The sequence below is a fragment of the Nocardia sp. NPDC050406 genome, from assembly GCF_044459025.1.
GTDB lineage: Bacteria > Actinomycetota > Actinomycetes > Mycobacteriales > Mycobacteriaceae > Nocardia.
This window is the reverse complement of sequence record NZ_JBITIM010000001.1, coordinates 1787626-1842852: the sequence shown is the minus strand read 5'-3', so window position 1 is coordinate 1842852 and position 55227 is coordinate 1787626. Positions and strand designations below refer to the sequence as shown.

The 55227-nt window shown below is 68.0% G+C and carries 62 protein-coding genes and 1 tRNA gene (2 of these 63 cut by a window edge); 37 read left to right on the top strand and 26 right to left on the bottom strand.

The window, feature by feature from the left end; all coding sequences use genetic code 11:
* A protein-coding gene (locus ACIBH2_RS08855; RefSeq protein WP_397114996.1) for a class I SAM-dependent methyltransferase crosses the window boundary here: on the bottom strand, nt 1–516 show its 5' portion. The gene continues 135 nt to the left of window position 1, outside the view; only the first 516 of its 651 coding nucleotides appear in the window; it begins with the start codon at nt 514–516; the stop codon falls past the left edge of the window.
* Nucleotides 517–592: 76 nt separating this feature from the next.
* Here ACIBH2_RS08855 and ACIBH2_RS08850 point away from each other — a divergent pair, with 76 nt between their 5' ends.
* The 4 genes from ACIBH2_RS08850 (at nt 593) to ACIBH2_RS08835 (ending at nt 4222) form a co-directional block, all read left to right on the top strand.
* Nucleotides 593–1708 carry an alcohol dehydrogenase catalytic domain-containing protein gene (locus tag ACIBH2_RS08850; protein WP_397114994.1) on the top strand — a complete coding sequence of 372 codons (1116 nt, stop codon included), beginning with the start codon at nt 593–595 and terminating at the stop codon, nt 1706–1708.
* A gap of 176 nt (nt 1709–1884) precedes the next feature.
* Nucleotides 1885–2769 (top strand): NAD(P)-dependent oxidoreductase, encoded by an 885-nt coding sequence (locus tag ACIBH2_RS08845; RefSeq protein WP_397114992.1) that lies wholly within the window; start codon nt 1885–1887, stop codon nt 2767–2769.
* 140 nt (nt 2770–2909) lie between these two features.
* Complete coding sequence (gene dapB, locus ACIBH2_RS08840; RefSeq protein WP_397116912.1) at nt 2910–3650, top strand: 4-hydroxy-tetrahydrodipicolinate reductase; 741 nt, start codon at nt 2910–2912, stop codon at nt 3648–3650.
* Nucleotides 3651–3724: 74 nt separating this feature from the next.
* Nucleotides 3725–4222: a hypothetical protein gene (locus ACIBH2_RS08835; protein ID WP_397116910.1), complete on the top strand. Its 498-nt coding sequence runs from the start codon at nt 3725–3727 to the stop codon at nt 4220–4222.
* Between the two features lie 31 nt (nt 4223–4253).
* Here ACIBH2_RS08835 and ACIBH2_RS08830 read toward each other — a convergent pair whose 3' ends face one another.
* Both ACIBH2_RS08830 and ACIBH2_RS08825 read right to left on the bottom strand, forming a co-directional pair.
* On the bottom strand, nt 4254–4880 hold the full coding sequence (locus ACIBH2_RS08830; protein ID WP_397114990.1) for a MerR family transcriptional regulator: 627 nt from the start codon (nt 4878–4880) through the stop codon (nt 4254–4256).
* A 29-nt stretch (nt 4881–4909) separates the two neighbouring features.
* On the bottom strand, nt 4910–5302 hold the full coding sequence (locus tag ACIBH2_RS08825) for a hypothetical protein (RefSeq protein WP_397114988.1): 393 nt from the start codon (nt 5300–5302) through the stop codon (nt 4910–4912).
* A gap of 201 nt (nt 5303–5503) precedes the next feature.
* Here ACIBH2_RS08825 and msrB point away from each other — a divergent pair, with 201 nt between their 5' ends.
* Nucleotides 5504–5959 carry a peptide-methionine (R)-S-oxide reductase MsrB gene (gene msrB, locus ACIBH2_RS08820; RefSeq protein WP_397114986.1) on the top strand — a complete coding sequence of 152 codons (456 nt, stop codon included), beginning with the start codon at nt 5504–5506 and terminating at the stop codon, nt 5957–5959.
* Nucleotides 5956–6471 (top strand): peptide-methionine (S)-S-oxide reductase MsrA, encoded by a 516-nt coding sequence (gene msrA, locus ACIBH2_RS08815; RefSeq protein ID WP_397114983.1) that lies wholly within the window; start codon nt 5956–5958, stop codon nt 6469–6471. The genes msrB and msrA overlap by 4 nt, the downstream gene beginning before the upstream one ends.
* A gap of 42 nt (nt 6472–6513) precedes the next feature.
* Here msrA and ACIBH2_RS08810 read toward each other — a convergent pair whose 3' ends face one another.
* The 9 genes from ACIBH2_RS08810 to ACIBH2_RS08770 all read right to left on the bottom strand — a co-directional run bounded on the left by ACIBH2_RS08810 (nt 6514) and on the right by ACIBH2_RS08770 (nt 15420).
* The gene (locus tag ACIBH2_RS08810; RefSeq protein ID WP_397114981.1) at nt 6514–6930 is read right to left on the bottom strand and encodes a hypothetical protein; all 417 of its coding nucleotides are present in this window, start codon (nt 6928–6930) and stop codon (nt 6514–6516) included.
* A gap of 31 nt (nt 6931–6961) precedes the next feature.
* Complete coding sequence (locus ACIBH2_RS08805) at nt 6962–8551, bottom strand: alkaline phosphatase D family protein (RefSeq protein ID WP_397114979.1); 1590 nt, start codon at nt 8549–8551, stop codon at nt 6962–6964.
* A gap of 85 nt (nt 8552–8636) precedes the next feature.
* Nucleotides 8637–9521 (bottom strand): allantoinase PuuE, encoded by an 885-nt coding sequence (puuE, locus tag ACIBH2_RS08800; RefSeq protein ID WP_397116908.1) that lies wholly within the window; start codon nt 9519–9521, stop codon nt 8637–8639.
* Nucleotides 9522–9544: 23 nt separating this feature from the next.
* Nucleotides 9545–10576, bottom strand: coding sequence for an allantoicase (gene alc / locus ACIBH2_RS08795; protein WP_397114977.1), 1032 nt, complete (start codon nt 10574–10576; stop codon nt 9545–9547).
* Nucleotides 10573–11787 (bottom strand): DUF6986 family protein, encoded by a 1215-nt coding sequence (locus ACIBH2_RS08790; RefSeq protein WP_397114975.1) that lies wholly within the window; start codon nt 11785–11787, stop codon nt 10573–10575. The genes alc and ACIBH2_RS08790 overlap by 4 nt, the downstream gene beginning before the upstream one ends.
* Nucleotides 11784–12530 (bottom strand): aspartate/glutamate racemase family protein, encoded by a 747-nt coding sequence (locus ACIBH2_RS08785; RefSeq protein ID WP_397116906.1) that lies wholly within the window; start codon nt 12528–12530, stop codon nt 11784–11786. The genes ACIBH2_RS08790 and ACIBH2_RS08785 overlap by 4 nt, the downstream gene beginning before the upstream one ends.
* Before the next feature lie 5 nt (nt 12531–12535).
* Nucleotides 12536–14044 (bottom strand): NCS1 family nucleobase:cation symporter-1, encoded by a 1509-nt coding sequence (locus tag ACIBH2_RS08780; RefSeq protein WP_397114973.1) that lies wholly within the window; start codon nt 14042–14044, stop codon nt 12536–12538.
* A gap of 86 nt (nt 14045–14130) precedes the next feature.
* Nucleotides 14131–14868, bottom strand: coding sequence for a GntR family transcriptional regulator (locus ACIBH2_RS08775; RefSeq protein ID WP_397114971.1), 738 nt, complete (start codon nt 14866–14868; stop codon nt 14131–14133).
* A gap of 33 nt (nt 14869–14901) precedes the next feature.
* On the bottom strand, nt 14902–15420 hold the full coding sequence (locus tag ACIBH2_RS08770) for a hypothetical protein (protein WP_397114969.1): 519 nt from the start codon (nt 15418–15420) through the stop codon (nt 14902–14904).
* A gap of 325 nt (nt 15421–15745) precedes the next feature.
* Here ACIBH2_RS08770 and ACIBH2_RS08765 point away from each other — a divergent pair, with 325 nt between their 5' ends.
* From ACIBH2_RS08765 to ACIBH2_RS08725, 9 genes are all read left to right on the top strand, one after another.
* Complete coding sequence (locus ACIBH2_RS08765; protein WP_397114967.1) at nt 15746–16048, top strand: hypothetical protein; 303 nt, start codon at nt 15746–15748, stop codon at nt 16046–16048.
* Nucleotides 16049–16051: 3 nt separating this feature from the next.
* Nucleotides 16052–16294 carry a hypothetical protein gene (locus ACIBH2_RS08760; RefSeq protein ID WP_397114965.1) on the top strand — a complete coding sequence of 81 codons (243 nt, stop codon included), beginning with the start codon at nt 16052–16054 and terminating at the stop codon, nt 16292–16294.
* A gap of 60 nt (nt 16295–16354) precedes the next feature.
* The gene (locus tag ACIBH2_RS08755; protein WP_397114963.1) at nt 16355–16843 is read left to right on the top strand and encodes a DUF1707 domain-containing protein; all 489 of its coding nucleotides are present in this window, start codon (nt 16355–16357) and stop codon (nt 16841–16843) included.
* Nucleotides 16843–17373: a DUF6817 domain-containing protein gene (locus ACIBH2_RS08750; protein WP_397114961.1), complete on the top strand. Its 531-nt coding sequence runs from the start codon at nt 16843–16845 to the stop codon at nt 17371–17373. Before ACIBH2_RS08755 ends, ACIBH2_RS08750 begins: the two co-directional genes overlap by 1 nt.
* A gap of 72 nt (nt 17374–17445) precedes the next feature.
* Nucleotides 17446–18945 (top strand): DUF222 domain-containing protein, encoded by a 1500-nt coding sequence (locus ACIBH2_RS08745; RefSeq protein WP_397114959.1) that lies wholly within the window; start codon nt 17446–17448, stop codon nt 18943–18945.
* Between the two features lie 769 nt (nt 18946–19714).
* Entirely contained in the window at nt 19715–20167 is a 453-nt protein-coding gene (locus ACIBH2_RS08740) for a flavodoxin family protein (protein ID WP_397114957.1), read from the top strand.
* A gap of 85 nt (nt 20168–20252) precedes the next feature.
* A complete protein-coding gene (locus tag ACIBH2_RS08735; RefSeq protein ID WP_397114955.1) occupies nt 20253–20924 on the top strand; it encodes a LuxR C-terminal-related transcriptional regulator in 672 nt (223 codons plus the stop codon).
* Nucleotides 20921–22210 (top strand): ATP-binding protein, encoded by a 1290-nt coding sequence (locus ACIBH2_RS08730; protein ID WP_397114952.1) that lies wholly within the window; start codon nt 20921–20923, stop codon nt 22208–22210. The genes ACIBH2_RS08735 and ACIBH2_RS08730 overlap by 4 nt, the downstream gene beginning before the upstream one ends.
* Nucleotides 22197–23225: a hypothetical protein gene (locus tag ACIBH2_RS08725; protein WP_397114950.1), complete on the top strand. Its 1029-nt coding sequence runs from the start codon at nt 22197–22199 to the stop codon at nt 23223–23225. Before ACIBH2_RS08730 ends, ACIBH2_RS08725 begins: the two co-directional genes overlap by 14 nt.
* 3 nt (nt 23226–23228) lie before the next feature.
* On the opposite strand, the gene ACIBH2_RS08720 is transcribed toward ACIBH2_RS08725, so the two are convergent.
* The gene (locus tag ACIBH2_RS08720) at nt 23229–23690 is read right to left on the bottom strand and encodes a hypothetical protein (RefSeq protein WP_397114948.1); all 462 of its coding nucleotides are present in this window, start codon (nt 23688–23690) and stop codon (nt 23229–23231) included.
* A gap of 148 nt (nt 23691–23838) precedes the next feature.
* On the opposite strand from ACIBH2_RS08720, the gene dapA reads away from it, so the two are divergent.
* The 5 genes from dapA to ACIBH2_RS08695 all read left to right on the top strand — a co-directional run bounded on the left by dapA (nt 23839) and on the right by ACIBH2_RS08695 (nt 28504).
* Nucleotides 23839–24747 (top strand): 4-hydroxy-tetrahydrodipicolinate synthase, encoded by a 909-nt coding sequence (dapA, locus tag ACIBH2_RS08715; RefSeq protein ID WP_397114946.1) that lies wholly within the window; start codon nt 23839–23841, stop codon nt 24745–24747.
* A complete protein-coding gene (locus ACIBH2_RS08710; protein ID WP_397114944.1) occupies nt 24744–26792 on the top strand; it encodes an RNase J family beta-CASP ribonuclease in 2049 nt (682 codons plus the stop codon). The genes dapA and ACIBH2_RS08710 overlap by 4 nt, the downstream gene beginning before the upstream one ends.
* A 140-nt stretch (nt 26793–26932) precedes the next feature.
* Nucleotides 26933–27367, top strand: a complete 435-nt coding sequence (locus tag ACIBH2_RS08705; protein WP_397114942.1) for an SRPBCC domain-containing protein — start codon at nt 26933–26935, stop codon at nt 27365–27367.
* Complete coding sequence (locus ACIBH2_RS08700) at nt 27357–27689, top strand: ArsR/SmtB family transcription factor (RefSeq protein ID WP_397114940.1); 333 nt, start codon at nt 27357–27359, stop codon at nt 27687–27689. The genes ACIBH2_RS08705 and ACIBH2_RS08700 overlap by 11 nt, the downstream gene beginning before the upstream one ends.
* A 32-nt stretch (nt 27690–27721) precedes the next feature.
* Nucleotides 27722–28504, top strand: coding sequence for a DUF899 domain-containing protein (locus ACIBH2_RS08695; RefSeq protein ID WP_397114938.1), 783 nt, complete (start codon nt 27722–27724; stop codon nt 28502–28504).
* A gap of 91 nt (nt 28505–28595) precedes the next feature.
* Here the strand turns inward: ACIBH2_RS08695 and ACIBH2_RS08690 are convergent, their stop codons facing one another.
* On the bottom strand, nt 28596–29147 hold the full coding sequence (locus ACIBH2_RS08690; protein WP_397114936.1) for a hypothetical protein: 552 nt from the start codon (nt 29145–29147) through the stop codon (nt 28596–28598).
* Between the two features lie 29 nt (nt 29148–29176).
* Nucleotides 29177–29557, bottom strand: a complete 381-nt coding sequence (locus tag ACIBH2_RS08685; protein WP_397114934.1) for a DUF4189 domain-containing protein — start codon at nt 29555–29557, stop codon at nt 29177–29179.
* Between the two features lie 251 nt (nt 29558–29808).
* On the opposite strand from ACIBH2_RS08685, the gene ACIBH2_RS08680 reads away from it, so the two are divergent.
* The 3 genes from ACIBH2_RS08680 to ACIBH2_RS08670 all read left to right on the top strand — a co-directional run bounded on the left by ACIBH2_RS08680 (nt 29809) and on the right by ACIBH2_RS08670 (nt 36208).
* Nucleotides 29809–30432, top strand: a complete 624-nt coding sequence (locus ACIBH2_RS08680) for a TIGR03085 family metal-binding protein (RefSeq protein WP_397114932.1) — start codon at nt 29809–29811, stop codon at nt 30430–30432.
* 150 nt (nt 30433–30582) lie between these two features.
* Entirely contained in the window at nt 30583–33498 is a 2916-nt protein-coding gene (locus ACIBH2_RS08675; RefSeq protein WP_397114930.1) for a BTAD domain-containing putative transcriptional regulator, read from the top strand.
* A 115-nt stretch (nt 33499–33613) separates the two neighbouring features.
* Complete coding sequence (locus ACIBH2_RS08670; protein WP_397114928.1) at nt 33614–36208, top strand: DNA translocase FtsK; 2595 nt, start codon at nt 33614–33616, stop codon at nt 36206–36208.
* Between the two features lies 1 nt (nt 36209).
* Here the strand turns inward: ACIBH2_RS08670 and ACIBH2_RS08665 are convergent, their stop codons facing one another.
* The 6 genes from ACIBH2_RS08665 to ACIBH2_RS08640 form a co-directional block, all read right to left on the bottom strand.
* A complete protein-coding gene (locus ACIBH2_RS08665) occupies nt 36210–36581 on the bottom strand; it encodes a hypothetical protein (protein WP_397116904.1) in 372 nt (123 codons plus the stop codon).
* An 11-nt stretch (nt 36582–36592) separates the two neighbouring features.
* Nucleotides 36593–37012: a roadblock/LC7 domain-containing protein gene (locus ACIBH2_RS08660; RefSeq protein WP_397114926.1), complete on the bottom strand. Its 420-nt coding sequence runs from the start codon at nt 37010–37012 to the stop codon at nt 36593–36595.
* 47 nt (nt 37013–37059) lie between these two features.
* Nucleotides 37060–37848, bottom strand: a complete 789-nt coding sequence (locus tag ACIBH2_RS08655) for a hypothetical protein (RefSeq protein WP_397114924.1) — start codon at nt 37846–37848, stop codon at nt 37060–37062.
* Entirely contained in the window at nt 37838–38230 is a 393-nt protein-coding gene (locus tag ACIBH2_RS08650) for a hypothetical protein (RefSeq protein WP_397114922.1), read from the bottom strand. Before ACIBH2_RS08650 ends, ACIBH2_RS08655 begins: the two co-directional genes overlap by 11 nt.
* 211 nt (nt 38231–38441) lie before the next feature.
* Entirely contained in the window at nt 38442–39011 is a 570-nt protein-coding gene (locus ACIBH2_RS08645) for a TetR/AcrR family transcriptional regulator (RefSeq protein WP_397114920.1), read from the bottom strand.
* 191 nt (nt 39012–39202) lie between these two features.
* Entirely contained in the window at nt 39203–40186 is a 984-nt protein-coding gene (locus ACIBH2_RS08640; protein ID WP_397114918.1) for an alpha/beta fold hydrolase, read from the bottom strand.
* Nucleotides 40187–40330: 144 nt separating this feature from the next.
* On the opposite strand from ACIBH2_RS08640, the gene ACIBH2_RS08635 reads away from it, so the two are divergent.
* On the top strand, nt 40331–40942 hold the full coding sequence (locus ACIBH2_RS08635; protein ID WP_397114916.1) for a hypothetical protein: 612 nt from the start codon (nt 40331–40333) through the stop codon (nt 40940–40942).
* Nucleotides 40943–41004: 62 nt separating this feature from the next.
* Here ACIBH2_RS08635 and ACIBH2_RS08630 read toward each other — a convergent pair.
* Nucleotides 41005–41077: transfer RNA gene (locus tag ACIBH2_RS08630), tRNA-Arg, on the bottom strand.
* A 457-nt stretch (nt 41078–41534) separates the two neighbouring features.
* Here ACIBH2_RS08630 and ACIBH2_RS08625 point away from each other — a divergent pair.
* Nucleotides 41535–41756, top strand: a complete 222-nt coding sequence (locus ACIBH2_RS08625) for a DUF397 domain-containing protein (RefSeq protein ID WP_397114914.1) — start codon at nt 41535–41537, stop codon at nt 41754–41756.
* An 83-nt stretch (nt 41757–41839) separates the two neighbouring features.
* Here the strand turns inward: ACIBH2_RS08625 and ACIBH2_RS08620 are convergent, their stop codons facing one another.
* Nucleotides 41840–42751 (bottom strand): helix-turn-helix domain-containing protein, encoded by a 912-nt coding sequence (locus tag ACIBH2_RS08620; protein ID WP_397114912.1) that lies wholly within the window; start codon nt 42749–42751, stop codon nt 41840–41842.
* Between the two features lie 375 nt (nt 42752–43126).
* On the opposite strand from ACIBH2_RS08620, the gene ACIBH2_RS08615 reads away from it, so the two are divergent.
* Nucleotides 43127–44716 (top strand): ABC-F family ATP-binding cassette domain-containing protein, encoded by a 1590-nt coding sequence (locus ACIBH2_RS08615; protein WP_397114910.1) that lies wholly within the window; start codon nt 43127–43129, stop codon nt 44714–44716.
* Between the two features lie 79 nt (nt 44717–44795).
* The gene (locus ACIBH2_RS08610; protein ID WP_397114908.1) at nt 44796–45629 is read left to right on the top strand and encodes an endonuclease/exonuclease/phosphatase family protein; all 834 of its coding nucleotides are present in this window, start codon (nt 44796–44798) and stop codon (nt 45627–45629) included.
* A 5-nt stretch (nt 45630–45634) separates the two neighbouring features.
* On the opposite strand, the gene sigJ is transcribed toward ACIBH2_RS08610, so the two are convergent.
* A complete protein-coding gene (gene sigJ / locus ACIBH2_RS08605) occupies nt 45635–46561 on the bottom strand; it encodes an RNA polymerase sigma factor SigJ (RefSeq protein ID WP_397114906.1) in 927 nt (308 codons plus the stop codon).
* Between the two features lie 103 nt (nt 46562–46664).
* Here sigJ and ACIBH2_RS08600 point away from each other — a divergent pair, with 103 nt between their 5' ends.
* Complete coding sequence (locus tag ACIBH2_RS08600) at nt 46665–47204, top strand: YceI family protein (RefSeq protein ID WP_397114904.1); 540 nt, start codon at nt 46665–46667, stop codon at nt 47202–47204.
* A 14-nt stretch (nt 47205–47218) separates the two neighbouring features.
* Here the strand turns inward: ACIBH2_RS08600 and ACIBH2_RS08595 are convergent, their stop codons facing one another.
* Together ACIBH2_RS08595 and ACIBH2_RS08590 are read right to left on the bottom strand one after the other, a co-directional pair.
* Nucleotides 47219–47503, bottom strand: coding sequence for a YciI family protein (locus ACIBH2_RS08595; protein ID WP_397114902.1), 285 nt, complete (start codon nt 47501–47503; stop codon nt 47219–47221).
* Between the two features lie 36 nt (nt 47504–47539).
* Nucleotides 47540–48082: an amino-acid N-acetyltransferase gene (locus tag ACIBH2_RS08590; RefSeq protein WP_397114900.1), complete on the bottom strand. Its 543-nt coding sequence runs from the start codon at nt 48080–48082 to the stop codon at nt 47540–47542.
* A 119-nt stretch (nt 48083–48201) separates the two neighbouring features.
* Between ACIBH2_RS08590 and pgsA the strand changes: the two genes are divergently transcribed.
* From pgsA to ACIBH2_RS08545, 9 genes are all read left to right on the top strand, one after another.
* The gene (gene pgsA, locus ACIBH2_RS08585; protein ID WP_397114898.1) at nt 48202–48864 is read left to right on the top strand and encodes a CDP-diacylglycerol--glycerol-3-phosphate 3-phosphatidyltransferase; all 663 of its coding nucleotides are present in this window, start codon (nt 48202–48204) and stop codon (nt 48862–48864) included.
* A 13-nt stretch (nt 48865–48877) separates the two neighbouring features.
* Entirely contained in the window at nt 48878–49381 is a 504-nt protein-coding gene (locus ACIBH2_RS08580) for a CinA family protein (RefSeq protein ID WP_397114896.1), read from the top strand.
* A 77-nt stretch (nt 49382–49458) separates the two neighbouring features.
* The gene (locus tag ACIBH2_RS08575) at nt 49459–49929 is read left to right on the top strand and encodes a helix-turn-helix domain-containing protein (protein WP_397114894.1); all 471 of its coding nucleotides are present in this window, start codon (nt 49459–49461) and stop codon (nt 49927–49929) included.
* A gap of 233 nt (nt 49930–50162) precedes the next feature.
* A complete protein-coding gene (locus ACIBH2_RS08570; RefSeq protein ID WP_397114892.1) occupies nt 50163–50993 on the top strand; it encodes a PspA/IM30 family protein in 831 nt (276 codons plus the stop codon).
* A gap of 547 nt (nt 50994–51540) precedes the next feature.
* Nucleotides 51541–52359 (top strand): hypothetical protein, encoded by an 819-nt coding sequence (locus ACIBH2_RS08565; protein WP_397114890.1) that lies wholly within the window; start codon nt 51541–51543, stop codon nt 52357–52359.
* Nucleotides 52360–52585: 226 nt separating this feature from the next.
* The gene (locus ACIBH2_RS08560) at nt 52586–52759 is read left to right on the top strand and encodes a hypothetical protein (RefSeq protein ID WP_397114888.1); all 174 of its coding nucleotides are present in this window, start codon (nt 52586–52588) and stop codon (nt 52757–52759) included.
* Nucleotides 52760–52916: 157 nt separating this feature from the next.
* The gene (locus ACIBH2_RS08555) at nt 52917–53936 is read left to right on the top strand and encodes an ABC transporter substrate-binding protein (RefSeq protein WP_397114886.1); all 1020 of its coding nucleotides are present in this window, start codon (nt 52917–52919) and stop codon (nt 53934–53936) included.
* A gap of 7 nt (nt 53937–53943) precedes the next feature.
* Nucleotides 53944–55029, top strand: coding sequence for a FecCD family ABC transporter permease (locus ACIBH2_RS08550; RefSeq protein WP_397114884.1), 1086 nt, complete (start codon nt 53944–53946; stop codon nt 55027–55029).
* Nucleotides 55026–55227: the start of a FecCD family ABC transporter permease gene (locus ACIBH2_RS08545; protein ID WP_397114882.1), read on the top strand. Its footprint extends 863 nt past the window's final position; 202 of the gene's 1065 nt are visible here — the first part of the coding sequence; it begins with the start codon at nt 55026–55028; its stop codon lies off the right edge, out of view. Before ACIBH2_RS08550 ends, ACIBH2_RS08545 begins: the two co-directional genes overlap by 4 nt.

Sequence of the window (55227 nt, the reverse complement as noted above, 5' to 3'; positions counted from 1 at the left end):
CGCCGGGAACAGCGGGCTGCGGGTGAGCCGCTGGATCGGGCGCGTGGTGGCCGAGGACGGATGCAGTGTCGCGATGGCCACCAGACCGCCGGGCGCCAACACCCGGTGGAATTCGGCCAGGGCCGCCGGATGGTCGAAGAAGTGGAAGGCGCTGGTGGTGATCACCGCGTCCAGCTCACCGTCGGCGAAGGGCAGCTGCTCGGCCGGACCGCACACCCACCGCACCTGCTCCGACCGCCGCCGCGCCTGCGCCAGCATGCCCTCGGAGGCGTCCACCCCGTAGATCACCTCGGGCCGCAGCTCGCGCTGGATACGCGCGGTGAGAATGCCGGTGCCACAGCCGATATCGGCGATCCGCCGGGATCCGGCCGCGCGCAGCTCCGCCACCATCTGATCCTGCGGCGGCCGGTACACGATGCGCTGCAGCGCCCGCGTGTCGTACGCGCGCGCCACCTGACCGAAGAAGTCGGTCACCACATGGTTGAGCGCCCTGCCGCGGGCCTCGAGACTGTTCATGTTCCACTCCTGTCTGGGTCAATCGAATCAGGGTTCCGCGCGATTGGAAAGGGCCGCAGCGGGTAGCGTCTGGCTCATGAGGATTCGCGGTGCGGTATTGGAACGAATCGGCGACCCGGCCCCCTTCGCGGAATCGGCGCCGATCACCGTGAGCGAGCTCGACCTGGGCGAACCCGGCCCCGGTGAGCTGCTCGTTCGAATCGAGGCCGCCGGACTGTGCCATTCGGATCTGTCCGTGGTGGACGGCAACCGGGTGCGCCCGGTGCCCATGCTGCTCGGCCACGAGGCGGCCGGACGCGTCGAGGCCGTGGGGTCCGGCGACAGCTCCTTCACCGTCGGCCAGCGCGTGGTCATGACCTTCCTGCCGCGCTGCGGCGAATGCTCCGGCTGCGCCACCGAGGGCCGAACCCCGTGTCTGCCGGGCAGTCTCGCGAACAATGCGGGCGAACTGCTCGGCGGTGGGCGGCGGCTGCTGCGCGACGGCGCGCCCGTGCACCATCACCTCGGCGTCTCCGCCTTCGCCACGCACGCGGTGGTGGACGAGCGATCGGTGGTCGCGGTGGACGACGATGTGCCGCCGGAGGTGGCGGCGGTGCTCGGCTGCGCGGTGCTGACCGGCGGTGGGGCGCTGATGAATTCGGCGAAGCCCGGCCCGGGCGACCGCATCATGGTCGTCGGGCTCGGCGGCGTCGGGATGGCCGCGGTGCTTGTGGCCGCCGCCCTGCGCGAGGGCACCGGGCGCGATGTCATCGCCGTCGACACGGTGCCCGAGAAGCTGAAGCTGGCAACGGAATTCGGCGCGACGGCGGCCTATACCCCGGCCGAACTGGCCGCGGAGGGTATTCAGGCCGAGATCGTCGTCGAGGCGGCGGGCAATATCCGCGCCTTCGAAACCGCCGTCGCCGCAACGGCTCCCGGCGGTACGACCGTCACCGTGGGTCTGCCCGCACCCGACGCGATGGCCAGCATCTCGCCGCTGGGCCTGGTGGCGCAAGGGCGCTCCATTGTCGGCAGCTACCTCGGTTCGGCGGTACCCGCACGCGACATTCCGGAGTACGTGCGCATGTGGCGGGCGGGCAGCCTGCCGGTGGAGCGGCTCATCTCGGCGCGAATCTCCTTGGAGGACATCAACCGGGGGATGGACGAACTGGCGTCGGGCCACGCCCTGCGCCAGGTCATCGTCTTCGACTAGCCGTGACCCTGCTCACGTTCCCGGTTCGGGCCGGGCACGTGACCATATGACCTACCAAATGGTGCGTAACCCGCGGCGAAAGTAGGTACTGGTAGGCGATCCGGCGTGCTTCGAGACTGACGGTGCCGGTCGACGGAATTCCGCGACCGGCCCGATCGTCTCGAAAGGCACTGGCATTGACCGAGATCGCACGCACCCCGGTGACCATTGTCGGCCTGGGCTCCATGGGAACCGCCCTCGCCGAGGCGTACCTCAACGCCGGACACCCGACCACGGTGTGGAACCGCACCCCGGAGAAGGCGCGGGCGTTGACCGAGCGCGGCGCGACCGCGCGGACCGATATCGCGGCCGCGGTGGCCGCGAGCCCCCTGGTGATCGCCTGCCTGTCCAACTTCGACGCGTCCGCGCTGAGCCTGGCCCCGGCGGCCGAGGCCCTGGCCGGACGCACGCTCGTCACGCTGAACAGCGGAACCGCCTCCGGCGCTCGGGAATTGGCGGCCTGGGCGGACGAACACGGTATCCGGTACCTCGGCGGCGCGATCAAGAATGTGCCGTCGGCGGTCGGCAAGCCGGACACGCTGCTGTACTTCGGCGGCGAGCGCGCCGTATTCGACGAGTACGCCGCGGTGCTGCGGGTGCTGGGCGGTGAGGTCGTGCACCTGGGCGCGGAACCGGACCTGGCCGCGCTGTACGAAGCCGCCGTCGGCGCGACCCTGCTGCCCGCCCTGCTGGGCTTCTTCGAGGGCGCGGCGCTGCTCGACGCGCGCGGGCTGAAGGCGGCCACCATGGTGCCGTATGCCGTCAAGTGGTTCCAGATGATCGAATCCCTGCTCCCGGTGCTCGCGGGCGAGATCGACGACCGCGACTACACCCGGCTCGGGTCCTCGGTGAATGTGTTCCACGAGGCCATCGACAGCGACCGCGAATTCGCCGAGGCAGGCATCGATATCGCATGGCACGAGCCCATCCACGAGCTACTGCGCCGCGCGGTCGCCGAAGGGTATGGCGCGCAGAGCATTACGGCGCTCATCGAGGTGATGCGCAAACAGTCGACGGACTGACGGTCGGGACCGTCCTCGGCGCAGGTGTGAGGCCGCCTACTCCTGGACGGCGGGGGTGCCGTTCGGCGATCGCGGGCGCAGTAGGCTCGGACCCGAGTGCCGATCGAACGGGTAAAGGAGAACAGGTGACCACGAACCGGATCCGGGTGGGCGTGCTCGGGGCGCACGGCAAGGTCGGACAGGCGATCTGCGCGGCGGTCGAGGCGGCCGAGGATCTGGACCTGGTGGCGCGGGTCGACAAGGACGACGCCCTGGACGCCTTCGCCGAATCGGGTACCGAGGTGGTCGTCGACTTCACGCACCCCGATGTGGTCATGCCCAATCTCGAGTGGCTCGTCGAGCACGGTATTCACGCCGTCGTCGGCACCACCGGCTTCGACGCCGAGCGACTGGACCAGGTGCGCGGCTGGCTGTCGCGCAACCCCGAGGTCGGCGTGCTGATCGCCCCGAACTTCGCCATCGGCGCGGTGCTGTCCATGCGCTTCGCCGAACAGGCCGCGCGCTGGTTCGAATCGGTCGAGGTCATCGAATTGCACCACCCGAACAAGGCCGACGCCCCCTCCGGCACCGCCTACCGCACCGCCGGACTCATCGCCGCCGCCCGCGAGAAGGCCGGGGTCGGCCGCAGCCCCGACGCCACCTCCACCGAACTCGAGGGCGCGCGCGGCGCGGACGTCGACGGCGTGCGCGTGCACTCGGTGCGCCTCGCCGGTCTGGTCGCCCACCAGGAGGTGCTCTTCGGTACCCAGGGTGAGACCCTCACCATTCGCCACGACTCCATCGACCGCAGCTCCTTCGCCCCCGGCGTCCTGCTCGGCGTCCGCAAGACCCCGCACCGCCCCGGCCTCACCGTGGGCATCGACGCGCTGCTGGATCTGTGAGCGAGGAATCGGGACGTCCGGAGAGCGGCGGCACCTCGGGTGACGCCGATCAGGGTCGCCTGTCGAAAGACGGCGTGGGTGCATCGACGGGTGACTCCGAGGCGGGCCGTCGGTCGCTGGGCACCATCGCGGTCATCGCCTTCCTCGTCGTGGCGCTCGGCTTCTACTTCCTGTTGCTCGGCCGGATCGCCTTCAGCCTCATAGCCGATGGCGATCTGGCGGGTGTCGGTATCGGCCTGGGCGTGCTGATTCTCCCGATCGTCGGCGTCTGGATCGTCTACACCTCGGTGCGCGCCGCCCTCGACCATCAGCGCCTGGCCCGGCGCATGGCCGAGGAGGGGCGCGAACTCGATACCTCGCAGTTGCCGCGTCGCCCCTCCGGTCGCATCGAAAGGGCCGCCGCCGACCAGCTTTTCGAGCAGGTCAAAGCGGAATGGGAAGCGGACCCGGATAATTGGCGCACCTGCTACCGCGTGGCCCGCGCCTACGACTACGCCGGGGACCGCTCCCGTGCCCGCGAGGTCATGCGCCGCGCGGTCGAGTTGGAGAAGGCCGAACGCACGGGGCGCTGAGCGCGAACGTCAGGGCCGCGAGCGTTGTCCGTCAGTCGCCCAGGCGTTTTCGCGAAGCCTCGGCGTGCGCGACCCGTCGCAGTGTGGCCAGCAGCGCATCGCCGAGTACGGTGCCGATGACCGCGCCCTCGACCACCGCCTCGGTGGAGCCCAATCGGGCGACCGCGTCGATATCGGCGGCGGCGACACGGTCGGCGGATTCGGCGTAGCAGGACAGGGCGTCGAGCACCCATTCGTGCCCGATCTCCCGGAACGCGCACAGCACACCGATGAGGGATTCGACGACCGGCGAACCCGGCGGGAGCCGCCAGCCGCGCTCGGCCGCGATGGTGTCGATCAGCGATCGCGCCCACTCCCGGTCCGCCGCGTCCACATCCACGCGCACACCCGGCAGCCCCTGCTGCACCACGCCCAGCACATCGTGGGTCGAGGCGTCGGATTCGTCGATGCGCGCGAGCACCTCCCGCACCGCCGCGACCGACAGTCCGCCGATCTCCACCAGCGCCCGCACGAGTTTGAGTCGGCGGATGTGCGCGGCACCGTAGCGCGCCTGGTTGGGGCTGGTCAGTTCACCGGGCGGCAGCAGCCCTTCGCGCTGGTAGTACTTGATGGTCGCGACCGACACACCCGACTCCCGGCTCAGCTCCGCCATCCGCATACCCGGCCCCTTCCGCTCTGCCGGATACCCTAGCTATCCATTCGCGCCGTGGTGCGCGCACGCGCCCAGGCGATGCCGAACGCCACCGCGAAGCCCAAGTGCACGACCAGGAACACCTTCGCGAGATCCCTTGCCTCACCACTGAATACGCCCCACACGTCATTGGCGGCGACCACCCCGAAGCCGACCAGATTGGCCAGCAGCACGGTATCGCGCACAGCGGTCGCCGCGGCGGTGCGCGACATCCAGTTCAATACCGCGATGCCGATCATCGGGCCACCCAGCAGCCGAAGCAGCGCGAGCAGTTGCGGCGAGGGATCCTCGGGCACCGCGTCGACACCGAACTGCGCGGGCGCCACCAGCAGCGCCAGTCCGATGGCCGCGAGATAGACCGACGCGAGGGTGAGAAGCGGTTTGACCATGACCATGCCTCCATGAGCAGATACTGCAACTATCTATAATGGAAAGCTACGCTATCCGTTCCATGATCGCCAGAGGTCAGCGGCACAATCTGCGCGATCGGGTGAAAGAGGCGAAGAATGACCAAAGTATGACGCCCCGGCCGGGCGGGACTTTCCGACCGGGAGCCCCGGTTGTACCGGGAGCCGATATGAGGAGGTCATGTGGCACAGGAATACCACCGCAACCCCGCGGCCGTCGCCGCGCTCTCGCCCGAGCAGTACCACGTCACCCAGGAGAACGGAACCGAACGAGCCTTCACCGGCGAGTACTGGGACAACCACGAACCCGGCATCTACGTGGACGTGGTCTCCGGTGAGCCGCTGTTCGCCTCGGTCGACAAGTTCGACAGCGGCTCGGGCTGGCCGAGTTTCACCAAGCCCATCGAGGCCGACAATATCGCCGAGAAGAGCGACCGCAGCCATCTGATGGTCCGCACCGAGGTGCGCTCCGCCCACGGTGACAGCCATCTCGGCCATGTGTTCCCCGACGGCCCCCGCGACGCGGGCGGGCTGCGGTACTGCATCAATTCGGCCGCCCTGCGCTTCATTCACCTCGACGACCTCGAGGCGGAAGGCTATGGGCGGTACCAGACTCTCTTCACGAAGGAGGAGGCGTGACCGACACGCGAACCGCGATTCTGGCCGGTGGCTGTTTCTGGGGTATGCAGGATCTGATCCGCAGGCAGCCCGGTGTGCTCTCGACCCGGGTCGGCTACACCGGCGGCAGCAACGACAACCCCACCTACCGCAATCACCCGGGCCATGCCGAGGCCGTGGAGATCGTCTACGACCCCGCGCACACGGACTATCGCGCGCTGCTGGAGTTCTTCTTCCAGATCCACGATCCGTCCACCAAGGACCGGCAGGGCAATGACATCGGCACCAGCTACCGCTCCGCCATCTTCTATCTGGACGATGAGCAGAAGCGCGTCGCGCTGGACACCATCGCCGACGTCGACGCCTCGGGCCTGTGGCCCGGCAAGGTGGTCACCGAGGTGACCCCGGCCAGCACCTTCTGGGAGGCCGAGCCGGAGCATCAGGACTACCTGGAGCGTTACCCGAACGGCTACACCTGCCACTTCCCGCGCCCGGGCTGGAAACTGCCCAAGCGTCAGGAAGCCACGCAGTAAAGATCAGCGCCACCTGGGCCATGCTCAGGTGGCGCTCGCTCGTCAGGGCACGAGGACCGAGGTGAAGCCCGGGGTGCTGGTACCGCCCGGCACCAGCAGGATCATGACCTGGCCGGGGCCGGTCTCGAGATTCGCGAACGACGGAATGCCATTGAGCCCGTCGGAGAGTCGCGCCGCGCCGGACGCGCCCGTGGAGACATTGACCCAGTGCACCGGCGTGGCCAGCCAACAACCCCAGCCGCCCGCGTCCGAGCCGGTCACCACCGCGACGCCGGGCCGTTCGCCGACCCGGACCCCGCAATGAGCGGGCCGGACATCGAAACTGCCGTTCGGATTGCCGAAGGGCGCGGGATTGATCTGGAATGGAATGGTCGTCGGTGCGGCCGCGGCGCTACCCGTGCCGGTTACCGCCGCCGCGCCGAGCATGAGGGAAATGGAAAGTGCACCGGTGAATTTCACGTGAGAGAAATCTCCGCGAATCTCCGAGTCGTTACAGGTCCAATTCCGCGACCTCGACCAGGCCCTCGCCCTCGCGTGCGGTTTCCAGCCGGAATCGGGCGGATCGGCCCGCGAATCGCAGGGTGGCGATGGAGTTTCCGAAATAGGGGCCGCACACCTTGCGCCACTGCACCGGGTCGGGGGAAATGCCGCGCCGGTCGGCCAGTCGGCGCAGCGCCGAGGCGAGCGGTCCCGCCCACGACAGGCGGAACAGCGGTCGGTACACCTTGGGCGGGTCGTTGTGCACCGGCGAGCAGACCAATTGCAGGACATGGGATTTGGTGGGCGGATCGTAGTCGGCGCGGGCCGCGTAGCTGTGGTGCACATCGCCGGAGAGCACGCAGATGGTGGCGGGGGCGACCGGTGCGGTGCCCAAACGGTGAATAAGCCGCGCCAGGCGGTGGAACGAGACGCGGAAGGCGGGCCAGTGCTCCAGATCCGCTGCTTGCCGCAGCTTCTCACCCCAGCGGCCACGCCAGCCGGGCAGGCCCGCCGCGCGTTCGTTGAGCGATTGCAGGTGGCTCACCGCATGGGGCATGAGCCAGGGCAGTGACGACCCGATGAGCAGATGGTCGATATCGCCCGCCGTATTCTCTTCGATCCAGTCGAATTCCTCGGCACTGCACATGAGTCGGTGCCCGTCCAGAATTCGGCCGCTGCGCGTATCGATCACCAGTAGTCGAATGCGGCCGAAATCCCGTCGATAACTCCAGCGCGTCGGCTTGCGGCCGTCGACCTCCTGGTCGGCGTGTTCGGCGAAATCCTCGAGCAGGCCCTGCACATCCTCGCCCGCCTTGACGACGGCGCGATAGAGGGTATTGCGCTCCAATTCCTCCGGGCTGAGATTGCCGAGATGCTGATAAACCCAGTACGACGCGAGTCCGGCGCGGATTCTATTGCGCCACCACGGTTTGCGCGCCATCTCCTCGCGCCACACCCGCGAGGTGTTCCAGTCGTCGCGCACATCGTGGTCGTCGAAGATCATCGTGGTCTGCACGGTCGACATCAGCCACCGGATCTCCGGATCCGACCAGGACTCGTGATACAGCTCGGCGTACTCCCGGAACGACACCACCTCGTTCCGCGGTTCCTGCCCGGCCCGGCGCTCGTCGAGCCACTCCTGTATCCGAGGCGTCGGCTGATCGGCGTACACCTGGTCGCCGAGCAACATGAGCGCATCCGGCCACTGCGATTCCGGGCGGTCCTTCATGCGAAGCGCGTAGGCGTCCAAGGCATCCGGGCCGACGCGATCGGCCTCCAGCACGCCCGGCACCGCCTTGGCGGCGCGACAGGAGCCGAACAGCATCGATTCGACCGGCTTGGTTCTGATGCGCGAGGGCGGGAACTCGGAGTCCGGTTCGGGCCAGACCGGGATCTCGTCGAGCTTCACCGCGTAGGGGAGTGAGGAGCCGGGCTCCAGACCCGTGACCACGACCAACGCGAAATGCAGTTCGCCCACTTGGAATGTGCGCTCCCGACAGCCGAGCACCTCCACCTCGCACGCGCTGTCGGTCTCCACCCATACGGTGGCGGAGGTCGCGTCGACATGTCGGAGAACAGGCCCCAGAAGCAGCTTCGCCATACGCATCGACGTTACTTCGTGTGGCGGCGGCGAGGTGCGGAACAGCGGCCGAGGCGGAGGGAATCCGCCTCGGCGGCAAGGAGGTTCAGTCGGCGGGATGCACCGTGCGCCAGTGCTCGGCGATATCGATGCGCCGTGCCAGCCAGACCTTGTCGTGTGACCGCACATAGTCCAGGAAGCGGTTCAGCGCCGCCGCGCGGGCGGGGCGGCCCGCCAGACGGCAGTGCAGGCCGATCGACAGCATCTTCGGCGCGCCCGCCGCGCCTTCGGCGTAGAGCACGTCGAAGGCATCGCGCAGATAGGCGTAGAACTCGTCGCCGTTGGCGAAGCCCGCGGGGGAGGAGAAGCGCATGTCGTTGGCTTCCAAGGTGTACGGGATGACCAGGTGGTTGGTATCACCCACCTTCTCCCAGTACGGCAGGTCGTCGGCGTAGGAGTCCGAGTCGTAGGTGAAACCGCCGTGCTCGACCACCAATTCGCGGGTGCGCGGCGAATCGCGCCCGGTGTACCAGCCGCGCGGCGGTTCGCCGAACAGGCGGGTGATGATGGCGACCGCCTCTTCCATGTGCGCGCGTTCGGTCTCGCGGTCCACGGTCTGGTACGAGATCCAGCGCAGCCCGTGCGAGGCGATCTCGTAGCCATTGCGCTTGAACGCCGCCACGGCCTCCGGATTGCGTTCCAGGGCGCGCGCCACACCGAAGATGGTGAGTGGGATATCGCGGCTCTCGAAGGCGCGCAGCACGCGCCACAGTCCGGCGCGGGAGCCGTACTCGTAGAGCGACTCCATGCTCATGTGCCGGTCCGGGAACGCCAGCGCGGGCACGATATCGGAGAGGAAGGTCTCCGAGCCCTCGTCGCCGTCGAGGACGCAGTTCTCGCCGCCCTCTTCGTAATTGAGAACGAACTGCACCGCGATATTGGCCTCGCCGGGCCACCGCGGGTGCGGCGGATTGGGGCCGTAGCCGACCATGTTCCGCCCATAGGTGGTGTCGCTCACGACAATTCCTCCTGTTCGGCCCGCAGTCGCGCGCGGGCTTCCTCGGTCAGGGTGCCGACCAGTCGCAGTCGCGCCAGGCCGCCGTCGGGGTAGGCGTCGAGGCGCACCTCGGTGACGGCCGCGTCGGCGTCGATGCCGAAACGGTGACGGGTATCGGGCTGTACGACGGTGCGCGCCAGCAGCTCCACTTCGCTGCCGTCGGCGCGAATCCCGGTGAGCGACACCGCTCCCGGGCTGTTGAACAGGAAGTAGGAGGTGTCGACCTCGGCCATGGTGAGCACCGATTCACCGGCCAGGCGCACCCGCACCCAGTCGTTGTCCTTGTCGCGGCGGCGCGCGGTCTCCCAACCATCGCCCATGACGCGCGCCCGGCCGGGCATCAGCACATTCTGCGGATGTGAGTAGAAGCGGTTGGAGCAGTCCGCCACCAGCCCGCCGTTCTCCAGCGCCGCGACATCGAAGGGGCCCGAGTCCAGCAGGCGCAGATCGGGTTTCGCCTCGCCGTGCACGCGCAGTCGGGCCACGCCGCCATCGGGGAACATGCGCAGCCGCACATGCGTCCACCGCCGCTTGGAATCGACGGTGAAGGGGTTGCGGCTGTCACCGGCGACCGCGCCGCGCGCGACGATGGTGGTCCAGCCCTCGGCGGCGAGCAGCTCGTCGGTGGACGGATAGCCCGGTACCGCAATGGCTTCCACGGACACCTCGGGCGGGTAGTTGCCCTTGAACCACGCGGTGTCGACGATGACACCGTGGATCACGCCGGGAACGCCCAGGCGCACGATGGCGGTATCGCAGTCCTCGGCCTCGGGGGCCGCGCCCACCGCGCCGCGGCGGCGACGGGTCTCCCACCCGTCGTAGACCTGGCCCTTGTGGCCGAAGGTGGCGGGGGAGTAGGTGGACTCCTCCGGCTTGATGAGATTCTCCTTCTCCGCGAAGGATTCGTCGTTCGCCCACACCACCGCACCGCCCAGGGTGCGTAGCGCCAGGTCGGGTAGCAGCGTGAAATCGGGGGTAGCGCCGGTCATAGGGTCGGCATCTTCCTTTCTCGCAAATGGTGCAGTACTTCGACGGTGGCTGTGGGGACCAGCGCGGTCACGTCGGCGGGTTGGAAAGCGCCGCAATCCAAGCCGCGCAGTACGACGGTCGCGAGGGCCTGGGCGGTGGCGGGTTCGTCGACCACCGCGCCGCCCTGGCGGTCCAGGTAGCGGCCGATCCTCGGGGCGGCGACGCCGAGCGCCTCCCGGAAGAAGGCGAAGGTGGCCAGCCAGCGGGTGAGCAGATGGCCCGCGCCCATATCCCAGCCCTGGTAGTAGCCGCGCTCGAGCGACCGCGTGACGAGCCGGTAGTGCCGCGAAACGGCCTCGCGCACTTCGTCTTCGGTGCCGAGGGGCAGTACTTGGGTGGAGCCGTCGCACACCCAGACGCCGGTCTGTGCGGCCGCGGCCTGCATGACGGCCTTGGCGTGGTCGGCGACCGGATGCTCGAGGGACTGGAACTTGGGTGTGATGCCGCAGGCGGCGCTGTAGTCGTAAGTGCCGTAGTGCAATCCGGTGCAGCGTCCGGCCGCGCGGTGGATGGCCTGCGCGACGGTGGCGGTGCCGTCGGCGGCGATCACCGCCTGCGGGCTCTCGATCTGCAATTCGAACTTCAATGCGCCGGAGGGCAATCCGTGTGCCGACTCGATGGCGTCGCAGAGGTTCACGGCGACCTCCACCTGGTCGATGTGGCGGATCTTCGGCAGCGTGAAGACGAATCCGGTGGGCACCCCGCCCGCCCCCTCGAGGACGCGCTCGAGCGTGCGCACGGCCCGAGCGCATTCGAGGCTCGTGAGCCCCTTCAGGCGGATCCCGCGCGAGAACACGTCGTCGGGCAGCGCGCGCAGAATCTCGCCCGCGCGCACCGCGTCCCGGTCCTCGACTTCGTCGGGGCGGGTGCCGTAACCGTCCTCGAAATCCAGGCGCAGATCCTGAATCGGCCGGTGCCGCAGCCGCTCCAGGACCAGTTTCACGACCTCGGCCCCGGCCAGCTCGGTGATCAGGTCGAGCTGGGACTCACCCAATTCGATTGCCGCCGCTCCCCATTCGCCAGGCAGGCTGGGGGAGGCGTCCCCACCGGAAACGTACGCGGTGTGGATCGGTTGCCCCGGGCGATCGCCCGGGTACAGCCGTGCCAATTCCGCGTCCACCGCTCCGATGCGGGACTCGATTCCGGCAAGCACATCCGGTGGCAAGGTCACAGGTGCTTTCCCTTTCGGTCGGTACTGAAGTCGGCGAGCAGGCCGACATAGCGTTTCGGCGGCGGAGTCGCGAACTCCCCGCGCCCGGATTTGCGCAGCCCCATGGTGACCAGGGACTGCACCGTCAGCGTGGCGGCGCTGACGCCGTCCACGACCGGCACCCCCACCTCGCGGGTGAGGTATTCGCACAGATCCGCCATTCCGGCGCAGCCCAGCACGATGGCATCCGAGCCGTCGGCGTGCACGGCCTCGCGGCAGGCGTCGGCGATCACCGTGCGCGCCTTGGGGTCCTCGAGTTCGAGCACCGGGATCTCGCAGGCGTGCACGCCGAAGCAGAAGCGTTGCATCCCATAGCGTTCCGCGAGATCGTGGGCGCGCCCGGCGGTGCGCGACAGGGTGGTGACCACGCTGAATCCGCGCCCGAGGTGGCTGGCGGCGTTCATGGCGGCCTCGGCGATGCCGATCACCGGTCCGCGCGCGAGTTCCCGGGCCGCGTCGAGTCCCGGATCGCCGAAGCAGGCCAGCACGTAGCCGTCCACGCCCTGCTCCTCGCCGCGGGCGATCTCGGCGAGAATGCCGGGGACGGCGAGGGCTTCGTCGTAATGGCTCTCGATGGAGGCGGGCCCCATGGTGGGGGTGATGCCCTCCACCACGGTGCCCGGGGAGACCACCGCGCGGGCGGCCTCCTCGATGACCGCCGTCATGGCGGCGGTCGTATTGGGGTTGATCACGCGGATTCTCATGGGCATCAGCGGCTTTCGACGACGTTGGCGGGAAGCTTCCAGGGGCCGCGGGTGGCCAGCAGGTAGTAGCCCACCAGGGCCAGGCCGCAGCCGATGAACCAGCTGTACTGCGCGGCGGTGTACATGCCGGTGATGCTGCCGCCGGTGAGCACCGGGAAGACGGCGACGGCCGCGCCGATCACAGTGGCGATGACGGCCGCCGGGTTGTAACCCTTGCGGTACCAATAGGTTCCGGTGGTCGACATGGTGAACAGGTCGTCCACGTTCACCCGCTGCTTGCGCACCAGGTAGTAGTCGGCGATGAGCACGCCGAACAGCGGGCCGATGAACGCGCCCAGGGTCTCCAGCGTGTAGTGGATGACATCGGGATTGTTGTAGAGGTTCCACGGGGTGATGAGCACCGAACCGACCGCCGCGATCATGCCGCCCGCGCGCCAGCTGATGCGCTGCGGATTCACATTGGAGAAGTCGAAGGCCGGGGAGATGAAGTTGGCCACGATATTGATGCCGATGGTGGCGATGGTGAAGGTCAACGCGCCCAACACGATCGCGAAGGTGTTGTCGATGCGGGCCACCGTCGCGACGGGATCGGTGATGAGTTCACCGAAGACCGGCAGCGTGAGCGAGGCGGTGACGACCACCAGCAGCGAGAAGACCAGGAAGTTCAGCGGCAGCCCGAGGAAGTTGCCGCGCTTGACCGCCGCGAAAGTCTTTCCGTAGCGCGAGAAGTCGCCGAAGTTCAGCATCGGACCGGAGAAGTAGGAGACCACCAGCGCGATCGCGCCCAGCATGACCGGCACCGCCGACCAGCCGGTCTTGGTCACCTGGCCCAGGTTCAGGTCGATACCACTCCATCCGGCCTTCCAGATGAGGTAGCCGCAGAGCACGAACATGACCACGTAGACGGCGGGGCCGCAGAAGTCGATGAATTTGCGGATGGATTCCATACCCCGCCAGAACACGGCGGCTTGGAGAACCCACAGCAGCAGGTAGCTGCCCCAGCCCAGCGCCGAGAGCCCGAGGAAGCCGTAATCCTCGACCACCGCGTAGGGGGCCAGGCCCGGGAACAGCTTGATGAGCACGATATCGAGGGCCGCCGAGGCGAGGAAGGTCTGAATGCCGTACCAGGCCACCGCGATCAGACCGCGAATGATGGCCGGGATGTTCGCGCCGAGCACACCGAAGGAGCTGCGACACATCACCGGGTACGGCACCCCGGTGACCTGGCTGGGTTTGGCGACGAGATTGCACAGGCCGTACACGATGGTGATGCCGACGACCAGTGCGATGAGCACCTGCCAACTGTGCAGGCCCAGGGCGAACAGGCTGCCCGCCGTCACATAGCCGCCGACGCTGTGTACGTCGGACATCCAGAACGCGAAGATGTTGTAGGTGCCCCAGGTCTGCTGGCGCAGCGGGGCGAGATCCTCGTTGGTGAGGCGGGGATCGTAGGTCACCGGCAGTTCGGTCGCCGGGGCGGTGCCGCTGCCCGGCAACACAACAGTGTCGGCCATGTCGCACATCCGATCGTGAAGTCCCGCACGGCGGGAAAGGTATTGCGCGACGCTATCGAGCGGGTATTGCCCGGGTGTTGCGAAAACTATATATCTTGTACGCCGTCCGAATCGGGGGCGAGCAGTCCGCTGGTCTGCGGCAGTTGGTCCAGAATCGCCGTCATGCGGGCCGAATGCTGCTCGGTAGCCCTCAGCAAAGCCTCGGCATCGCGGGCCAGGAAGGCATCGAGCTGGCGTCGGTGATCGGCGTGCAACACCACGCGGTCGGCCGTGGTCACATGCACCATGGGTTGAACGGGTTCGGTGATGTTCCAGGCGTACTCCAACATGTGTACCAGGCGCGGCATACCCGAGGGGCGCACCAGCGCGAGGTGGAAGTTCCTGGTCTCGCGGTGATAGGCGACGGCGTTCTCGGTCAGCACCGCCCGCTCCATCCGCTCGTGCGCCTCCCGCGCCACCTGATGCTCCTCGGCCGTGGCGCGCGAGACGGCGGCCAGCAATGCCGTGGACTCCAACCGCTCCCGCACCACATACATCTCCCGCAACTCCGCGGCGGTGAGCTGGGTGACCCGATACCCGAGATTGGGCCGATGCTCGATCAGCCCCTCCCCGATCAACGTCTGCAAGGATTCACGCACCGGAATGGCGCTCGTCCCGAACTCCCGCGCCAACTCCCCGAGCGGCATCCCCGTCCCCGGCGGCAGATTCCCCTCCAACACCAGCCTGCGCAACTCGTCCAGAACTTCCTGCTGCGAATACCCGCGGCGGGTGTCGTGCGGCGGCGTGAGCTGCGGTAACCGGGGGAGTCGTGGACGGGGTGGCACGGTCCAACGGTAGCCGCAGCGCCTCCGACGCGGTCAGCTGGCCGTGGTGCTCACCGTCAGGTCGTCGAGCAGGACCATGACCTCGCCCTCGTGCTTGACCACGTCGACGAGGCGGATCTTCATGCCGAGCAGCGTCGCCTCGGTGATCGGCTCGTCGAGCTCGTAGGTGGCGTGCTGCCACTCCGCGCTCGTGGGCACCTTGGCGAAGAGGATCTCCCGAACGCCGTGGGCGGCGTCCTCGAGGCGCGCGTAGATGCGGATGGCGGCGTGCGGCGAGCGGACCCACAGCTTCACGGCCGCGAGTCGGCCCGCGATGGCGAAGGAGTGTCCGGGTTTGGCGGCGAGCTCGACCTCGAAATCGTCGACGGCCTTACGAATCAACAGCACCAGTGCCCGGTAGTCCCGCCCCGCGACGCCATCCGCGTAGGCGGCCAGCTCCTTGGTCGGCGCGCCTTCGACGAACGTGGTGAGATGCGTCAGCTCCGCCCCCGCCCCCGCGAGCTCCCACTTGTCCTTGTCCTCGAAGTCGTCCAGGAGCACCTCGACCGACATGTACGCCGTCCCTTCGTCACTGCGCCACCGGACCCCTTCCGGTGCAGCCGCAACCCTACAAGTCGACGGATTCGATTGCGCCCCAATCCCACTGCCGGGCGACAGCGGTCACCGAGCGTTCATCTGCCGGTGCGCGAGTCGATCCACCGCGGTTGAACGTGCCCGGAAAAGCTGCGGTTACCTGCGGTGATGCCGTCGATCGTGGTCGAAATCGGGTAGTCGGTTACTCGCGTGGCCGACCCCCTGCGCGCCGGATGATTCGAGTCCGACATCAGCGACGCCACGGTCGACCGGCCGCGGGCACGATCACGAGGAGGAAGGTCCGATGGCGAGTGTCTTCAACTATCGGTACCCCGTAGCGCTCGAACTAGCTCCGGACGAATGGGTCTGGTGGACGTTCGGGCCCTGGGACGCGTCGTTCGAAGGAGCGGCGCACGTCGAGGCGCATCCCTATCACGGACCGGGATCCGCGTACGGCCAAGGCTTGAGCCCCACCTTCATTCAGAACTCGGTGGACAACTTCGGCCAGCACTATCTGCACGTCATCTTCAAGAACACCTATTCGACCTACGTCACCGCGGCCTGGCTGTGGTTGACCATTTTCTCCGGTATGGATGGAGGCCAGTGAGCCATGCGGTATTTCGCGACACACGACAGTGAGGGACGCATTCGCGGCATCTTCGGTTGCCCCGAGGACGCGCCGCCGCTGCGGCAGGGCAAACTCGACGCCGGACTACAGACCACCGAGATCGACGTGCCAGACGACGCGATCGACCCCGGAAACCTGGCGACCATGCTCGACTACGCCAAGACCTATCGAATCGACATGTCCAACGCACGCCCCGCCTCGGTGGTCCGGACAACAGAGGAATGAGCGGGCCGTCTCGACCCCGAGGCCACGGTCGGCCGGGAGGCGTACGGCGAAATACGCCGGATGGCGCAAGCGCGATGGCGAATCCCGGCCTACTCTGGGGGACAACATGATTGGTTCCCGGTTGAGGCGGTTGAGATGACCGAATTCCATCCCGCGAAGCCCGAGCCGCCTGCTGTCCGAGTAGGCACGGCAGAACGGGAGCAGGCGGCGACATCGCTCGGCGAGCACTTCGCGGCGGGGCGGTTGGATCTTGCGGAATACGATGAGCGCGTGGCGCGTGCTTACGCCGCGAAGACGACCGTCGATCTCGCGGAACTCTTCGTGGACCTGCCGCAGCCGGTGCAGCCGTCCGCGCCGCCGGTTCGCGCGACGCGGCCGCTGCCGAATCCCATTCTGCCCATCGGGATACTCGGGGTCCTTCTGGTGGCGGCGGGGGTCGCGGTGGCGGCGAACATCTTCCCGTTCTTCATCTTTCCGGTGCTGTTCTTCCTCTTCATGCACCGACGTCGACACCTCGGACCGCATTTCGGCCAACGGTACGGGACCTAGTGGTCGTGTCCACGTTTCGGGAGGCGGAGCGGTTGCTGCGCGATCGTGGGGCTGAGGAGATTCCTCATCCCGGTGGGACGTTGCTGGCGCATCTGGTTCGCGTGGCAGAGGTTCTCGACAGCTGGGGTGCCGATTTGGACATCCAGCTTGCCGGGTTGTGCCACGCCGCCTACGGCACAGACGGGTTCAACCAATCCCTACTCGAAATCACTGAGCGTGAACGTCTCTCGGCCTTGATCGGACCGCGTGCCGAATCCTTGGTTTACCTCTACGGCAGCTGCGACCGGTCGGTGGTCTATCCCCGCCTTGACTCCGGTTCCGTCCTCTTCCGGGACCGCTTCACCGGAGCCGATCATCAACCCGCCGACGCGGACCTACGGGCCTTCATGGAGATCACCGTCGCGAACGAGCTGGATGTGTTGTCCCACAATGTCGAACTCGCCTCACAGCACGGGGATGCGCTCTACGGTTTCTTCGACCGACGTCGAGACCTATTGTCAGATGCGGCATTACTGGCGCTCGCCCGGTAGAAGAATTTGAAGATCTCTATATCAGATATATTTCCTGCACTGGCACAATGCATTTCGCGATAGAATAGTGCCATGAATTCGGGCGGGGAACTCAACGAGAAAGGCGCGGTCGCCATTCTGGCCAACCTCGACGCCATTCTCGATTCCCTGCTCGACATCTCAACCGTCGGATTGTCCGACGATGAATTCATCGACCACATGCGCGAATTCGAAGCCTTCGCCCGCAAAGTCGCCGTCGTACAACACCGCTTCGCGCAAGCGGTCGCCGAGCGCGGACTCGCTCAGCGGTACGGGTTCAGTCCGACCGCCGGAGTGCGCAGCTTCCTCGTGGAGACCTTGAATCTGTCCAAGGGTGACGCGGCGGCGCGGGCGAACGCCGCCGAGCACCTCGACGACCGCCGGTTCAGCCCCAACGGCTACCTGCCACCCGCGCTGCCCCTTACCGCGGCCGCGCAGGCCGCGGGTGAGGTGTCGGCCGACCACGTTCGGGTGATCATCTCGGTCATGGACCGCATCCCCGCCAGCGTCGAACAGCAGTCACGGACCGAGGCCGAAGAGCGGCTGGTCGAATCCGCCCGCGTGTGCACCCCCGACGGATTGAAGAAGGTCGGCGCGCGGATCCTCGCCTTCCTCGACCCCGACGGGAAACTGACCACCGACCGGGATCGGGCGCGGATGCGCTCGCTGGTGCGCAGCACCCAACGCATCGACGGGATGATCGAATTCAAGGGCCTGTTCAACCCCGAAGCCACCGCGTTCCTCGACACCATGCTCGCCAAGTGGGCGCGTCCAGGCATGTGCAATCCCGAGGACCCCGAGAGCCCGATGGTCGCTGACCCCGACGGGGACGATCGCAGCCTCGTCGAGGCGGCCGCCGCGCGCGACACGCGCAGCCAAGCCCAGCGCAACCACGACGCGCTGTTGGCTTACCTCAAGCACGGTGGCCCGGAAACGCTTGGCAAGCACCGTGGTATCCCGGTGAGTGTCGTGCTGACGATGACTGTCGAGGATGTCGAGAAGGCGTCGGGCTGCGCGACGACCGCCACGGGCGGGACGGTGCCGATGAAGACCGCGTTGGAGATGGCCGAAGGCAGCATCCCGACACTCATGGTGTTCGACCACACGCAAAACAAGCCGCTGCACCTCGCGCCCGGCGTCCGGTTGGCCAACAAGTGGCAGCGCCTCGCCCGCATCGCGACCGATCGCGGCTGCACCCGTCCCGGGTGTTCGGCCCCGGCGACGATGTGCCAGATGCACCACGTCCTCGGCTTCGCCCAGGGCGGCTTGACCCACATCGAAAACCTCACGTTGGCGTGCGATCAATGCCACGCAAGAATCACCGGCACCGCCTCGGGCTGGGAAACCGAAGTCCTCGACGCCAATTCGGACCATCCCGGCAGAGTCGGGTGGCGAGCCCCCGCGCACGTGGACCCGACCGGTCTACTCGAAGTCAACCATGTGCATCATCCCGACGAGGTCCTCTACCAGGCCGACGTCCGCATAAAGGCACGCCGCCAACACGAATCACGGCCCACCACAGGAAGACCCACCGCACCCGAACCCCCGTGGTGACAATCTCGGACGCAGGTCGTGCCGTGCCACAAACCCCGGGATATCCCACGCGCAGTGGTTTCAGCGGCGATGAGCTTCACCGGCGGATCGAGCAGCGTACGGGCTTGCGCCCCGGCGGCATTGGTAGCCAGCACGTGCCGCAGCCGCTCCGGGTCCTGATAGATGGTGTCGCGCTACAGCGTTCGATGCGGTATGCGCGGGGGCGGCCCGCACCCGTGCCCCCGGAAGTTGTGCCGGGAGCCAAACCCACCTCACTCCAGCCCACCCGTAGTGGTGGCAACCCGGACGCAGGTCCTGCCGTGCCACAACCCCCCGGGATATCCCACGCGCGGCGGTCCTCGGCGATGACGAGCTTCACCGGAGGATCGCAGCGTACGGGCTTGTGCCCCGGCGGCATTGGTGGCCAGCACGTGCCGCAGCCACACCGCGTCCTGGTAGACGGTGTCCCGCTACAGCGTTCGATGCGATATGCGCGGGGTCGGGCCCGCACCCGTGCCCCCGGAAGTTGTGCCGGGAGGCACCCCCTCATTCGTGCTCGCGTGGTGCCAACCCCGGGCGGAGGTCTCGCCGCGCCACAACCCCCGGTGTATCCGTCAGTGAAAAATCTCTAAAACAGCATTAGTGCAGTCCGCAGGCTGGAATCGCAGGCCAACGGCACCCAATGTCGCGTCAGCTAAAGTCAGGAAAGGCAGGCGACGCAACCACACTTCATGCTTTTAATCTTTTGCCACGAGAGGCAAGAACCACCGCTGACGCTAGGCTCAGAACCGTGCCACGATTGCTGATCGTCCACCACACTCCGTCTCCTCACACCCAGGAGATGTTCGAGGCCGTACTCGCCGGTGCGACCGACCCTGAAATCGAGAACGTGGAAGTCCTGCGCCGCCCAGCCCTGCACACCACGCCAACCGACGTACTCGAAGCGGACGGATACCTCCTCGGCACACCCGCCAACCTGGGCTATATGTCCGGCGCTCTCAAACACTTCTTCGACACCATCTATTACCCGTGCCTCGACTCCACACAAGGCCGCCCCTTCGGCTACTACATGCACGGCAATCAGGGAACGGAAGGCGCGGAGAAGGCGATCAAGTCCATCACCACCGGCCTGGGGTGGGAGCAGACCGCCGCATCCGTCCTGGTGTCCGGCCCACCGAGCAAGCAGGATGTCGAGCGGTGCTGGGAACTCGGGGCGACCGTGGCTGCGGGACTCATGCCCTGAATCCGCCCCCCGAATTCTGGTGGCTGACATAACTCGCCACCATCCGGTCATACTGCACGAGGGGTACTTCGGGATTGGGAATGAGGTGGAGGTCGCCGTGGAGGCGCAGGAGTCCAGGCCATGCCGCATCGGGCTGGTCGAGGACCACGATTCGGTGGCTATCGGGTTGTCCGCCATGTTGGCGCCGGAACCCGATCTGGAGTTGGTGATCACGGCGCGCACCGTGCCGGAGCTGCTGGCGGCGTCGCCGCAGTTGGATCTGGTGGTGTTGGATCTGCGGTTGGCCGACGGATCGCGGCCGGAAGACAATGTGGCGGCCTTGCGGGACAGCGGCACCGAGGTGCTGGTGTTCACCGCCGCCGACAATCCGTTCATGGTGCGCGCCGCCGCGGGCGCGGGCGTACTGGGTGTGGTGCGCAAATCGGAGGACGCGTCGACCGTCGTGGCCGCGGTACGCCGCGCCGCGCACGGCGAGCAGGTGGTGACCACCGACTGGGCCGCCGCCATCGACGGCGACCCGCAACTGTCCGAGGTGGCCCTGAGCCCCCGGCAGCAGGAAGTGTTGCAGCTCTACGCCTCCGGTGAGAAAGCCTCGCGGGTGGCCCGGCTGACCGGACTCTCCGAACAGACGGTCAACGACTACCTGGGCCGCATCCGGCAGAAGTACGCCGACGCGAAACGCCCGGCCCCCACCAAGACCGACCTGTACAAGCGCGCGGTCGAGGATGGCTTCCTGCCGCCGCCGACTCGCGCATGACCGCGTCCAGCGCGCTGGACTCCCCGCCCGCCGAGGCACATTCGATGACGCTGTCCGCCCTGGGACAGCGGTTGCGGGGAGCCCTGGACATGACCGACGAGCCGTCGACGGCGGCCTCGGACCGGATCATGCGCCGACTCGGCGTCTCCGCCGGAATCGCCGGAATCATTATCGGGGCCTTCGAATTACCGGAGATCGCCGAACAGAGCCGGATGGCCCCGCAGTGGTGGACCATCGCCGCCGTGCTGCTGGCCTTCGGGTTCTTCCCGATTCTGGCGCTGGTCTCGGCGGTCACGGGACAGCGCCCCATCAAGCTCGTCTCCGGCTGTGCCGCACTGAGTTTCCTCACCGTCATCGCGACCGTGCCGTTCGTCTTCGACGTGCACACCGTGGATTCGTCACGGGTGTGGCCGCTGCGCGTGCTCGCCCTCGCGGTGGTCGCGGCGGTGCTGGCGTTCTCCACGCGCTGGGCGATCGTCTACGTGTTGGTGACCTCGGCTGCCGTGGCGCTGGCGACGGTGTTCACCATGACCGAGTTCACGCCGCTGCTGTTCGGCGAGAACTTCCTGCGTGCGGCCGGGCTCTCGGCGCTGTTCGTCTGGTGTGCCACCGCGGCGCGCGGCGCTGCCGAACGCGTCGACCGCGAATCCGCCATCGCGGCACGACGTGCCGCCGTCGCCGCGGCCGCCCAGGCCCGCGACCGGGAACGCGCCCGTTTCGCCGCGCTCATCCACGACGCGGTGCTCTCCACCCTGCTGGAGGCCTCCCGCGCGGGCACCGAATCCAGCGTGGTGCGCCAACAGGCCGAACGCACCCTGGAACAGCTCGACGAATGTCGCGGCGACGAACGCGATCCCGATCTGCTCGACGCCCGCTCGGCCGTCCTGTTCCTGCGCTCGGCCGTGCAGGAGGTGAATCCGGGTATCCGATTCGCCACCCGCACCTGGCCCGGCTTCGACGACCTGCGCATGCCGGTCCACGCCGCCAGCACCCTGGCCGCCGCGCTGTCGGAGGCGGTGCGCAACAGCCTGCGGCACGCGTCGCTGCCCGATCGCGAGGTGAGGCGTACGGTCACCGCGACCATCAGCGCGGGCAGTATTCGCATCGTATTCACCGATGACGGCGCGGGTTTCGACCTCGCCCAGGTCTCGGCCGACCGGCTCGGCATCTCGGTGAGCATTCTCGGCCGCATGCGCCAACTCGCGGGCGGTTCGGCCTTCGTGGAATCACAGCGCGGAGAGGGTACGACGGTGACGCTGGTGTGGGGTGGCGATGGCTCTCACTGATCCCGCCGATACGCGGTTCGGGCTCGGTGATCTGCTCGGACTGCGCGGCGCGGCGGGCTGGCTGTTCCTGATCATCCTGGAAGTCACCATCGCGCTGTACATGATCAAGAACTTCGCCGAGGTGTCACCGTGGGCGGCGCTCGCGGGCCTGATCCTGATGCTCGCCGCGGGCGCGCTGGTGATGGTGGTGCCGGTCGATCCGCTGCCGATTCCGGTGGCGGTGTTCGCGGCCGCCGCCGGACCGGTCTCGGCCACCCTGATCGTGGCGAGTATGCCCCTGGGCGGGCACTCGGATTCGGTCTGGACGGCATATCCCACGTCCTATGTGCTCTCGGTGCTGGTCCTGCGCGGCCGGGTGCGGATCGCGTGGGTCGGTGTCGCCGCCATCGCACTCGTGGTGGCTCTGGCTGGACTGGGCCCGCAGTTGGAGTCCCGCGCGGTGGTCGGATCCATCGTCCCCGTCGGCACCGTCGCCGCGATCTCGGTCTTCGCGGCGATCATGCGACCCATGCAGCGGTCACTGCGCCTGCTGCGCGAGGAAGCCATGCTGCGCGCCGCCGCCGAGGCCACCATGTCGGCCGCCGAAACCGAACGCACCCAACAACTCGCGCGTCTGGACCGAGTCGCCCGCCCGATTCTGGAACGCATCGCCGACGGCGCGGAACTAACCGCCGTGGAACGAGAAGAATGCCGCCTGCTCGAGGCCGAACTGCGCGACGGCCTGCGCGCCCCACAACTGGTGACCGACGAACTCAGCGGCGCCGCCCGCGGGGCCCGCTCCCGAGGCGTGGAGGTGGTGCTGCTCGACGACGGCGGTTTCGCCGGTGTGCCCGAATGGGTGCGCAAACGCGTGATCGACGCCGCCACAAGGGAATTGGATGCCGCCAACGCCGGTCGGGTGACGGTGCGCGTGCTGCCGCTGGGGCGGCGGGTGCTGGCCACGGTGCTCGCGACCGCGCCGGATTACGACCAGCGCACCGAGATCGACACCGACGGCCGGGTCAGCGTCGCGTGAGGCTCATTCCTCCTTGCGACCGGATCCGTACCCGTAGCCGCTCTTGCGCATCTGATCCTTCAGCGCACCCTGCACCGCCGTCGAGAGCCACGAGTTCAGCGATTGCCCGCTCTGTGCTGCGGCCTCCTCGGCGCGGGATTTGATCTGTTCGACCAAGCGCAGGGTGACCCGGCTGATATCGCCGGTCATCTCCTCGAAGGTGGGCGGCTCGTCCTCCTCGGTGGCCGCCTTGCGCACGTCCACGTGGGCATCGGTGCCGTCAATGGAGACGTGCACGGTCCGGTCGCCGAGCGTGGCGCTGATCTCCGACGCCAGATCCGAGAGCGCCGCGAGCAGGGTCAGGCGGGCCGAATTCTCGGTCGCGGCGGCGAGCGCGGCGGCCGTGGCCTGCGTTTTCTCATCGCCGAGCGCGGCGGCGGCAATGAGGTCCTCGCGCAGGCGAGCCGTGTACTTGTTCAGGTCCATGACACCAGCATGACGTCATAGTTGATGTCATACAAGGAAAAGAATGATGTCACCGTCTGCCCACCATTACAGGATTGCCGGTCAGCCCGTCGGCGGTTCGGTGACAAGGGTGCGAAACCCATTCCGGCCACCGGGTAGCCTTCTGGCTATGACGAACGTGGAATCGACGCGCAACGAGCTGCACGCGTCCGGCACAGTCGGTGTCGCGATGGTGACCCCCTTTACCGCCGAAGGCAAGCTCGACGTCGATGCCGGTGTCTCCCTCGCCGGTTCCCTGATCGACCGCGGCGTCGATCTGCTCGCCATCTCCGGCACCACCGGCGAGTCGCCGACCACCACCGAGTCCGAGAAGTTCGACCTGCTGCGCGCCGTCGTCGACGCCGTCGGCGACCGCGCCACCGTCATCGCGGGCGCGGGCACCTACGACACCGCGCACAGCATCGAGCTCGCCCGCAATGCCCAGCGCGCCGGGGCGCACGGACTGCTCGTCGTCACCCCCTACTACTCGCGTCCGAGCCAGGCGGGCCTGCTCGCGCACTTCACCGCCGTCGCCGATGCCACGGATTTGCCGGTGACGCTCTACGACATTCCGCCGAGGTCGGTGGTGCCGATCGCCCCGGATACGATCCGCCGCTTGGCGGAGCATCCGAACATCGTCGCCGTGAAGGACGCCAAGGGCGATCTGAACGCGGGCGCGGAGCTGATCGCCGAGACCGGTCTGGCCTACTACTCCGGTGACGACGCGCTGAACCTGCCGTGGCTCTCGGTCGGCGCCGTCGGATTCATCAGTGTCATCGGGCATCTCGTGCCCGATCGCCTGCGCGCCCTCATCGACGCCTACCAGGCCGGTGACGTCTCGCGCGCCCGCGAGATCAATACGACCATGACCCCGCTGTACCGTGCCATGGCCGGGCTCGGCGGCGTCGCCATGACCAAGGGGGCACTGCATTTGCTCGGCGTAGAAGTAGGTGAACCGCGGCTGCCGCAGCTCATGCCGACGGGTGAACAGATCGACCAGTTGGTCGTGGACCTGCACGCCGCGGGGGTGCTGGCATGAGCGAGGGAACCAACAACACCGCCGGACCGACCGCGCGTCGTCCGCGTCGCACCGCCAGCCGCGCCGCCGGTGCCCCGGTGCCCGAGCAGGAGCGCCCCGCCCCGCAGCCGGTCACCGCGCCCGCCCCGGAACCCGTTGCCGCACAACCGGAACCGGTGCGCGAGACCGTGCAGCGCGAGGAGCCGCGCCAGGACGGCGGCCGCGACAAGCCCGCCAAGTCCGCCGAGCAGCCCGCCGCCGCGCGTAACCGCTCCGACCAGGGCGACTCCGGCTCGCGCGGCCGTTCGCAGGACCGCAACCGCCGTGGCGGCAAGGGTCGCGGCGGCCGTCAGGACCGTTCCGAGCAGTCCGCTCCGCCGGTGCGCGATCCGCACTCCTTCGGCACCCCGCCCGCCGCGCCGCGCGGTGGCCTGCGGGTGTTCGCGCTCGGCGGCATCGGCGAAATCGGCCGCAATATGACCGTTTTCGAGTACGACGGCAAACTGCTCATCATCGACTGCGGTGTGCTGTTCCCCGAGGATCAGCAGCCCGGCGTCGACCTGATCCTGCCCGATTTCGGTCCCATCGAGGACCGCATGGACGATATCGCCGCCGTGGTGCTCACCCACGGCCACGAGGATCACATCGGCGCGGTGCCGTTCCTGCTGCGCCTGCGCCGCGATATCCCGGTGGTCGGCGCGAAGTTCACCCTCGCGCTGGTGGCCGCCAAGTGCCGCGAACATCGCTTGCAGCCCAAGCTCGTCGAGGTGATCGAGGGCCAGCACACCCAGCACGGGCCGTTCGACTGCGAGTACTTCGCGGTCAATCACTCCATCCCCGACGCGCTCGCGGTGGCGGTGCGCACCCCCGCCGGAATCGTGCTGCACACCGGCGATATCAAGCTCGATCAGCTGCCGCTCGACGGCCGCCTCACCGACCTGGCCGGGTTCTCCCGCCTGGGCGACGAGGGCGTGGACCTGTTCCTGGTGGACTCCACCAATGCCGAGGTGCCCGGCTTCGTGACGCCGGAGCGCGAGATCGGCCCGGTGCTCGATTCGGTGATCGGCAAGGCGAAGGGCCGAGTCATCGTGGCCTCCTTCGCGTCGCACGTGCACCGCATCCAGCAGGTGGTGGAGGTGGCGCAGCGCTACGACCGCCGCATCTGCTTCGTCGGCCGGTCCATGGTGCGCAATATGCAGATTGCCCAGGATCTCGGCTACCTCGACGTGCCCGACGGCCTCGTGGTGGATCTGGACCAGGCCGCGAATCTGCCGGTGCACAAGCTGGTTCTGATCTCCACCGGCTCGCAGGGTGAACCGCTCTCGGCGCTGTCGCGCATGGCGCGCGGCGATCACCGTCAGATCAATATTCGCGCCGACGATCTCGTGGTGCTGGCCTCCTCGCTCATTCCGGGCAATGAGAACGCCGTCTTCGCGGTGGTGAACGGCCTGGCCCGGCTCGGCGCGACCGTGGTCACCCAGCAGAACGCGAAAGTCCATGTCTCCGGCCATGCTTCGGCCGGTGAGCTGCTCTACCTCTACAACGCGGTGCGGCCCACCAATGCCATGCCGGTGCACGGTGAATGGCGGCACCTGCGCGCCAATGCCGCCCTCGCGGTGGCCACCGGTGTGCCCGAGGAGCGAGTCGTGTTGGCGGAGAACGGCGTTGTGGTCGATCTGGTCGACGGTATCGCCTCGATCACCGGCAAGGTGCGCGTCGGGCAGGTCTACGTCGACGGTCTCTCGGTGGGCGATGTGGGCGAGTCCACGCTCTCGGACCGTCTGGTGCTGGGGGAGGGCGGCTTCATCTCCATCACCGTCGCCGTCGACGAGACCACGGGTAAGGCCGTCACCACGCCGGAGCTCAATGGCCGTGGCTTCTCCGACGATCCCAACGCACTGGCCGACGCTCAGGAGCTCGTCGAGTCCGAGCTGCGGCGTTTGGCGGGCGAGGGTGTCACCGACACCCACCGCATCGCGCAGAGCGTGCGCCGCGTCGTCGGCCGGTGGGTGGCCGACACCTACCGCCGCCGTCCGATGATCGTTCCGACCGTCATCGGTGTGTAGCGGCTAGTCGCGAGCAGCAGAGCCCCAGCGGATTCCGCTGGGGCTCTTTGCTTTTCGCCGGACCGGGAACGCGATGCTTGACGCAACCCATCGGTTGCAATAGTATCGCAACCAACAGGTTGCTACACATGGAGGACATCATGGGATTTCCGGATCGCATCGAGCGGACTATCGAACTCGCGCACCCGCCCACGAAGGTGTGGGCCGCGCTCACCACCGCCGAGGGACTCGGCACGTGGTTCGGCAACGAGGCCGGTATCGAATTGCGCCCCGGCGGTAAGGCGTGGATGCGCTGGGACGAGGGCGGACACGCCGCCGACATGCGGATCGAGCGGGTGGAGGAACCGAATGTCTTCGGCTTCACCTGGCATATCTTCGGGCTGCCCGAGGAGGATCCGCGCCGCACCTACGTGGAGTTCACCCTGGAGCCGACCGCCGAGGGCACGCGGCTGACCGTGGTCGAGACCGGGTTCGCGCAGTTGGGTGAGGACGCCTACAAGACGGCCTTCGAGGGCAACACCACCGGCTGGCGCAATGAACTCGCCGAGCTGTCCGGCTACCTCGATGCGGCCTGATCAGGAGGCCATCGCCGAACAGGTCTTCGTTGCCCTGGCGGACCCCAGTCGGCGCGCGATCCTCGCCGCGCTGGCGTCCGCCGGACCCGCCACGGCGACCGACCTGGCGGCGCGCCTGCCGATCACCCGGCAGGCCATCGCCAAACATCTGACCCTGCTGTCCGAGGCAGGGCTGGTCACCGCGGAGCCGGGGGAGCGCCGCCGGGTGCGGTACCGATTGTGTTCCGCGCCCATGCGAGTGGCGCAGCAATTCCTCGCCGCGCTGGCCCGCGACTGGGACGGCCCGCTCGACAACCTGCGCGACATCCTCGATCGGGCCTGATCGACCCATCCGAATCCGAACAGGAATTCGTCATGAAGACACCAATGATCGTTTCGCACACCGACTGGGAGGCAGCGCGTCTGGAGCTGCTGGCGACGGAGAAGGAGGTGATGCGGGCCCACGACGCGCTGGCCGCCCAACGCCGCCGCATGCCGTGGGTACGCGTCGACGAACGGTACGTATTCGACGGGCCCGACGGCCCCGCGAGCCTGCTCGACCTGTTCCAGGGCCGCCGTCAGCTCCTCGTCTACCGCGCGTTCTTCGAACCCGACGTGGTCGGCTGGCCCGACCATGCCTGCCGAGGCTGCTCCATGATCGCCGACCACGTCGGCAATCTCGCGCACCTCAACGCCCGCCACACCACCCTCGCCTTCGCCTCGCGCGCACCCCAACCCGACATCCAGCGCCTGAAGGCCAGCATGGGTTGGTCGCAGATCCCCTGGTACACCATCACCGACGATTTCGACGCCGACTTCGGCGTCGACGAATGGCACGGCACCAACGCCTTCATCCGCGACGGCGACGAGGTCTACCGCACCTATTTCATCAACCGCCGCGGCGACGAATCCTTCGGAAACACCTGGAGCTACCTGGATCTCACGGCCCTGGGCCGCCAGGAGAACTGGGAGGATTCCCCCGAGGGCTACCCCCAGACCCCGCCCTACGAATGGTGGAACTGGCACGGCAGCTACGCCGCCGACACCGACGAGACCGGCACGCAATGGCGGGACAGAGTCGCCGCCGCCATCGACCGCGGCGAGGCGGGCAACCACACCAAGCAGGCCGCGAACGACTGCTGCGCCCACGACCGGTAACCGCCGCGCACGGCAATGCCCCCGGCCACGCCAGTGGCCGGGGGCATTCCTGTCTTCCCACCGCTGGGGCGGGAACCCCAAGAGTTCTCGACTACCCCTGGCAGGCAGCCGAATCCAGCTTCGCGGCCTTCACGATGCTGCACGCGAAGACGTGGTCGACCTTCCACTCGTTGCCCTCGGCCTTGAACGACACCGTGGCATTGTCGACCGGGGAGCCGCCGATGGTGACCTTGGCGTCGGCCTTGACCACGCCGTCGACCGGATCGGGCACATTGACGATCTCGACCTTGACGTCGTTCTTCTTGGCGGCGTCGACGAGCTTGTCGACCAGCTGCGGATCCTGCGCGGCATCCTCGATCCAGCTGATCTTGGTCTTGGCGTCGATCGACGGATCGAACGCCTTGGTGATCTTGTCGTTCAGCTCCTGCACGGTCGGCTTCGGCAGGTTGGGCACCGACGGGGTGGTCGGCTCCGAGCCGCTCACCTTGTCCTCACCCTCGGTGCCGCCGTCGAACTCCCCGGCGGGCGCGGCGGAGGTGGTGGTCGCTTCGGTGCTGGTCTCGCTCGAACCGCAAGCCACGAGCCCGAAGGCGGAGGCGGCCAGCGCCACCGCGGCGGTGGCGCGGAAAATGGTGTGCTTCAACGAATTACTCCCCTGAAATCGATTCGGTCTTAGAGCTGGTAGCCCGAGGTGCAGCTCCAGTGGACGATGGACGCGCCGCCATTGTTCTTGCGAATGGCCTGGCTCTTGGCCGCCGAGAGCGAATTGGCCGCGCCGTAGCTGTACCAGCCCGGGGCATGCGCGATGGCGCCGCAGCCATTGGAGTAGCGCGCCACGATCTTGCAGTCGCCGCCGATGCAGTCGCCCAGGGCGGCGCTGCGCGCACTGGCCGAATCGGGGTAATCGTAGGACCAGGCGATACTGCCGGTCGTCACCGAATGCGCGATGGCACCGTAATTGACCCCATATGCCTTGGCGGGTGCCGCGGTGCCGACCAGCAGAGAGCCAGCCGCCGCGATCACAACGGCCGCGCCGCTGACGATCTTCTTCACAATATTGCCTTCCAGTGCTGAGGGTCCACGACCCGATGGACCGCGTGTCAAGCTACCGACCCGGATTGCCCGATGACAACCGGAACAACGTGAGAGCCGGGGATTTTCGGCCCTCGCCCATGCCCGCGACCGATCTCTCGTGTGTGGTCATGATCCGTGGACGGACTTATCGCGGACCGGGTGTTCCCCTTAACGCCTCGAACGCGCCGCCCGCTCTTCTCGCCCGCGGAATGTCGGGTTACTGTGCGCGTATGAGCATGGCGCAACGCGAGCGGCGACAATTGGTGCAAACCATGGCGGCCGTCGGCCCGGACGCTCCCACCCTGTGCGGTGACTGGACGGTGCGGGAATTGGCCGCGCACTTGATCGTTCGGGAGCGCCGCCTCGACGCCGCACCCGGCATCATGTTGAAGCCCTTCGCGGGCTATCTGGACCGCGTCCAGGCCAAGACCGCCCAGCGGCCGTTCCCGGAGCTGCTCGAACAGGTGCGCACCGGCCCGCCCCTGTGGTCGCCGCTCAAACTCGTGGATTCGATAGTGAATCTCACCGAGATGTTCGTCCACCACGAGGATGTGCGCCGCGCCGGATCCAGCTGGGAGTCGCGCGATCTGTCCGCCGCCGACGAGGACCGGCTCTGGAAAGTCCTGCGCCCCCTGGCCCGAATGGCCTATCGCAAATCGCCGGTTACCGTCGTGCTCGCGACGCCGGACGGCCGTCGGGTCACCGTCCCGGCCGAGGGCGCGCGCAGCGTCGTGCTGACCGGGCCGCCGTCGGAGCTGCTGCTGCACGCCTTCGGCCGCGACGAGGTGCGGCTGAGTATGTCCGGCGACCCGGACGACGTGCGCGCGGTGCTCGCCACCGACCGCAGCGTCTGAGCCGTCTCACCCGGTGAGACGGTAATCCCAGGTCGAATGGCGTTGCGGCATCCGATCATGAAACGATCACGCGACGAACGGTAACTTCCGCGCGGTGAGCGGTTGCTCCCGCCGTGGAGAGCGGGCCGTAGGCGATGAGGTGGTAGCGCAATGACTTGGCAACTGTCGGTTCTCGGACCGGTCGAGTTGAGTCTCGACGGCACCCCCACCTCGTCCATGCCGCCCAAACAGCAGGCCGCCCTGATGATGCTCGCCTGCGCGCGGGGCCGCACGGTCTCGATCGAGGAGCTGCTCGACGGTCTCTGGGGTGAGCGGCGACCGCCGTCGGCGGTGGGCGCGCTGCGCAATTACGCGTGGTCGCTGCGCAAGCACTTCGCCACCGGGCCCGAGCAGGTGCGGCTGACATCGAGCACCCGCGGCTATCGCCTGGAAGGCCCCCTCGACCTGGATATCGACACCGTCGAGCGGCAGCGCGCCGAGGCCGAGCAGCTGCGCACCGTCGGGGAGATCGAACGCGCCGAGGCGGTGGTGCGCGCCGCGCTGCTGCGGTGGCGCGGCGATCCGCTCACCGGCGTCCCCGGCCCGTGGGCGGCGGCCGAACGCGCCCGGCTGCGTCGCCTGCACCGGGTGCTGCGCGAGGACGCCGTCGAATTGGCCGTGGCGCGACAGGATTACGCGGGCGCCATCGCCGAACTGGAGGGTCTGATCACCACCGACCCGCACAGTGAACGACTGCGCGGGCTCATGATGACGGCGCTGTACCGCGCGGGCCGCCGCACCGAGGCGCTGGAGGAGTACCAGCGCATTCGCCGCCTGCTCATCTCCGATCAGGGCCTGGAACCGGGACCGGCGCTGGCCGAACTGCATCAACGCATCCTCAATGACGAATTGCCCTCGGTCGCATCGGGATACCCGAACGCGCCGACCACACCCGCCCAATTGCCGCCCGACGCCGCCGATTTCACCGGTCGGCGCAAACTCGTGCAGCGTATGTGCGCCGAATTCGACGAGGCGCACACCCTGCCGATTCTGGCCGTCTCCGGCATGAGCGGCGTCGGCAAGACGACGCTGGCCGTCCATGTGGCACACCGTGTTCGGGATCGTTTCCCCGACGGACAGCTGTATGTGGACCTGCACGGTGCGGCGGCGGTCCCGGCCGATCCAGCGCATGTGCTCGGCGGATTCCTCCGCGCCCTGGGCATTCCGGAGCGAGAGGTACCGGCCGGGGTCGAGCAGCGCGCGGCCCTGTTCCGCTCCACCGTGAGCGGACGGCGCGTCTTCGTCCTGCTCGACGACGCGTCCGACGGGGCGCAGGTGGTGCCGCTGCTGCCCGGATCACCGGGCTGCGCGGTCCTCGTGACCGCACGGCGGCCCATGACCACGCTGCCGGGCGTGCGGCCCAACGCGCTGGGGGTATTGGAGCGCGACGAAGCGACAGAGCTGTTCTCCCGCATCGTCGGCGTAGAACGGGTGCACGCGGAACCCGAAGCGACACAGCGCATCGTGGACCTGTGCGGCCTACTGCCCATGGCCATTCGAATCGTCGCGGCGCGGGTGGCGGCGCGCCCGTCGTGGACCATTGCCTCCGAGGCCGGGCGATTGGCCGCCGATCGCGACAGCCTGCGCTGTTTCCGCACCGGCGATCTGGCCTTGGAGGCGGCGTTTCGCGCTGGCTACGAACAACTTTCCGACGACGCGGCGCGCACCTTCCGCCTGCTGGCCGTCGCCGATCTGCCCGATCTGCCGCTGTCGGCCATCGCGGCGGTGCTGGACCGCACCGAACCCGCGGCGGAGGAACTGTGCGAGGCCCTGGTCGACCGCGGCATGCTCGAATCCACCGGACGCGGGCGCTACCACTATCACGAGCTGATGCGCTTGTTCGCGCTCGGATTGCGGGACCACGCGACGCAGGACACGGCCTCGGTGGCGGCCGACCCCTCGGTGGATGTGGTGGCGCGCCTGCTCGACCACTACCTCGCGTCCATGAAAAACGTGCTGCGCGTGCGCCATCCCAACCTGACCCTGCCCTTGGCGGCGACCACCGCGGTGGGGGAGCGGCTGTGCGATCTGTGGGATACCCAGCGCTTCCTCGAACTCGAACGCCGCAATCTCGCCGCGCTCTACCGCCTCGCCGCCAACGGTCGGCCGCAACACCGCGAGGTCGCCGCCGACCTCGCCATCGCGGCGGCCGAGACCCTGTTGGCCGGTGACTCCACCGTCGACCTCGAACAGGCGCTGGACAGCCTGATTCGGGCCACCAGCGCCGACGGCGCCGAAACCGCCTGCCGCCGAGCCCGATTGGCGCTCGCCTTCGCCCTGCTCGTCGAATTCGGCGAACCGGACCGCGCCGCCGCCGAGCTGCGCCAGGTGCTCGACGGCATCGACCTCGCCACCGACACCTGGGTCGGTGGCGCGGCGAATCTGCTCACCGGCGTCCTCGCCCTGGCGGGCGGCGATATCGACGGCGCGATCGCCCGCTTCCGAACGGCGCTGCGCCTCTACCGCATCGGGGCCAGCGCCGAATGCGTTCGCGTCGCGTACGCCATGCTGGCCCGCGCCCACGCGGTCGCCGGTGACGATCGCGCCGCTCTCGCCGCGGCCGCGCGCGCCGTGGTCAGCGACCAGCAGCCCGGCACCCGCCGCAATGTGATGTGGGGTCTCACCGAGGCCGCCTGGGTGATCTGCCGCGCACAGGACCACGATCTGGGCCAGCGGCTGTTCGAGGCCGCCCTCTGCGCCGCCCGCCGCGCCGGGAGCAAGCGTTTCGAATCCGCGGTCCACAGCCGCGCCGCGCTCGCGAATCTGGCGGCGGGCCGCCTCCGCGAGGCCATCGAGCAGGCCGAACACGCCGAAGCCACCCGCGGCCGCCGCCTCGGCATCGACCACACCACCAACCAGGTGGTCCGCTACACCGCGCTGCGCCGCCTGGGCCGCACCCTCGACGCCGCCGAGTGCTACCGCACCGCCGTCGGTCAGATCCCGGATTTCGATGCGGCCGTGGCGGAATGGAATGTCGTCGAGGAGCTGCCCACCACGCCCCGCCCGCAGCTGTCCACCGCGAGTTGACAGACGGCGTGTCACATCTGCCCGCCGGGTGATTCCCCGCGCCGACCGGGTGTGATGTGCGTGGTGTGGGTGTTGCGGATGGTCCGGATGAGGCGGTTGCGGCTAGCCTGGGGGTATGGCAGGTAAGTCTCGCGGCACCGCGGCGTCCCGTTCGCGGGCGGGATCGACGCGGGGGCAGGCTCCTGCACGGTCTCGTTCGCGCGCCCCCCGCTCCACCCCGGCGACCCAGCGGCGCTCCGCGTCGGCGGGGCGGGTGCGACGCGCTCCGGCGCGGCGTCCGGCCCGGGCACGGTCGAACACGGCCCCGCTGGCGGTGTTCAAACGCACCGTCGGCAGCGGCTGGAACATGGTGGCGCGCGGGCTCGGAGCCTCCACGCGGGCGATCAGCCGGGCCGGGGATATCGACCACGGGCACCGCCGCGACGGTATCGCCCTGGGATTGGTCGCCTTCGGCATCGTGATCGCGGCGGCCGTCTGGCTATCGGCGGGCGGTCCGGTGGGGCACTGGGTCGATACCGCGATTCGCTGGGTGACCGGATCCGCCTCGGCCACACTCCCATTCGTCGCGATCGGCATCGCGGTCGTGCTCATGCGCACCGAACCGCAACCGGAGATCCGCCCGCGCCTGGTCCTGGGCGGGCTGTTGGTCGGCCTGCCGATTCTGGGCCTGTGGCATCTGGCCTCCGATTCACCCACCGATATGGAGGGCCGCGCCCACGGCGCCGGATTCCTCGGCTACGTGATCGGCGGGCCGCTGCGCGACGGCCTGAGCGCCTTCCTGGCGGTGCCGCTGCTCATGCTGGCCATACTCTTCGGCGTACTGCTGTTGACCGGCACCACCGTGCGCGAGGTGCCGCATCGGCTGCGCGAGATCTTCGGCACCGGCAGCGGCGGCGACGAATACGACAGCGAGCCCGGCGAATTCGGCCTCTACGATCCGGCCAACTACGACGCCGACGGCTTCCCCATCCACAAGGAGCGCAAGAAGCGGCGCGGCCGCACCCCTGAGGAGAACTACCCGCCCGACGAGTTCGGCGGCTCGGATGCCGTCACCGAGATCATCGGCGAACCGCCCTTGCAGGATGCCAAGGACATCGCCACCGAGAAGCCGAAACCCAAGCCGCGCAAGCCGGTCAAGGTCGTCGACCAGACCCCGCCGCCCCCGGCGGTGCCGGAGCAGCTGGAGTTCGTCACCGACCGCGAGGTGGAGGGCGACTACCAACTGCCGCCGCTGACCCTGCTCACCGACGGCGATCCGCCCAAGAAGCGTAGTGCCGCCAATGAATCCATGATCGAGGCGATCACGGAGGTGTTGGTGCAGTTCAAGATCGACGCCGCCGTCACGGGATTCGTGCGCGGCCCGACGGTCACCCGCTACGAGGTCGAGCTGGGACCCGGCGTCAAGGTCGAGAAGATCACCGCGCTGGCGCGCAATATCGCCTACGCCGTCGCCACCGAGAACGTCCGCCTGCTCGCCCCGATTCCGGGCAAGTCGGCCGTCGGTATCGAGGTGCCGAACTCCGATCGCGAATTGGTGCGCCTGGCAGACGTTTTGAAGGCCCCCTCCACGCGCAACGACCATCATCCGCTGGTCATCGGCCTGGGTAAGAACATCGAGGGCGAGTTCGTCTCCGCCAATCTCGCGAAGATGCCGCACCTGCTGGTCGCCGGTTCCACCGGTTCGGGTAAGTCGAGTTTCGTGAACTCCATGCTGGTGTCGCTGCTCGCCCGCGCCACCCCCGAAGAGGTTCGGATGATCCTCATCGACCCCAAGATGGTGGAACTCACGCCCTACGAAGGTATTCCGCACCTCATCACGCCCATCATCACCCAGCCCAAGAAGGCCGCCGCCGCGCTGGCCTGGCTGGTGGAGGAGATGGAGCAGCGCTACCAGGACATGCAGGTCAACAAGGTCCGCCACATCGACGACTTCAACCGCAAGGTCAAGTCCGGGCAGATCACCGCGCCGCTGGGCAGCGAAAGGGTCTACCGCCCTTACCCGTACATCCTCGCCATCGTCGACGAGCTCGCCGATCTCATGATGACCGCGCCGCGCGATGTGGAGGACGCCATCGTCCGCATCACGCAGAAGGCCCGTGCGGCGGGCATTCACCTGGTGCTGGCCACCCAGCGCCCGTCGGTGGACGTGGTGACGGGTCTGATCAAGACCAATGTGCCGTCCCGATTGGCCTTCGCGACCTCCTCGCTGACCGACTCCCGAGTCATTCTCGACCAGCCGGGTGCGGAGAAGCTCATCGGCATGGGCGACGGGCTGTTCCTGCCCATGGGCGCGAACAAGCCGACCCGCCTACAGGGCGCGTTCATCTCCGACGAGGAGATCCACGCCGTCGTCGAATTCGCCAAGACCCAGGCCGAACCCGAGTATCAGGAGGGCGTCACCGCCGCCAAGGCGGGGGAGAAGAAGGATGTCGATCCCGATATCGGCGACGACCTCGACCTGCTGTTGCAGGCCATCGAATTGGTGGTCACCTCACAGTTCGGCTCCACCTCCATGCTGCAGCGCAAACTGCGCGTCGGTTTCGCCAAGGCCGGTCGCCTCATGGATCTCATGGAGACGCGCGGCGTGGTCGGCCCCTCGGAGGGGTCGAAAGCCCGCGACGTCCTGATCAAACCCGATGAGCTGGACGGTTTGCTGTACACCATCCGCGGCGGGGGAGATCCGGAGGGCGCGGGCTCGGACGAGGAGTGATTCACACTTCCAGATCCTCTTCGATGCCCTTGAGGCGGTGCCGGGCCAGCGCGAGATTGGCCCGGCCCTTGTCCAGCGCGAGATAGAGGAACAGGCCCTTGGACTTTCGCCCCGTCATGGGCCGGATGATGTGGTACTGACCCGACAGCGTGATGAGGATGTCCTCGATCTCCTCCTTCAACTGCAGCTGTTCGATGGTGCGCATCTTGGCCCGCACCACCTCGGTATTGCCCGCGGCCGCGACCTGGAGGTCCAGGGCCTTGGAGCTGCCGACCATGCCGAGTGCCATACCGCTGCTGTAGTCGACCACGGCCGCGCCTATCGCGCCGTCGATCACCATCATGTCCTTCAGCGCCAGATCCATATTGGACACGGTTCTTCCTTTCATTCGGTTTTCCTTGCGTGGGTTCTCTTGCCGTCATCGCTGAGCGCGGTGAGGTGTTCGGCGATGGCGCGGGCCACCGGGCGCGATTCCAGGTGCAGGCGGCCGACATTCACCTCGGGGCCCGCCAGTACGGTCAGCGAGGTCCAGCCCGCCGCGTAGATCACCACCGAGCCGTCGGTGCCGCGCACCACCACCTCGTGGAAGCCGCCGCCGTGCGCGGTGGTGGCCAGCCGGTGCGACAGCGACAGGTGCGCGGCCGCCATGGCGGCCATTCCGGTCGGCTCCACCCGCGGCGGCAGATCGTGGGCCACCAGCAGCCCGTCATTGGACGCCACCAGCGCGCCGGTCAAGTGCGGGACGCGCTCACGCAACGCCTTCAACTCCGCCAGCACCGCCGCATTCGGTTCGGGTCCAGGCACTTTGGTCAACCTTCCCATGAGTTCGCCGAGCAGTCTGCGCCGCGCGGTCACGTGAGCTCCTCCAATGCCGCGCGCAGCCGGACGAGTACCTCGCGGTCGACGGGCTCCCAGCGGTCCGGCAGGGGCATCGCGGCGGCGGGACGGGTGCGGCGGCGCAGGCGCGGTCCGGATTCGGTCTCCGCCGAAGTGGGGACCGGTCCGGTCAGCACCACGGGGACGGGCGGTTCGATGAGACCGGCGGCGGTGAGATCGCGCACGGCCACCAGACATCCGAAGGTGGTGCGGCCCAGATCGCGGGCGATACCGGAGATGCTGCGGCCCGTATCGGCGGTCGCGAGCACCTCGGCCTGCCCGGCCGTGAGCACCACGCGCTGTCGGCGCACCCGTCGCGCGGGTATCACGGGCGCGCGGTCCACCAAACTCGCGGGCCAGGCACCCGATTCCGGATTTCCGCGCCGTGCGCACTCCTCGACCAGCGTGTGGGGCGCGATACGGCAGACGGGGGCGAGCCAATGCGCCGGTGCGGCACGGAATTCCGGAATCGCCGAGGAGGCCAGCAGGAAGTACGCGGCATCGAAGATCGACAGCACGGTCAGCGCCTCGAGCCGCGGCCGTCCGCGCAGGTCGCCGAGCTCACCGGCGCTGGCGCGCCGCCACTCGTCGGCGGTCGCCACCCCCGCCTCGACCACCAGGCGCTCCAATCCGGTGGTGCGGCGGCATTCGGCGAAGACGACCGCGCCGTCGACGAATTGGAACGCGCCGTCGCCGACACGCAGCACACCGGTGGAATGATCATTTTCCAAACGCCGCATCTCATCGGCCAGATCAATGCTCACGACCGTCCTCGGTCAATTCCAGGAGAATCTCGCGCAGCCGATAGCGGGACATGGCCAGATTGCCGCTGTCGTCATCGAAGAGCGCGTGTACGAAGAGGCGGCCGTCGAAATCGCCGTTCACCAAATGCAATAGGTGGTAGCCGCCGGTGCCGAGTACGACGATCTCGACGATGTCGTCACCGTCGCGGCCACTGGCGAGCGCCGGGCAGGCGAGCACCGCCCGCACCACATCGGTTGTGCCAGCGGCATCTTCGTGCTGATCGACGAGATCGTGGGTGCCCGCCCCGGCGATGGCCAACCCGCTCGCGCCGTCCACCAGGGTCGCGCACCGGGCTCCGGGAATGTCCATGATCCGTTGCAGACATCCATCGATTCCGAGCACCGCGCCACGCCTTGTCTTTCGCCGATTGCCGAGCGCTGCCGACGCTACACACCGTTTGCGCGCGATGTGCCGGAAATGCTCGAGAATTCATGGCGTGCAACGGTTTATCGCGAAATGGAGATAAAATACCCACTGGTATACGGCACTTCGAATTGCCGAATTCGAATGGATAATATGCCAAAGTGCCCTTGCCGGTACGGCGGGTCGAATGCTAAGCGCGAGGCGAACTTTCGTCGTGCGCTTCGAGCACGATCGCCGCCGCTCGGGCGACCACCTCGTCGCGGGTGCGCCCCTTGGGCTCCGCGGCGAGCAGCTGATTCCCGGTGGCCAGGCAGAACGCCAACAGCGCCCGCGCCTCCACCTCCGCCGGATCGGCGCAGAACCCGCCGATCATCTCCCGCAGCCACTCCATCCGCTGCTCGTCCACCCGCCGCAGCCGCACGGCGACCGCCTCGTCCCGCCGTGCCCACTCCCGCACCGCCAGATCCACCGCCAACCGCCGCTCCCACCCCGGCAACCCACTGGCCAGTAACACCTTGTTCCGCGGATCCCGCTCATGCGCGACATGCGCCACCACCTCCGCGACACTCTCCCGCTCCCAGGTGTCGAGCATCGCCTCCAACAACGCCTTCCGATCCGCGAAATACCCGTAGAACCCACCCTTGGTAACCCCCAGCCCCTTCGCCAACACCTCGATCCGCACCGCCTCCACCCCACTCGAGGTCAACGTCCGCAACCCCTGCTCGATCCACGCCTCCCGTGGCGTCCGAGCTACACCCACCGTCTCCCACCTCTCCCTATACGCCGCCGTATACCAGCGTCGAGCCTACTGCGGGAGTACCGGAAGACCAGTTCGCGCGCTGCGCAAAGATGAATCCCGACGAGTGCCCGGCCGGGGTTCGCAGTGAGATGTGTTCGTGGAGTTCGCCTTTGATGTTCCGGCCATGGAAGGCACCCGTTCTCACGGCTGGGTCATGTGCGATTACGCGGAAAACTCGGACTAGCCGTCCACTCGCCGACCGCATCGGCGTACCGGCCTGGAGCTTCCAGCGGTAGCGCGTGCCCGACTGCCTCGAGTACCGACAGATTCCAGTCGGGTCGCCGCGCCATCCAGTCATCGATCCACGCGCGCACGATCACGCGGTCGTCGTCTCCCCACAGCAGGAGCGTGGGCGCTGAAGTCCGCCGCATCGCGTCCCGCACGCGTTGCGGTCGGACGCACATCGCCGACAAGATCGAGGCCACGGTCGTGACGCTGCGCCCCAGCCGCCGCGGTGGGGCCGCCATGAGTTCTTCCCGCGCCAGACACAGGAACTCGCTGGAGAGCCTCGACATATCGCCTCCCCCGACGTTCCACTGGCTCGATGCCCCAGACTCGATCGGGGCCCGGAACTTCCGCTCGACAAGCCGCCTGCCGAATATCCGCAACACCAGTCCGGCGACAGGCGGAACGGCGACCAGCCCTGCCCGGCCGATCGTTCGCCACCAACGGGCATCGCTGGCACTGAGCGGAGGGGGAAGAGCGGGCGCTACCAGCACGAGCCCGGTCACGCGTTCAGGCGCGATGTCGGCGAGCAACATCGCGATCATCGCACCCGCCGACCAGCCATGCACCACAACCGAATCCAGTCCCAACGCGACCGTGAAGTCTCGCAGGAACAGTGCGTCGGCTTCGACCGTGGTCGCGCGCCGGTCCGGCGAAGCGGTATGCCCGGCAATCGATCCCGGCAAGTCCACCGCGATCACGCGCCCGTGCTCGCGCAGAGCTGGCAGCGCCTCGATGAAATTGCTGGCGCTACCCGCCGGGTTGGGAACCAGCAGATGAACCGGAGCACCCGACGGCGTTCGCTCACCCGCCGTCGTGAGGTAGTGCACCGAAGTGTCGCCTAGATCGACTGTCTCGCTGCGGATTCCAGACCAGCGGGCGGACCGCTCGCCCCAGTCGGTGTACCGCATACAACCACGGTACAAGTCTTCCGTCGTCAGTGTCGGGCACCGGCGATCATGCTCTCGACGTAGTCGGCGAGGCCCTGCCCTCAGGTCTCGGTCGAATGAACAATTCGGTAGCGCTGGTTTCCGCTGCGGCGCGATGATCGAAGGATGAGACCCTCTGTCGGCGCTGCCTTGGCGTGGTGCGCGGAGTGTGGCGGCTACGAGTACAGCGGGGCGCCCGACTGTCGTCGCTGTCGGCTCCTCGTCGACGACATCGTCGAGGAGCAGTGGCACCTATTCCTCACCGACTGGCAGAGCGAAAGCGAACTCGAACTCGCCGAACTCGTTGTCGCCGAACCCGACCGACACGACTGGCGGATTGTCGACGCCGCCCTCGATCGTATCGTCTGCGACGAGTGCGCAAGCCGCCTCGGGCGCGGTCCGATGACCTGTGCTTCCTGCAACCTCGCACACGGATTCCGCTACGCTGCTATCGAAACCGATCGACCGGGTGTCTCACGCGGTAACGAACACGCCATCCGCGTCAACATCTCGGTCGTGCGTCGGCCACAGATGGCATCGGCTCGAGAGCTTTTGGCTCGAAGGCTCCTGCTCCCCGCTCTGCTGGTCGGATTCCTGCCCACCATCGCACAGGCGCAGCGCGTCAGCGCGATGATCAAAAGCGATCCCACGCCGGAACGAGTGTCCGCGGTGCTGGACGATTGGTTCCGCGACAACGGTCTGACAACTCCGCGCGGGAAGAAATCGCGCCTCGGCTAGATCCTCGCGTTCCGATCAGCGAGATGTATACGATCCGATGCCTGTTCAGAGGGCTGATTCTGTGCGCTCGGCAGGATTCGAACCTGCAACCTTTTGATTCGTAATCAAGTGCTCTGTCCGTTGAGCTACGAACGCTTGGTTCGCGCGCGGCGTCGACGGTGACGCCTTGCTCGGCGCTGAGGTGCGCGAACCGTTGTGGGGTGGTGAAAGGCCGGAGAGAACCGGGAGTGTCAGAAGGACATCGATACACCGACGCGGCGGCGACGGGCGCGGGCGGGGGTGTGGGGGAGCTGAATCAGCTTGGTCACTGGGCCGCCTTTCCGGTCGTCGGGTCTAGGTGATGGGATGACGGTAGCAGGGGGGTTGTGCTGCGGTAAAACGGTTTTCGAGCTGCTGGTTCGCCATTGGTACGGCGCCGTAACTTGTCGGTGGGTCGCCGTAGGATCAAGGTCATGAGGAGCACGGTATGGCGGTCTGCGGGTCCAGGTGAATTCGGTTGCGCGGCCGGTGGTTCGGATTGCACTGTGTTCGTCGTAAGCGGTTCGCGAGCAGGGTCATGGGGAGTGACCCTCCGGGGGAAGGAATGAATGCTATGAACTGCAATGCGATTCGCGGGGAGCACCGCGGGCCTTGGTTCGCCAAGAGCAGTTTCAGTTACGGTGGCGGCGACTGCGTCGAGGTCGCGCACCACGAGGGCCGCATCGCCGTGCGCGATTCCAAGGATCGGCGCGGTCCGACGCTGTGGTTCACGAAATCGGAGTGGCGGGCGTTCACGGCGGGCGTGCGGGCTGGCGAATTCGACTTCGGGGACTGACGGGCAGGTGGTGTCGCAGCGAATTCGCTGCGACACCACCACCCCACGTGCGGCCGACCCCTCGTGCGGCCGCTGGAATCAGGTCAATCGATCGCGATGCGGTGGATTTCGTCCCGCAGATCGGCGAGAAAAACGCGGGCATCGTTGTCGAACAAGGCCATTCGGCTCAATGCCGCCCACCGGCGGCGATGGGCGTCGACGAGTTCGGGTCCACGGGTGACCATGCTTCCCGGAATCGGTTCCGCGGAGGCCAGGGCGTGGTCCTCGTTCTCGTAGATGACGAAACCGTGCGGAATCGTGGTGCTCGCCTCGATGTCCTGCGGAATCACCCCGATGCCGACCGTATCGAGGGTCTCGATCGAGATGATCCGGTCCAATTGGGCGAGCAGCACCCTCGGCGGTCCGGGCCGAAAGCGCAGGGCCGCTTCGGTGATCAGGAATTCGAAGCGCTTGGCGGGGTCGTAGAGCACCCGCTGGCGCTCCAGGCGCGCGGCGAGGGCGGCGGCCGCCGCGTCGGGCGTATAGGGCGGGTCGAAGGTGTCGAACACCCGGCGCGCGTAGTCGGCGGTCTGCAGCAGACCCGGCACCAGTGTCGGCTGGAAGTTCCGCACCACATGCGCGGCCTCCTCGAAGGCGCGCACATCGTCCTGCAGATGCACGCGATCGGCCAGCGACGCCGCCCAGTCCCGCACCTCGGGGGAATGCGCCGCCTCGGTCATGCCGCGCAGTGATTTCTGGCAATCGGCATCCGCCCCAACGGCTTTGGCCCACTCCATCACCTGCGGCAGCGGCGGCACCACATGCCCGGCTTCGATCCGGGACAGCGTCGACTGGCTGATGCCCACCCGCTTGGCCAGTTCCCGGCCGGAGATTCCGGCCAGATCCCGCAACCGGCGCAACTCCGCGCCCAGATGCTGGCGCGGGTGCGACTGGGGCGCAACGGAATTCGCGGCGGCAACTGCCGCTACTCTCGCGCCCTCGGCCGGTTGATTCACTGAAACCATGATGATTCAAATCGAATCACCTTGATTCAGCGGCGTCAAGTCGAAGCCCGTTATCGCTGAATCGGAGTGGAATCACGGGGACGGGATCGTGGTACGGGTCCCCGGGTCGCGCGCGGCCGAGTGGTAGCGTTGATCACGTGATGATCGAGGAAGTCGACAGACTGTAGCCGCCCGGTCGAAGGCGGCGCTCCCACCCGTACATTCAGCTCGGCGTCCCGTCGTGGACGGCCCGAGATCGTTCGTGCGCGCGCCAATCCGCCTTCGTCTGCTTCCGCACATATTCGAAATCACCTGCGCCCCATGGTCCTTCGCGACCTCGGCGCATATGCGGCCGCTCGTTCGCGAGCAAGAGAGAGTCGACGAACCATGTCCATGTCATCCGCGATCACCCTGCGCAATCTGACCTTCGAATGGCCCGATGGCAGCGTCGCCCTCGCCGGGGTCGACGGCACCCTCGGCGTCGGTCGCACCGGCTTGGTCGGCCGCAACGGCGTCGGCAAATCGACGCTGCTGCGGCTCATCGCCGGAATCCTGACCCCGACCTCCGGCCAGATCGAAACCAGCGGCGAGGTCGGCTATCTGCCGCAGACGCTCACCCTCGGCCGCGACGACACCATCGCCCGACTGCTCGGCATCGAACACACCCTCGCGGCGCTGCGGGCGATCGAATCCGGTGCGACCGACGAAGCGCACTTCGAGACCATCGGCGACGACTGGGACATCGAAGCCCGCGCCGACGAGGCGCTGCACGACATCGGTTTCGGCGCAGGCGATCTCGACCGCAGGGTGGGCGAGATCTCGGGCGGGGAGGCCATGCTCGTCGCCATCACCGGCCTGCGGATCCGCCGCACCCCGATCACCCTGCTCGACGAACCCACCAACAACCTCGATCGCGAAACCCGTGCCAAGCTGGCCGGATTCGTGGATTCCTGGCCCGGCACCCTGGTGGTGGTGAGTCATGACCTCGAACTGCTCGAGCACATGGACGCCACCGCGGAGCTGCGCGCCGCCACCCTCGAGGTGTTCGGCGGCCCCTACAGCGCGTGGCGTGAGTACGTCGAACAGGAGCAGGCCGCCGCCGAACAGGCCGCGCGCACCGCCGAGCAGGCGCTGAAGGTCGAGAAGCGCCAGCGCATCGAGGCGGAGACCAAACTCGCCCGCCGCGAGCGCACCGCCCGCAATACCCAGCGCAACGGCGGCATTCCGAGAATCCTGGCGGGCAACCGCGCCAGCAACGCGCAGAACTCGGCCGGGTCCATGCGCACCACCCTCGACGCGAAAGTCGTCGCGGCACAGGACGCGCTGGCCGCCGCGGCCGCTCGCGTGCGCCGCGAAGAGCACATCCACCTGCAACTGCCCGACCCCGACGTGCCGCGCAGCAGACGCATCGCGGAACTGCGTGACGGCGACCGCGCCATCATCATCCAGGGCCCGGAACGCGTCGCGCTCACCGGTCGCAACGGCACCGGGAAGACGACCCTGGTCGAGCAGCTGCTCAGCGGGCGGCACCCGGAACGTGGTGTCCTGTCGACCGATCGGGTCGGATACCTCCCGCAGCGCCTCGACGACCTCGACGAGCGGGCCAGCGCACTCGACAATGTCGTGGCGGTCGCCGCCGCCACCCCGGTCGCCACCATCCGCAACCAGCTCGCCCGCCTACTGCTGCGCGGCAGCAGCGTGGAACGCCCGGTCTCGACGCTGTCGGGTGGTGAGCGCTTCCGAGTCTCGTTGGCGCGCTTGCTGTTGGCCGATCCTCCGGCGCAGCTGCTGGTCCTCGACGAGCCCACCAACAACCTCGATATCGCCAGCGTCGACCAACTCGTCGACGCCCTGGCCGACTATCGCGGCGCACTGCTGATCATCAGCCACGACTACCCGTTCCTGCGCCGCATCGGCATCGACACCGTCCTCGAACTCGACGCCGACGGCCATATCCGACAGGCGGACTCACTGTAGGCACCGACCGGGCACGCCTCACATTTCGAGGCGCTGCCCCGTCGGAGTGGTGTACCTACAGCGAACAAGGAGCACACGTATGCGTCTACGCGCCGTCACCATCAATGTGCAGAACACCGAGGGCGACCCCCGGCGGCTAGGCTTGCTCAACAGCGAATTGCGCCGCCTCGCACCGGATCTCGTCGCCCTCCAAGAGGTCGTCGACACCGACCATCTCGCCGCGCTGCTGGAGGGCACCGGCCTGCACGGCACCCACCAGTCCGAGGCGATGTCCTACACCCCGCCCTTCGTCGACCGCTACGGCGGCAATGCGGTGGCCAGCCGCTGGCCGCACCGGGTGGTGGAGGTCCTCGATCAACGGGTCCGGGGAGCCGGGGATGTGCCGTGGTGCACCGTGGCGGCACACGTGTCGCTGCCCGACGAAGGTGACGTGCTGTTCGTATCCCATACGGCGGCTTGGCGTTTGGACGACGAAGCCGTCCGCGAGCAGCAGGCGCTGGCGCTCACCGATCTCGACGCCCGCCACCGCACCGACCTGCCCTCGATCATCGCCGGGGATTTCAACGCGGCCCCGGAGGCGGCCAGTATTCGCTATCTCACCGGCCGCCAATCGCTTTCGGGGCGCAGCGTGCACTATCACGATGCGTGGGAGGTGGCCGGTGAGGGGCCCGGCCATACCTGGAGCGTCGACAACGCGATCACCGCGGCGTTGCTCGACCAGATCGTGCGCCAACCGGGGCATCGGCGTCGCATCGACTACGTCTTCACCGGATCGTGGCACGCACATCCCAAGGCGCGCTGCGAGATTCGCGCCGCGCATCTTGCGTTCGACGAGGCCGTCGACGGCGTCTGGCCGAGCGATCACCACAGCGTGGTCGTCGATGTCGAGATCGGCGCGGATCGAGCCGCCTAGCGTCCTCAGCTCGCGGTCCAGGCCCGCAGCTTCTCCGGATTGCGGACCGCCCAGATGCGGGTGATCCGGTCCCGGTCGACGTCGAAGGCCAGCACCGCCTCGGTGTTGCCGTCCAACTCCAGCACCAGGCCGGGCTGGCCGTTGACCGTGCGTTCCAGCACCTGCAGACCGGACACCTGGCCCGCGAGCGCGAGGAAGTAGCGCGCGATGGGCTCGCCACCGTGCATCGGATGCAGCATGGCCGCGACAATGCCCCCGCCGTCGGCGATGGCCGTGGCGTCGGGGTCGAGCAGCCCGATGAGCGCCTCGATATCCTGTGTGTCCCACGCCTTCTTGAAGCCCCGGACCAGATCGGCGCGCTGAGCGACCGGCGTCGCGGGGGCCTGCGCGTCACGAATGCGCCGCCGCGCCGACGACGCGAGCTGACGACAGGCCGCCGGTGTCCGCCCGACGATATAGGCCACTTCGGCGAAGGGATAGCCGAACACATCGTGCAGGATGAAGGCGACCCGCTCGGCCGGGGTCATCGCCTCGAGGACGACGAGGAAGGCCATATTGACCGACTCGTCGAGGGTGACCTGATCGGCCGGATCGGCCGCCCCACCCGCCGCGCGAGCGCCACGGTCGGTCGCCGCGGGCAGCGGCTCCGGAATCCATTCGCCCACATAGCGTTCGCGCCGGGCGCGCGCCGACCCGAGCATATCGAGGCAGATCCGACTGGCGACCCGGGTCAGCCACGCACCGGGGGAGGCGATGGCCTCCTGCTCCGCCCGCGACATGGAGTACCAGCGCGCGTAGGTCTCCTGCACCACGTCCTCGGCGTCGGCGAGCGTCCCCAGCAGCCGATACGCGAGATTGATCAGCTGCCGTCGCTCGCTCATGATCGCGGCCAAACTCGGGTCGAGGCCGCCGTCCTCGTCGTGGGTGGTCATGGTGCGCCCGCCTTCCGTCATCGGTCCTACCGATCCGACGACACAGCACCCCGAGATGTGAGTTCGCGCCTCACATTCCTCCGGGCCACTTCGTCGTATCGGCATGACAACCACGATCACACTCGACGAACTGACCGGTGACTTCGCCCTCGACACCACGTACACACGCATCGGTTTCGTCGCCAAGCACACGATGGGCAGCCGCGTCCGCGGCGAATTCGGCGATTTCACCGGCACCGCCCACCTCGACGCCGACCCCGCGAAATTCCGCGCGGAACTGACCTTGCGGACACACAGCATCGACACCGGCAACGAACAGCGCGACGGCCTGTTGCGCGACAAATTCCTGCACGCCGACACCTACCCGACGCTCACGTTCCTCGCGACCGCGGCGGCCCGAACCGGCGCGACCACCCTGGCGGTCACCGGCGACCTGATCATCCGCAGCGTGCGCAAACCGGTCACCGTGGAGTTCGAGCTCTCCGAGGTCGGCACCGGCCCGGGCGGCAGTCGGCGAATCCAGCTGCGCGGCGCCACCACGATCGACCGCAACGACTGGGGCGTGAACTGGAACGCCGCCACCGGCCTCATGGTCTCGAAGAAGGTCACCCTGGACTTCGAGGTCATCGCGCTCGGCCGCTGACGGCCGCCGTCCGGCTACTCCGTGAACGCGCCCATCACCGGCAGCCATTCGACGGCCCGCACATCCTCGATGAGGCCGAGCTTGGCGAACGGGTCCTGGGGGAGCAGGTTCGCCAGGGTCTCGGCGTCCTCGGAACGGAAGATCAGCAGCGCGCCGGTGCCATCCGGGTACGGGCCGCTGGTGAGGACGACACCCTCGTCGACCAGGTTGTTCAGCCAGGCGCGGTGTTCCGGGCGATGCTCGGCGCGGGCCGCGGCGGTGGCGTCGGTGTAGGTGTAGTGGACGGCGAAGATCGGCACGGGTGTGGCTTTCTGAGAGTGGGACGAGCGAAAAGGTCAGAGGTTCAGCAGCATTCGAGTATTGCCGAGCGTGTTCGGCTTCACGTAGCTGAGGTCGAGGAATTCGGCGACACCGGTGTCGTAGGAGCGGCACATCTCGGCGTAGACCTCGGCGGTCACCGGGGTGCCGTCGATCTCGACGAAGCCGTGCCGGGCGAAGAAGTCCACCTCGAAGGTCAGCACGAACAATCGCCGCAGCTCCAGTTCGCGCGCCACCGTGATGAGCTGGTCGACGATGAGCCGTCCGACGCCCAGCCCCTTCACATCGGGGTGGACGGCCACCGTGCGCACCTCACCGAGATCGGCCCACAGCACGTGCAGCGCGCCGCAGCCGATCAGCCGCCCGTCGAGTTCGGCCACCCAGAATTCCTGGACCGCCTCGTACAGCGTCACCAGGTTCTTCTCCAGCAGGATCTTGCCCGCGTAGATGTCGACGAGGCTCTTGATCCGGGCCACATCCGAGGTTCGGGCGCGGCGCACGACGGGGGTGCCCGTCGCCTCGCCGTCCGCCGAACCGCTGTGAGGTGCCCGTGTTGTCATGGGGTGCACAGTAGTCGGCCTTGCTACCGATAGGCTGGGGGTGTGTCCGACATCCAGTCCCCCTGCTTCCCGGCATCATCCGGGTCCCGTGGCCGTCTCACCGGCCGGTGGGGGCGCTGGTGACGGTGCAACGTGAAGAGGGGCGCTGGACGGGCGCGAGTGCGCCGCGCTCCGAATTCGTTCCAGCACCGCGGCCCGACTCGCAGATAGAACCGGCGGCGGTGCCGCTGATGAACATCGCGAATGTGCTGACCGTACTGCGCATCGCCCTCGTACCGCTGTTCCTGCTGGCCCTGTTCGCCGACGGCGGCCACGACCCGAACTGGCGGTGGGCCGCGGCCGCGCTGTTCGGCATCGCCGCCATCACCGACCGCTTCGACGGGCAGTTGGCCCGCAAGTACGGCCTCATCACCGATTTCGGCAAACTCGCCGACCCGATAGCGGACAAGGCGCTGATCGGCGCGGCCCTGATCGGGCTGTCCGTGCTCGGCGATCTGCCGTGGTGGATCACCCTGGTCATCGGTGTGCGCGAGATCGGCATCACGCTGCTGCGGCTCGCGGTGGTGCGGCGCGGTGTGATTCCCGCCGGTCACGGCGGCAAACTCAAGACCCTGGTGCAGTCGGTCGCCATCGCGGTGCTGGTGCTGCCGCTCGAAGGCGCTTGGGCCACAACGGGAATGGCGTTGATGTACGTGGCCGTGGTGCTGACCGTCGTCACCGGTCTCGACTACGTGGTGCAGGCGGCCCGGCTCTGGTTCGGGTCACCCCGCCACTCCGCCTGACGGGTCCGCGCCCATGACCACCTCCTCGACCGATCCGCTCACCGCCGAGGCGCCCGCCGCCGATCTGGTGCGCGCGCTGATCGCCGCGCGGCAGACCGTCGCCACCGCCGAATCCCTCACCGCCGGACTGCTCGGCGCCACCATCGCCGGGGTGCCGGGGGCGAGCGCGGTGTTGCGCGGCGGTCTCATCGTGTACGCGACCGACCTCAAGGAAACCCTCGCCGGTGTGAGCGCCGACACCCTGGCCGCCGACGGTCCGGTCGCCGCGAGCACCGCCGAACAGCTGGCCGTGGGCGCGCGGCAGCGTTGCGGGGCCGACTGGGGAATCGGTCTGACGGGGGTGGCCGGACCCGATCCGCAGGACGGCCGCGAGGTCGGAACGGTGTTCCTGGGCCTGTCCGGTCCGGAGGGCACCGAGGTTGTCCGGTTGAAACTGTCGGGAGACCGGTGGACGATCAGGGTGAGTGCGGTTCGGGCCGCGATCACCGAACTTCTCCGCGGCCTGCGGAGCGGTTGAGGGGGCCGGGAACGCGCGGGCGGTGCTGGACGTTGTCCAGTCAGACGCTGAGTCCGGCGACGAGTGAGGAGAACGAGATGACGCTGCTGCGAGAAGCGATCGGGGAGAGTCTGCGGCGCGCTCGGGTCGCCCAGAGTCGGACGCTGCGTGAGGTCTCCACCTCGGCACGGGTGAGTCTGGGCTATCTGTCCGAGGTCGAGCGCGGCCGAAAAGAAGCTTCCAGCGAACTATTGGCAGCCATCTGCCAAGCCTTGGATCTGCCGCTGTCGCAGGTCCTCTTCGATGTCAGTGCCGCCATGGCCGACGCCGATCAGGCGCGTCGTGAACCCGAGCGCGAGGCCGTCGGCACGGCCGCGCCCGCCCGCGACGGTGAGCGCGAGGAGTCGGTGCCCGCGCGTGCCAGCGCCGCTCCGGCGAACGCGGTGGCGGCTCCGGTGAAGGCGCGCGGCGCGGGTTTGACGCCGCGCGGTGGGGACGGCGCGTTCGGCCCCCGCATCGTCATTCCGGCGCCGAAGTCGGATCGGCTGGTGCTGGTTCCGGCGGAGTGATAGCCCGGGTGGTGACGACTGTGAGCTGTGTGGTGGAGCCGAAAGGGATAAATTCTCGGTAGGCTTTGAGCCAGAGTTGTTGTGCGGCGACGGTCCCCTCCGGGGGACCGCCGAGGATCTCAACCGGCTCGACTGCCGCGCAGTGGAGGATAGGGACACAACGGGGTGCGTGACGGTCGCGCACTATGTCGCGCACACCCGCGCGGCACGTCAGATGGAGGCGGGATCAATCGATGGCTAATCCGTTCGTCAAGGCCTGGAAGTACATGATGGCCCTCTTCGACTCCAAGATCGAGGAGCACGCGGATCCGAAGGTTCAGATCCAGCAGGCTATCGAGGAAGCCCAGCGCCAGCATCAGGCCCTGTCGCAGCAGGCGGCGTCCGTGATCGGCAACCAGCGTCAGCTGGAGATGAAGCTGAACCGCCAGCTCGACGAGGTCGAGAAGCTCAATGCCAATGCCCGGCAGGCGGTTATGCTCGCCGACCAGGCCTCCGCCGCGGGCGATACCGAGAAGGCGATCCAGTACACGAATGCCGCCGAGGCGTTCGCCGCGCAGCTGGTCACCGCCGAGCAGGCCGTCGAGGATCTGAAGGTGCTGCACGACCAGTCGCTGCAGGCCGCCTCGCAGGCCAAGAAGGCGGTCGAGCAGAACGCGATGCTGTTGCAGCAGAAGGTCGCCGAGCGCACCAAGCTGCTCTCGCAGCTGGAGCAGGCCAAGATGCAGGAGCAGGTCTCCGCCTCGCTGCAGCAGATGGACTCCACGCTGTCGGCCCCCGGCACCACCCCGAGCCTGGATGCCGTGCGCGAGAAGATCGAGCGCCGCTACGCCAATGCCCTCGGCTCCGCCGAACTGGCCCAGAACTCCGTGCAGGGCCGCATGCTCGAGGTCCAGCAGGCCTCCATCCAGATGGCTGGCCACAGCCGCCTCGAGCAGATCCGTGCCTCCATGCGCGGCGACGCCCTGCCCTCCGGCGGCCAGGCCGGTCAGCTCAACCAGGGCCAGACCGCCGCCAACCCGGCCCCGGCCCAGCTCAACAAGGACCGCAGCGCGCAGCAGCAGTGAGCGCGCCACAGCAGTAATCGAAAGGCATCGACCGATGGGGAGATCGCGGGCGGAAGGCGAGCCCGCGGTCTCCCGCGCCCGTTTCCGCCGCAAGCCGGTAGCCGAGCGCCCCGTCCCGCCCCCAACCGGCTTCTCGATCCCGCTGTTCCCGACCGTGCCGATCCAACGCCCCACCCCCGAAACCCCTGCGACCCAACGGCCGTCGCAGCCGCCGCACCCGCCCACCGACAGGCCCTACGGCGAAGCCCCGAACCGCGACCACACGACCGGCCCCCATCAGGCCACTTCCTCAGGCGCATCAGAGGCCACACAGCGCGCGAGTCGGGCGTGGAACCCCTTGCCCGGCTTCGACGTCGGTGCCGCTCGCGAGAGCTGGGCACCAGCCGATCGCGCGGAACGCGAGGTGTGGGGCGAGTCCGATGCGCGCAGCGAGCGGAATGCGGGAGAGCGGCGGGCTGGTCCGGCTCCGTCGTACGGCGCGCGGGCGTCTGAGGGCACTCGTCGGGGTGGTAAGCGTCGGTCTGTTGCCGCCGAGACGATGCGGGAGATGTTGGCTCCCACCGGGATCGAGCCCGAGGAGTTGACGCAGCGGCTGCCGGAGACCTTGCGGGGGATGGGGGAGCAGGCGTTCTCGGCCGTGCGGAAGTGGGCCGATCCTCGGGAGCGGGAACTGCGCAAGCGTCGGCGGGTGCGGCGGCGGAGTCTGCGGTTGGGGACCGCGTCGGGGGTGACGACCATTGGAACCATTGGGCTGGTGTTGATTTCGGCTCCCGCGTGGGCGGTGGTCGTGGTCGGCGGTGGTGCGGTGGCCTTGGTGACCGGTGCGGCCGTGACCACCAAGCGGTATCTGCAATTGCGCAAGGACCCTTTGCCGCCAGCGGCTTTCGTGCCACGGAAGTTGCCGCCGTTGCGATCGGCGGCGCGGGCGGCGATCTCGCGGCTGGTGCGGGCCGAGCGCGCCATGCACGGGCTCGGTAATCAGATCGCGCAATCCGGTCGGCTGCCCGCCGACGATATCGTCGACACCCTCGAGACGGCCGGTTCCGGTGCGGCCGCCCTCCACGCGCTCGCCGCGGACCTGGTCGCCATGGAGAACGCGGCGGGCATGCTCGGACAGGCGAATTCCCCACTCGGCGAGCACATTCGCGCCATCGCGGTACGCCTCGACAGCGGTGTCGCCGAGTACGAGCAGATGGTCACCGCCGCCGCGCGCGTCCTCGCCGTCCCCGAAAGCGCCGCCCTGGGCGACGATCTCGGCTGGGCCATGGCCAACCTGCGTGATGCCGCCGACCGCCTCGACGGCTGGGCACAGGCCCTCACCGACCTCGCCGACAGCCGCTTCCGCGCCGAGCCGCCCCGGTACTGAGCGGCCCCTACCGGTCCGCGCTGCCGCTCGGAAGGGTCGAGCCGAGACCTTCGGCGGCCCGCCACTTTTCCTGAAACGAATGTCCGCCCTGCGGTGACCCGGCCTCAGGGTATACCCGGAACTTTCCCCGATATCGCTGCTGACCTGGTGTTTTTCGAATGCACGACTGTCAGTATGGGAGATGTCGGATCGCGCGTTCGCCGGTTCGGGACTTCGGGAGGTAGCAATGCTGTGGAAGATCATCGGCGTGGTCGCGGTCGTCTGGATCGCCCTGGCCATTATCGGGGCGCTCATCAAGGGGCTGTTCCCGATTCTCATGATCAGCCTGGTCGTATTCGGTCTGTACCTGCTGTACAAGGCGGTATCCGGATCGGACAAGAACACGGTGAGCAAACTGTAGGCGTTACAGGCAAGCCGGTCGGGCTGTCCGCGAAAGTGGTCGCGTACAGCCCGATTCGCGTATGAGCAGCGGAAATCGACGCTGTTGACGCCGGGCACGAGATTCTGGCAAGGTGCAGGCTACCTATTAGGTGAGCCTTACTTTACTTAGGAGTCTTGTGCGGATACCACCACGTGGGCGGCGTGTCCTGAGCGTCGTTCTCGGTCTGCTGCTGGCCGCGTCCGTCCTCAGCGCCTGCGGTAGCACCGACAGCGCCGCCACCGGCGATATGCCCGCGGTCACGCCCGAGGCGGGCGCCTACCCCGTGACGGTCGAACACCGCTTCGGCGCGACCACCATCGAGCAGGCCCCCAAGCGCATCGCGGTCGTGGGCTACGCCGACGACGAATACGTCCTGGCCTTCGGCGCGGTGCCCGTACTCACCCGCAAATGGTTCAACGATCAGGTCGAGGACTGGAAAGTCCCCTACCTGCAAGGCAAATCGCAGAACCTCGTGGACCTGGGCTCCGCCGCGATTCCGGTGGAGAAGGTCGTCGCCGCCAAACCGGATCTCATCATCGGCGTGAATTCCGCCATGACGCAGCAGGATTACGATTCGCTGTCCAAGATCGCCCCGGTCATCGCCCCGCGCGCCGGATACATCGACTACGGCATGCCGTGGCAGGACAAAACCCGCCAGATCGGCGCGGCGCTGGGCCAGCCCGCCAAGGCCGAACAGTTGATCGGCGAGGTGGAGGCGAAATTCACCGCCGTCCGCGCCGCGCATCCGGAGTGGGCCGGACGCACCGCCGCCGTGGCCACCTACAGCAACGGCCAACCTCGCGTCTTCGGCCGCGAGGACGGACGCTCCCGGTTCTTCCAGAACCTCGGCTTCCGCACCCCCACCGAATACGACGCTCTGACCGGCGACAAATTCTTCGTCGATGTCTCCCTCGAGAACGCCCGCCTACTCGACCAGGACCTGCTGATCTGGGATCAGTTGTCCTACACCGCGGGTGGCCGCCCCACCATCACCGGCAATCCGTCGTTGGCCGTCCTGGCGGCCATGCGCGAGAACCGCGCCATCTATCTGGAGAACTCGGTGGAGAAGGCCTTCGGCTGGCAGACCATTCTCTCCATTCCGGTCGCACTCGACGGCATCGTCCCGTTGATCGAACAGACCACGCCGCGAAACTGACCGGCGGATGGCGTCTTCGACACTGACGAGACCCGGCGCGACCGTGCGCCGGGCCCCGCGCCGTCGCCGCGTGATCGGGCTGTCGCTACTGGTCTGCGCCCTGCTCGTCGGCGTCGCGGCCTCCCTTGCCGTGGGCGCGCACAGTATCGCCCTCGGCACGGTGTGGACCGCGCTGTTCGACCGATTCACCACGGACGCGGCCGATATCGCGGCCATGACCCCGGACCGCGCCGCCCGCAACGACGCCGCCATCACCATCCGCACGCTGCGCCTGCCCCGAACTCTGCTCGCCATCGCGGCGGGCGCGGCCCTGGGCACCGCCGGTGCGCTCATTCAGGGCCACACCCGCAACCCCATCGCCGATCCGGGCCTGCTCGGCGTCAACGCGGGCGCGGCCTTCGCGGTCGTGGTCGCCGTCGCGGCGCTGGGGTTGCGCTCACCGTCGGCCTACGTCTGGTTCGCGTTGGCCGGTGCGGGACTCGCGGCGGTGCTGGTGTTCGGCCTGGCCCAAGCCGCCGACGGCGGACCGCTGACCCTGGTCCTCGTCGGGTCCGGCCTCACCCTGTTCCTCAGCGCCCTCACCTCGGCGACGGTGCTCTCGGATACCAACGCGCTCAATGTCTTCCGCTTCTGGAACACCGGCTCCATCGCCGCGCGCGGCTTCGATGTGCTGTGGGTGACCCTGCCGCTCATCCTGCTCGGCCTGATACTGGCCTTCGCCCAGGCGGGTGTGATCAATATGCTCAACCTCGGCGAGGACGTGGCGCGCGGCGTCGGCGTCGATATCGTCCGCTCCCGCCTGCTCGGCCTGCTCGCCCTCACCCTGCTCGCCGGTGCGGCGACCGCTGCCTGCGGGGCGATCGCCTTTGTCGGACTGATGGTTCCGCATCTCGTGCGCCGTCTCACCGGCCCGGATCACCGCTGGCTGCTGCCGTACGCGGCGCTGGCCGGAGCCGTTCTCGTCCTGCTGGCCGATATCGCGGGCCGAATGGTCATGCGCCCCGGCGAGATTCCCGTCGGCACCATGCTCGCACTGTTGGGCGCACCGTGTTTCGTGGCGCTGGTCTGGTCCGGTCGAGTGAGGCGCGGGTGAGCACACTGCTGCGGCGCACCCGCCCACCCGTGCGCCTGGGGCCGGTCTCGACGGTGTGGCGACCGCGAATGGTGTTGGCGCTCATCGCCCTCGCCGTGCTCATCGTGGTGCTGGCGGCCGCCACCGTGGCGATCGGCGAATACCGCATACCGCTGCCGGAGGTGTTCGCCACCCTCGCCGGAGCCTCCGGTGATGCGG

Coding starts and splice junctions, on each gene's coding strand:
- ACIBH2_RS08710 (WP_397114944.1), top strand. CDS start 24,744: ATGAGCGAGGGAACCAACAACACCGCCGGACCGACCGCGCGTCGTCCG.
- ACIBH2_RS08705 (WP_397114942.1), top strand. CDS start 26,933: ATGGGATTTCCGGATCGCATCGAGCGGACTATCGAACTCGCGCACCCG.
- ACIBH2_RS08830 (WP_397114990.1), bottom strand. CDS start 4,880: ATGCGGATGGCGGAGCTGAGCCGGGAGTCGGGTGTGTCGGTCGCGACC.
- ACIBH2_RS08610 (WP_397114908.1), top strand. CDS start 44,796: ATGCGTCTACGCGCCGTCACCATCAATGTGCAGAACACCGAGGGCGAC.
- ACIBH2_RS08805 (WP_397114979.1), bottom strand. CDS start 8,551: ATGGCGAAGCTGCTTCTGGGGCCTGTTCTCCGACATGTCGACGCGACC.
- ACIBH2_RS08770 (WP_397114969.1), bottom strand. CDS start 15,420: ATGTCGGTCGAGGTGCTCCTGGACGACTTCGAGGACAAGGACAAGTGG.
- ACIBH2_RS08725 (WP_397114950.1), top strand. CDS start 22,197: ATGGCTCTCACTGATCCCGCCGATACGCGGTTCGGGCTCGGTGATCTG.
- ACIBH2_RS08675 (WP_397114930.1), top strand. CDS start 30,583: ATGACTTGGCAACTGTCGGTTCTCGGACCGGTCGAGTTGAGTCTCGAC.
- ACIBH2_RS08765 (WP_397114967.1), top strand. CDS start 15,746: ATGGCGAGTGTCTTCAACTATCGGTACCCCGTAGCGCTCGAACTAGCT.
- ACIBH2_RS08565 (WP_397114890.1), top strand. CDS start 51,541: ATGTTGGCTCCCACCGGGATCGAGCCCGAGGAGTTGACGCAGCGGCTG.
- ACIBH2_RS08825 (WP_397114988.1), bottom strand. CDS start 5,302: ATGGTCAAACCGCTTCTCACCCTCGCGTCGGTCTATCTCGCGGCCATC.
- ACIBH2_RS08635 (WP_397114916.1), top strand. CDS start 40,331: ATGAGACCCTCTGTCGGCGCTGCCTTGGCGTGGTGCGCGGAGTGTGGC.
- ACIBH2_RS08760 (WP_397114965.1), top strand. CDS start 16,052: ATGCGGTATTTCGCGACACACGACAGTGAGGGACGCATTCGCGGCATC.
- ACIBH2_RS08680 (WP_397114932.1), top strand. CDS start 29,809: ATGAGCATGGCGCAACGCGAGCGGCGACAATTGGTGCAAACCATGGCG.
- ACIBH2_RS08700 (WP_397114940.1), top strand. CDS start 27,357: ATGCGGCCTGATCAGGAGGCCATCGCCGAACAGGTCTTCGTTGCCCTG.
- ACIBH2_RS08590 (WP_397114900.1), bottom strand. CDS start 48,082: ATGACAACACGGGCACCTCACAGCGGTTCGGCGGACGGCGAGGCGACG.
- ACIBH2_RS08600 (WP_397114904.1), top strand. CDS start 46,665: ATGACAACCACGATCACACTCGACGAACTGACCGGTGACTTCGCCCTC.
- puuE (WP_397116908.1), bottom strand. CDS start 9,521: ATGGTCGGCTACGGCCCCAATCCGCCGCACCCGCGGTGGCCCGGCGAG.
- ACIBH2_RS08560 (WP_397114888.1), top strand. CDS start 52,586: ATGCTGTGGAAGATCATCGGCGTGGTCGCGGTCGTCTGGATCGCCCTG.
- ACIBH2_RS08670 (WP_397114928.1), top strand. CDS start 33,614: ATGGCAGGTAAGTCTCGCGGCACCGCGGCGTCCCGTTCGCGGGCGGGA.
- ACIBH2_RS08745 (WP_397114959.1), top strand. CDS start 17,446: ATGAATTCGGGCGGGGAACTCAACGAGAAAGGCGCGGTCGCCATTCTG.
- ACIBH2_RS08550 (WP_397114884.1), top strand. CDS start 53,944: ATGGCGTCTTCGACACTGACGAGACCCGGCGCGACCGTGCGCCGGGCC.
- alc (WP_397114977.1), bottom strand. CDS start 10,576: ATGACCGGCGCTACCCCCGATTTCACGCTGCTACCCGACCTGGCGCTA.
- dapA (WP_397114946.1), top strand. CDS start 23,839: ATGACGAACGTGGAATCGACGCGCAACGAGCTGCACGCGTCCGGCACA.
- ACIBH2_RS08755 (WP_397114963.1), top strand. CDS start 16,355: ATGGCGCAAGCGCGATGGCGAATCCCGGCCTACTCTGGGGGACAACAT.
- ACIBH2_RS08850 (WP_397114994.1), top strand. CDS start 593: ATGAGGATTCGCGGTGCGGTATTGGAACGAATCGGCGACCCGGCCCCC.
- ACIBH2_RS08580 (WP_397114896.1), top strand. CDS start 48,878: ATGACCACCTCCTCGACCGATCCGCTCACCGCCGAGGCGCCCGCCGCC.
- ACIBH2_RS08695 (WP_397114938.1), top strand. CDS start 27,722: ATGAAGACACCAATGATCGTTTCGCACACCGACTGGGAGGCAGCGCGT.
- ACIBH2_RS08570 (WP_397114892.1), top strand. CDS start 50,163: ATGGCTAATCCGTTCGTCAAGGCCTGGAAGTACATGATGGCCCTCTTC.
- ACIBH2_RS08615 (WP_397114910.1), top strand. CDS start 43,127: ATGTCCATGTCATCCGCGATCACCCTGCGCAATCTGACCTTCGAATGG.
- ACIBH2_RS08785 (WP_397116906.1), bottom strand. CDS start 12,530: ATGAGAATCCGCGTGATCAACCCCAATACGACCGCCGCCATGACGGCG.
- ACIBH2_RS08720 (WP_397114948.1), bottom strand. CDS start 23,690: ATGGACCTGAACAAGTACACGGCTCGCCTGCGCGAGGACCTCATTGCC.
- ACIBH2_RS08730 (WP_397114952.1), top strand. CDS start 20,921: ATGACCGCGTCCAGCGCGCTGGACTCCCCGCCCGCCGAGGCACATTCG.
- ACIBH2_RS08640 (WP_397114918.1), bottom strand. CDS start 40,186: ATGCGGTACACCGACTGGGGCGAGCGGTCCGCCCGCTGGTCTGGAATC.
- ACIBH2_RS08625 (WP_397114914.1), top strand. CDS start 41,535: ATGAACTGCAATGCGATTCGCGGGGAGCACCGCGGGCCTTGGTTCGCC.
- ACIBH2_RS08780 (WP_397114973.1), bottom strand. CDS start 14,044: ATGGCCGACACTGTTGTGTTGCCGGGCAGCGGCACCGCCCCGGCGACC.
- ACIBH2_RS08575 (WP_397114894.1), top strand. CDS start 49,459: ATGACGCTGCTGCGAGAAGCGATCGGGGAGAGTCTGCGGCGCGCTCGG.
- sigJ (WP_397114906.1), bottom strand. CDS start 46,561: ATGACCACCCACGACGAGGACGGCGGCCTCGACCCGAGTTTGGCCGCG.